The following is a 50,038-nucleotide window of genomic DNA, read 5'->3' as shown; positions in this document are numbered from 1 at the left end:
CAGTCGACGTGATCGTGCCCAACTGGCTCACAGACGTGCCCCTGGTCCGAAAGGGCTCGCGGTACTTCTGGGGCGACTTGCTCAAAGCTGGGGTCCGGATCTTCGAGTTCCAGCCAACGATGTATCATCCCAAACTCCTGATCGTCGACGACGTCTGGACGAGCTTTGGCTCTGCCAACCTGGACGAGCGCTCTTTGCGACTGAACGACGAAGCCACGCTGAATGTCTACGGCCGAGATTTTGCCAAAACGCAGATCGACCTGTTCAGCCAGGATCTTGCGCGATCAAGGCAGATCAGTTTGGGCGAATGGGAAGCGCGCCCCCTGACCGAAAAAATATCGGACTGGCTGGCCAGCAGACTACACTCGCAACTCTAGAGCCTCTTGGTGGGCGAGTCCTCGCAAACCGGCATCTGCGCCCGTCAAATGGCTAATATGGTGCGCCACGCGCAAGAATGGGAGCAACCCCGCAATAACACCGAGCGGATTGCTCAACACGCGTCCTGCAACTTCATCGGTCGATGCATCCCCACCTCGTCGGTCACGTGGGCCCTTTGCGATCATGACAGTGAGACCCGAAAGTGCTCTCAACGATGGTGTATTAAGGTCCGCGCATGGGCGGCTGGAAGCCTGAGCGATCAGAGGCACCGGCATGTCTTAATGAGGACGAATACGCCCACTTGCGTAAGGCAGCGCCAAAAGCCCCAGGGCGACCCAGAAGCCGGGCTCAGCCATTGCGGCGAGATCTGACAGAAGTCGCTTCATGTTGCCCCACCCGTGCCCTGACGAATCCGCGGCCGATCATAAACTCGAGACAAGAGTCCGCTCTTGTGGGAGGAGAAGCGGGGTCTTAGCTGCGACTAAGACCCAGCGGCCGGCGCAAGAGCCGCCCAGCGGACCCGATCGCCAGAAAAAAAGTCCGCCCGCGCCATTTGGGCGTCACCGTTTCGCGGCATCGCTGTCGGCCGCGGCGCGAGACAGGAACATCTGCGTCGTCTCGGCGAGGTGGCTCTTGAGCCAATCCGCCATCGCTTCCTCTTCGCGCAGATTCTGCTCACAGACACGCGTCACCTCGGCCTCCCCTTCGGCGTGGGCCGCGGCGATGAGCATCATGTAGGAGGCAATCTCCATATGCTCGAAAGTATAGCTGGCGAGCGAGCCCTTCATCACCTCGTCGCCGGCAAACACGCCGCTGATCGACTGGGCCATGGCGGTGAGCTTGCCGCCTGCGTCTTTCATCGCGGAGGATCCCTCTCCGATCCGGTCAAGACAGCTTTTGAGGCGTGAGGCCTGCTGTCGCGTCTCGTCGAGGTGCTGACGGATGCGGTCGCCGAGCTCCGGATAGCTCTCGAGGCGTGACAGTTGCCCGGAGAGCATCGTCTCCGCCTGCTCCTCCATAGCGTGAGCGTCCCTCAGCCATTGTATCAACCAATCGCGCGATTGTGTCATGAAGGTCTCCCTTGGGTTGCCTGCCCAAACCGCGAGCGGAGAGGATGGTTCCGCCCGGACTATGGCAGGCTCGGCCAGAGGGCTGTCGACGCGCGGATTAACCACCAACGCGACTTCGAGCAGCGAGCCTCAACTGGCAGAGGGCCGGAGTCTGTAGCTTCTTTAGACCTCGGATAGGTTTTGGCGGTATCTATCGGGAAAAGGAGCGGGAAAGTCATGACCGAGTTCTGGCAGTCACTCCTCGCCAATCTTGCCCTGGTCTCCATCCTCGTGGTCGCCTGGGATCTTGTGGCGGACTTCACCGGGCGTCTGTCGACGCGGATGCAGTCGCTGGTTCTTGGCGTGGTCATGTGCATGGGCGCGATCATTTCCATGGCGACGGGCTTGTCCGTCTCCGGCTTCGTCGTCGATCTCCGCGCCGCCTTCATTGCGGCTGCCGCGTTCTTCGGTGGATGGCCGGCGATGTTCATCGCTACTGCCGGCTCCATTGCCTATCGCATCTATCTCGGTGGACAGGGCGCGAGCGTCGGTGTCGTGGGGATCCTCATCACCGCTATAGTCGGTATTGCGTGGCACCACATCGTTACTGCCCGGTCTCGCACCATGTTCGACATATTCGGACTCGGCGTGTCGGTAGCTTTCGCCGGGCTGATCACGCTCCTGATCATCCCCTCGCAAGTCGTTGCCGACCTGGTGCAGCAGAGCACACTCCCATCACTCGTGTTCCGCTTCCTCAGCACCGTCCTCATAAGCGTTCTGCTGGACCGGCAGCAGCGGCGGCGCGATCTTGCGATGTCCAACATGATCTACCGGGCCATGGTCCGCGAACTCCCGGATTGCCTGAACATTAAGGATGTCGACGGCCGGTTCATCGCCGCCAATCCCGCCACTGCCGAAATGATGCGCGCCGCTTCGGTCGAACAGCTTATCGGCAAGACGGATTTCGATTTCTACTCTAAGGACGTGGCCGAGCGCTTCCGGCAGGATGAGATGGGCGCTCTGGAAGCCGGGCAGACGCTGCGCATCGACCAGCCGGCGGTTTTCCCGGACGGCAGACAAGGCTGGCTCTACACGCTGAAGGCACCGTTCCGCGACGAGACCGGCAAGATCAGCGGCGTCATCACCTACAATCGCGACATCACCGAACAAAAGCGAAATGCCCAGCTGAAGAACGATTTCATCTCGACGGTCAGCCACGAATTGCGCACCCCACTGACCTCCATCCGCGGCTCACTTGGTTTGATCGCGGCCGGCGTCGCCGGCGAACTGCCGCCCAAGGCCGCCAATCTCGTCAACATCGCCCACACCAACAGTGAAAGGCTGGTTCTTCTCATCAACGACATCCTTGATATGGAGAAGATCGAATCTGGCGTGATCACCTTCAAGATCAGGCAGATGGCTGTCCGCCCGGTCCTGGAACAGGCGATTGCCGCCAGCACCAACTACATGGCCGACAGCCGAATCAGGATCGTCTTGGTCGACGATGCCCCGCGCGCCGAAGCCAACATAGATCCGGATCGCCTGCATCAGGTGATGGCCAACCTGCTGTCGAATGCGATCAAGTTCTCGCACACTGATGGCATCGTCACGGTGAAACTCCATCGTCGTGCCCCCGATATGCTGCGCATCTCGGTCGTGGACCAGGGCGCTGGCATCCCCGAAGCGTTCCGCAGTCGCATATTCGGGAAGTTCGAGCAGGCGGACGCCTCCAGCACTCGCAAGATAGGCGGTACTGGCCTGGGCTTGAGCATCGTCAAGGCCATCACTGAAAAGCTGGGCGGCGGCATCTCCTTCGAAACCGAGGAAGGCAAGGGAACCTCGTTTCACATTGACCTCCCCGAAGCGCACAGGCAAACCGAGAAGCCGGTTTCGGTCGAGCGCCGGGCGCGCAAGCGCGATGGCCGCCTGCGTGTCCTCATCTGCGAGGACGAGCCTGACATTGCTGTGGTGATCGCAGCACTTCTCGATGCAGAAGGCTTTGCCAGCGACGTCGCGCCCGATATCGACACCGCCAAGGCGCTGCTGAGCTCGCGCGACTACGTGGCGCTGACGCTCGACATCAAGCTGGCGGGGGAATCCGGAATCAAGCTCTTCCACGACATACGGGCATCACCGGTGAATTCCGACATTGCGGTCATCGTCATCTCCGCCGTCGCCGACGAGGCCAGGCGCTCGCTGAACGGCAGCGCCGTCGGCATCGTCGACTGGCTGGAGAAGCCGGTGGATTCGAAACGGCTTCACGCCGCTCTTGCCAAGATCGTCGGCCGTAGGGTCGAGCCGAAGCCACAAATCCTGCATGTCGAAGACGATGAGGGCGTGCTTGCGGTGATGTCAGAAGGGCTGGGTTCGGGCGTCTCGATCACCTCGGCGAAGACACTAAAGCAGGCCCAGGAGGCGATCGCCCGCCATCGCTTCGACCTAGTCATCCTGGATATCGCGCTTCCCGACGGATCGGGCCTCGACCTCCTGACCGATCTGCCGCTCGAGACTGCGGTCATCGTGTTCTCGGCGGCGGAACTCGACCAGAAGCTCGGCGATCGGGTGCAGGCGATCATGACCAAGACCAGAGCGTCGGAAATCGATGTGGCAAAGTTGGTACGGAACATGTTGGTTTCGTCCCGCAATGGCACTCGGCCTGCCGCGCACGCCAAGGAGTGATGCTAATGCCCGCAAGGATCCTCTATGTAGACGACGAGGACGATATCCGCGAAATCGCCCAGATGTCGCTGGAGCTCGAGCCGGAATTCGAGGTGCGATCCTGTTCTTCGGGCATGCAGGCGCTGGCCGATGCCGCCGAATGGCGGCCCGACCTCATCCTGCTCGATGTGATGATGCCCGAGATGGACGGACCGGAGACGCTGAGGCGTCTGGCCGAGTCCCGGCCGACGGCGTCGATACCCGTGGTGTTCATCACCGCGCGCACCCAGACGCATGAGGTCGGACGCTATCTGGCTATGGGGGCGGTGGGGGTGATCGCCAAACCTTTCGACCCGCTTGCGCTTGCCGGTGAAGTCAAAAGATTGCTTCTATCGCGCACCTGAGCCGACGTATGGCTTGGCCACCGAGCGCAGTTTGTCTGCACACTGTGCGATGCCGTTCAGGGCTCCTATACCATGTCGCCTTATTCATCTACTGATTGTGCCGAGGTGCAGGCGCAGCGAATCAGGTTGTCTATAATCGCGTGGCATCGGCGGACGTCGATGAGAGAGTCGAGACGAATATTTCTGTCTGCATGGACCGCATTGGCGGATGTCGGTTCATGGGATCACTCCGGGGGGCGACGGAACCGGAGCAAGGCTGGTGAACGGAGCGAAGGCAAGAGTTCTGATTTGCGATGACGATCCCTTGTTGATCGAGCTGATGGAATTCAGGCTCAGGGCAAAGGGATATGAGGTCATCAAAGCAGTAGACGGGGCGGAAGCGCTCTCGAAGGCAGAGCATGAGGCGCCGGACATCATCGTGCTCGACGCGATGATGCCCAAGGCCGACGGCCTGGAGGTCCTTGCCCGCATCAAGGGCGATCCGGCTTTGTCCGAAACCCCGGTCGTCATGCTGACCGCCCGCAAGGGCGAAAGGGACATCGTCTCGGCCCTCGAAAAAGGAGCCGACGACTACCTTGTGAAGCCATTCATCCCCGAGGAGCTTCTGGCTCGGTTGGCGCGTCTGCTCGCGCGAAAGAGCGGGAAACGCTGATGCGGCGCTGCCGGTGCGCAGCCCTTGGCGCATGTCTGATCCTGGCGATCGCTGCGCCCCAGGGCGCGGTGCTGGCGCAGACGGTGGATGAACTTTACGAGTTCGGCGTCAAGGCCAGGCAAGCGCAGCATTTTGACGAGGCGGTGGAGTTTTTACGGCGCGCCCTTGCGCTTAAACCCGATAACGCCGACGCCTTGGTGCAACTCGGTTTTGCCGAACTCGGCCGCGACAATCTGTCGGCGGCGCGCGACGCTTTTTCCAATGCCCTGTCCTTGGCCCCAACCTATCGGGACGCCAGCTTTGGCATGGCTGAGGTCGAGTTCCGCTCGGGCAATCTGGATGCCGCGCTTCCGCTAGCCGAAACGGCCCTGCGGGCCGAGCCCGGCAACGCTGACGCCGCCACGCTTATCGCGAATATCCAGAAGGCGAAGCAAGCCGCCGGCAGTGAGGTGAGACGATCTCCCGCGGTTCCGGCGCCGACAAAGAAACCGACTAGCCGGCGGCCCGATCCCGTCGCCGGTCTGATGGAGCAGGGCAGACGCCTGCGAGCGGCGGGAAAGCTGCCCGAGGCGGAGAAAGTCTATCGCCGGGCACTGGGACTGGCGCCGAAGAACACCGACATCCTCGTCGCCCTTGGCCTGGTCGTCGGCTCCAGCCAAAGCTTCGACGAGGCGGGGCTTTTCTTCGACCGCGCGCTTGCGATCAAGCCGGGCCTTCTCGACGCGCGGCTCGGCAAGGTGCGCCTGGCGATCTGGCGGGGCGACGCGCCGAGCGCCCGCCGCTTGGTCGATGGCGTGCTGGCCTCGGTGCCAGGCAATGTCGAGGCGCTCGAGCTGGATGCGAGAGTGGCTTTGCTCGAGGCCGATTACACGCGGGCCGGGCAGTCGTTCCAGCGCGTGCTTGCGGCCGATCCGCGCAATGCCGAGGCGCTGGTCGGGCTCGGCGATGTGCGCCGCGCCGAGGGTAAAGAGGAGGACGCGCGGGATGCCTACAGCCAAGCGCTCGCCGTCGAGCCTGGCTCTTTCGATATCGAGCAAAGGCTGGCCGTGCCGCCGCCGCGCAAATGGCGGCTCGACCTCGGCAGCGAGGTGAGCGATCTCACCAGCGAGCTCGGCGACTGGACCGACAGTTCGGCAGGCCTTGCCTATCGGCTGTCGCCGCGCACCACGATTTCCGGTCGCACCCGGCTGGCCACACGCTTCGGCCGCACCGACGTCCAGATCGAAGGCCGTATCGACCAGGCCTTCTCGCCGGCGTTCTCTGCCTATGCTCTGGCGGCGGCGACGCCGGACGCTGATTTCCTCGCGCGCTATTCGATCGGCGCCGGGGCTTCGTGGCAGGTCATGGCGCCGGCAAAGGCGTTCGGCCCGCTTTCGCTCAACATCGACGCCCGGTACGACAATTTCGCCGACACAAATGTCACCAGCATCTCGCCATGGGTGCAGACCTCTATCCTAGACGGCCGCCTGGGGCTTTCCGCCCGCTGGGTTCATGCGCAGGATGATATCGGCACGGGCGCAGACGGTTATGTGCTTCGCGTCGACCTTGCTGCGACACCGCACTTCAACGTGTTCGGCGGTTATGCCGACGCTCCCGAAATCTCCGACGGCACGCTGGTGCCGACGCGCGCGGTCTTTGGTGGTGTTTCCTGGGACATCAGCGATCCGCTGACGTTGCGCGCCAGCATCGCGCATGAAGAACGACCGAGATTCGACCGGAATACATTCGGTCTCGGCCTGACCGCGCGGTTCTGACCATGTGGTACATCTGGGATCTCTCCATACTGCTCAGCGCTCTTTCGCTGGTGATCATGCTGTTCCTGATCGCGAGACGCGTCCTGCAGGAGCGCCGGAGCAAGGCTGCGGCCGACCAGCGGCGTCAGCTTCTGACTGCGCTGATCGCCTTCACCGAGAGCCGCGACCGCGAGGTGTTGAAAACGGCCATTCTTTCGGTGCCGGCTGGCGTGGCGATCAATACCGGCTTCGAGTTCATTTCGCTTTTGCGCGGCGAGGAGCACGACGATGTCCTTGCTGCTTTCAAGGAATGTGGCCTGCCGGCCCTTGTCGGCAGGCAACTGGAAAAGGGCAACGGCGCCGAACGCATCCATGCGGCCGAGATGCTGGCGGCGCTGCGCTCGGAAGGTGCGGTGGCAAGCCTGCTTTCCGCGCTCGACCACGACCGCTCGCGCGAGGTCAGGATCGCCGTCGCCATAGCGCTCTGCGATCTGAACAGCCTGCCGCCGCTCGGCATTGCGCTGCGCAAGATCGGCGTGGCCGGGCAGCGCTCGCGACGCCTGATCGAGCTGTTCAGGCGCTTTCCGCACGCGCGCCTGGAGGAACTGGCGGACCATGCCGCGCGCGCCGACGCCGTGCCCTTCATAAGGGCGGCCGCGATCGACGCATTGGCCCGCGCCGGCGGCTTCCGCTTCGCCGATCTCTTCGCCCGCTTGGCCGACGACGCCTCGCCCGAGGTTGCCGCAGCGGCACTGCGGGCGCTCGGCCTCACCGGAAATGCCGACGCGCCGGCGATCCTCTCGACCGCGATGACAAAAGGCGACTGGGAGGTGCGCAGCGCGGCCGCCGATGCAGCCGGCCGCCTCGGCCTCGCCGAACTTGGCCGGCCGCTATCCAAGCTAATGGGCGACGAGGTGTGGAACGTGCGCTATGCCGCCGCCAACGCGCTGCGCTCCTTCGGCCAGCCGGGAGAGCGGTTGCTGCGCCAGATTGCCGACAGTGAGGTCTCGCGCAGCCAGCGCACCGCCTCGCTCATTCTTGCCGAGGGACCAGCCGTATGATCGCCGACTGGAGCGACGAGATCGTTCTTGCCGCCACCATCTTGTCTTGGTTCATCATCGGGGCCGGGCTGGCGCAGACGACGATATACCTCCTGCAGCTCATCGTCGCCGGCTATGCATTGTCCAAGCGCCCACCGGTCGCGCGCTCGGCGCTGCTTTGGCACCGCTATGGCGATGTCGCGCCGCCGATCGCGCTATTGGTGCCCGCCTACAACGAGGCCTTGAACGTGGTCGAGAGCGTCCATTCCATGCTGGCGCTCGAATATCCCAATTTCGAGGTCATCGTCATCAACGACGGCTCGAAAGACGAGACCTTGCTGCGCCTCATCGAGGCGTTCAAGCTGGTAAAGTTCCATCGGCCCTATGAGGAGGCGCTCGCGCACAATCCGATCCGCAGCCTCTATTCGTCACCGATGACCGAGCGGCTGTTCGTCGTCGACAAGGAGAACGGCGGCAAGGCCGACGCCCAGAACGCCGGCATCAATGTCTGTCGCGCGCCGCTCTTTTGTGTCATCGACGGCGACTCTATCCTTGAGCCCGACGCGCTGATGCGTGCCGCCCAGCCATTCATCGACGACCCCGAGCGCACCATTGCCGTCGGCGGCACGATCCGCATCGCCAACGGCTCCAGGATCGAGGCAGGCAGGGTGCGCGAAGTCCGTCTGCCACGCCGTCTGTTGCCACTGCTCCAGGTGGTCGAATACCTGCGCGCCTTCCTGATGGCGCGGCTTGCCTGGAGCCGCATCAACACACTGATGCTGGTCTCCGGCGCTTTTGGCATGTTTCGCCGGGCCGAAGTGGTGGCGGTCGGCGGCTTCACCAAGGGTTCGATGGGCGAGGACCTCGACCTCGTCATCAAGCTGCACCGCTATATGCGGGATAAAAAGCGCAAATACCGCATCCAGTTCATTCCGGAGCCGGTGTGCTGGACCGAGGCGCCGGAATCGCTGAGCGTCCTTGCCCGGCAGCGCACGCGCTGGCAGCGCGGCTCGCTCGAATGCTTCTTCCGCTACCGCTCCATGCTCTTCAACCCGCGCTATGGCCGCGTCGGCTTTCTCGGCTTCGGCCACATCTTCATTGTCGACGTTCTGGGACCGGTGGCGGAGGTGCTGGGCTATATCCTCATCCCCGCCTTCTGGCTGCTCGGTGTCCTTTCGGCCGAATATCTTCTGGCCTTCACCTCGCTCATCTTCACCTATGGCGTCTGCGTGAGCGTATGCTCCCTCGTTCTCGAAGAGGCCGAGTTGCAGCGTTTTCCCCGCGCCAGGGACCTCGCGGTATTGACGGCGGTCGCCGTGATCGAGAATTTCGGCTACCGCCAGCTCAACAATTTCTGGCGCGTGAAGGGCTGGTGGCAATTTCTTCGGGCTGACCAGAGCTGGGGTGAGATGACCAGGACCGGCCTGGGCGGCGCGAAGAAGTGAGCCCCGTCTGCTGAGTCACTTCAGCGTCCGCTCGATCTCCGTGATAAGCGCATCGAGTGCGGCGTGCGAGGGCCCATCGTCCGCCTGCTCGATCAGCAATGTCTCCAACGCCGATGCCCGCGCGCTGATCTCCGCAAACCCGAATGTCCCCGCGGCCCCGGCGAGCGAGTGCGCGGTGGGAATCAGGGTGTCGTTGGAGCCCACTGACGGGCCTCTCTGACGCGCCGCCCTCAACTCCGCGAGTTGAGTGGCGCACCGAGCCAGGAAACGCTGTCGTAAGGGGGCGAAGGGATCATTCAGAATGGAAGGGGCCTCCATGGATGGCTTTAGAGGTATTCAAGCAGAAAACTCGGTGGAGTGGAACGAACTGCTTGCGGTCCACGCTCCTGTCAGAGCAGAACTGCGGCGCCCGCTTCAGCCAAATGCAATGGCGATGAGTTTTTGATGTCCAACCGCGGAATGAGCGAGCTGGTCGGCATAGACCTTCTTGAAGGCCGGCGAGCGGGGTGCATTCAACGTATTTTCAAATGTTTGGAGCCTGCTGCGGTTTGCCTAGCCACTCGTCAAGCGCGGGACATCTGAAGCGCAACACGATTTCGTCCTTCCGATTTGGCACGAAAAAGAGCCAGATCGGCGGCATTGACGAAATCCTTCGGCGTTTCGTTCTCGGTGGGCACCGCTGTTGCGACGCCAACGCTGATGGTCACGCGATCCGAGCCGTGGGGTATGTTCAGCTCCCGCACGCTCTGGACGAGCTGCTCTGCGATCGCACTGGATTGTTCCAGTAAAGTGTCGACCAGCACGACGACGAACTCTTCGCCTCCGTACCGCGCAGCGAGATCGGTGGAACGGCCGGAACCGCTCTGGATTACGCGGGCGATTTGCTTGAGCACCTCGTCGCCGGCCATATGGCCATAGGTATCATTGTATCGTTTGAAGTTGTCGGCATCGATCATCAACAGCGACAATGGGGATTGTGCGCGAAAAGCACGCTTCCATTCAGACGCCAGATATTCGTCAAAATAGCGCCTGTTGCCGAGGCCCGTCAGGCCATCGATCCGCGTCAGACGTTCAAGCTCGAGATTAGCACTGATCAGCTGTCGCTGGCTTTCCCTTAGCGCTCGGTATGCAGCTTCTCGCTGGACGTGATCCAGATAGGCCCGCGTGTGATATCGAACGCGTGCAATCAGCTCGATACGATCCGGAAGCTTTACGAGATAATCGTTCGCTCCCGCAGCGAACGCTTCGCCCTTGGTGGCTGGGTCTTCCTTGCTCGACAGCACAATGACTGGTACCGCGCGTGTCGAAGCATGCTTCCGGTATTCTCGCACCAGATGCAGCCCATCGACCCCGGGCATGACGAGATCCTGCAGGATGACGGTTGGCTTTACCTCGTCGGCGACCGTGATCGCTCTCAATGGGTCGGTGCAGAAGTGTAACGAGATATCAGGCTCGCTGGCTAGAGCGCGCCTGACCGCCTCGCAAACCATGATCTGGTCATCGATGAGCAGAACCATGGATGAATAGTTATCTGCAAGTGGTGGGACCAGCTGTGGTTCTAGCGTCATCGGACGAACCCTTTCACCTGGAGCGCTGAAAGGGCTTCGATTATGCGTGAGCCGATCGCACTCAAAGGAAGAATATCAACAGCCGCGCCGACGTCGGCGGCGGCCTTCGGCATGCCGTAGACGGCGCTGGTTGCTCTATCCTGCGCGATTGTGAGATGCCCCTTGTCGCGGAGCTGTCTCAACCCGTGCGCACCATCCCTGCCCATGCCTGTGAGCAGGACTCCAATCACCGAGCCAGGCCACCATTGCGCGGCACTTTCGAAGAACACATCTACGGACGGCCGATAAACGCTGTCCTCGGGGCTAGGCGTATAGCCAAGTTGCTGAGCTGACTTGAAAACCAGATGATCCGCGGAACTGGCAATGAGAACGGTGCCCGCTTGAGGACTATCGTTTTCCCGCGCTGGACGGATCGGGAGAGGCGTATGCTGGCCGAGCCAATCAGCAAGGCCTGGAACGAATTGGGCATCGAGATGCTGTACGAGCACGATGGCGGCGGCGAAATCAACGGGAAACGCGCTCAGGACTGCGGCAACGGCGGCCGGCCCGCCAGCAGAGGCACCGATTGCAATTAGCCGTCGAGTTGTCGGCTCAGCCGCACGGGACATCCTCCTTCTTGCCTTGCCCGGCGCATCGCCGATCAGCTTGCCGATCGTTGCTATCTTGTTGGTCAACAGCCGTGCGGATTGCGAGGACGCATCACCTTCGATGCCTACTGAGGGAATATCGACGGCGTCGAGCGCGCCATGCCCCATCGCTTCGTAGACGCCGGCGACGTTGGCTTCGATACTGGCGGTCACCAGCAAGATTGAACATGGGGTTTCCGCCATGATTCTGCGGGTCGCTTCCACCCCGTCCATCTCTGGCATCGCTAGATCCATGAGTATCAGATCCGGCAGATCACGTCTGCAGACCTCGACCGCCTCACGCCCATTGGTCGCAATCCATGCGACTTGGTGTTCGCCGGTCGACATGACCAGCCGGCGCAGAAGTTCAACCGCCATCGGCATGTCGTTGACTACGCCAATTCTCATTCGTTGGTCGCCAATTTCGATCTCATTCAGTCGCCTCGCCGATCATGTCCACGACGGCATGGATCAGCGCCTCGTCCTGAAAGGTACTCTTGGTCAGATAATAGTCGGCACCGGCGTCAAGCCCGCGCGAGCGGTCTTCTTCCCGATCCTTGTATGAAACGATCATGATGGGTGTGTTCCTGAGATGGACGTCCTTTCTGATCAGGCTCACCAGTTCGATACCATCCATGCGCGGCATGTCTATGTCAGTGACGACGAGATCAAAAGGACCAGATCGGACGGCATTCCACCCGTCCATACCGTCGACTGCCACTTCGACGTCATAACCGTGATTGCCCAGCATCTTGCGCTGGAGTTCGCGAACCGTGAGTGAATCGTCAATCACCAGCACGCGCTTGCGTCTGCTCGGTCCGGGACCGCCCGCGGCTCGCCGAAGGGCTCGAAATCCGCTGGACGACTCAAGCTTTTCCACCGATCGAACCAGATCATCGACGTCGAAGATCAGAACAGGCGAACCGTCCTCCATCAGGGCCGCTGCGCTGATGTCCTTGATCTTGGCAAACCGGGAATCGAGAGGTCTGATCACCAGTTCGCGTTCCCCGAGAAAACGGTCGACGATTACGCCGTAGGCGTCCCCCCGACCCGTTTCCACCACGACGACCGAGAGTTCCTCTGGTTCGGACGCAGACTCTCCTCGATCCAGCACCTCGCGCGCTGTCACCAACCCGATCTGTCGATCGTTCAAGCGAAAATGCGGGCGGCCCTGCAGGAGGTTGATCTCCATCCGCTGCAATTTCATTGTCTTGGAGATGGCAGCGAGTGGAAACGCATAGGGCTCCCCATCGACTTCGACGAGTAAGGTGCGCAGGACTGACAACGTCAGCGGCAGTTGCAGTTGAAACCGGGTTCCTCGACCAAATTCCGAGGAGACGCTCGTGATTCCGCGGACCTCCTTCGTCATCGCCTGCACTGCATCGAGTCCCACGCCACGGCCGGAGACGTCGGACAGGCCAACTTTCATCGAAAAGCCGGGCAGAAAAAGGAATGCCAGCAATTCCGTTTCGCTGAGCGCGTCGGCGCTTTCCCTGGTTGCAAACTGCCGGGCGACGACAGTCTCGCGCAGCTTCGAGAGCTCGATCCCTCTGCCGTCGTCCACCACGGCTATTTGCAGCAGTCCGGCATTGTGCCTCGCTTCGAGCCTGATGAGTCCCTCTTCGGGTTTGCCGGTTGCGAGGCGCTCATCAGGCGGTTCAAGCCCATGGTCTACCGCGTTGCGCAGAAGATGCCCCAAGGGGGCATCCAGCTGCTCGAGGATATCGCGGTCGATGCCGGTCGAGCCGCCTACGATCTCCAGTCGCACCCGCTTGCCAAGTGTACGACCGAGGTCGCGGACCGTTCTTGCGAAGTGTCTTACCCCGTCCTCAAAAGGCCGCATCCGGCTCGCCAACGTCTCCTCGTACAATCGGTTGGCAAGATCGGTGGCTTTCCGATCGACTGAATCCAACTCATCGAGACGCTCCGCCAAGAAGGCTTGGCTCAACCGAAGCTTTCGCTGCGTTTCAACCAGCGCCTCCACCACAGCCGCATCTTTTGCGACCGGCAGCAGCACTGCATCAAGATTGTCGAACGCACTTGCGATGTCTGATTGAAGGCGCTTCAGCCGCAGCAGCCCGTCAGCGAATGGCCTGAGCCGCCGAGCTTCCATCAGCGACTCGCCAGCCAAACCGAGCAATCGGTTCAGGCTGTCTGCCGTCACCCGAACCATTCTATCTGAGCCGATGCTCCCTCGGGCTTGAGCTTTCGGCTCGACAAGGGGGTTCGCTGACGAGGTTGCCGCCGGCTCCTTTCGGCTATGCTCTGGGGTTGCGAAATCAGCTGCCGAATCTTGGGGTGCGGGCTCGGGGAGGGACAGTTCCTCGAACTTCGCCAGAAAGCTTTCGACTTCCGGGTTGACGCTCTCGTTCGATGATCCCGATGCGATCAATTTCAGAAGGTCAGAGCCTTGCAGAAGCGCATCTATATGCTCCTTGCGTACCCTCAGATGCCCACGTTGCGCGGCGACCAAGCAATCTTCCATTGCATTTGCAACTTTGACGGCGGGCGTCAGATCGATAATGCGGGCTGCTCCTTTCAGCGAATGCGCGGCCCGCATGCATTCTTCCAGGGCGTCGGTGGCGACAGGATCGCGTTCGAGCGCCAGAAGGCCGGAGGTCAAAGCCTGTGATTGCGTCTCCAGTTCGGCCTGGAAAAGGCTCAACATCGAAACCTGACTGAAGTCCTCATCTGTCATGCCATGCTCCGATCCATCATCGTGAGCAGTTGTCCCGGGTCGAGACAGCCAACAGCCCGTTCACGCCAGGGCAAAACGGCAACAGTAGCCGCCGACAGAGTCTTGCCGATCGTAGCTGGCACAGCGAGAGTGTCGCGTGCCCGGTAGCGATGTAAGCCGTGGACCTCATCAACCGTGAAAGCAACCCGCTTGTCCCGCTCGCCCACCACGACGAGGCGGCGAAATATCTTGGCTCGTCTGCCTTGTTCCTCCTCCTTGGGTTCGTCGATCCCGAGCAATTCAGCGAGCGACAGGCAAATCAGCAATTCGCCCCGGACATTGGCGATGCCGAGCACTGCACTATTCCTGCGGTGTGGAAGGGAATGAACGGGACGGGATTCAGCCACTTCATGAAAAATGCCAGCTGGAAGCGCCAGCCATTCGTGCCCCAACCGGAAGAGAACGGCCGTCTGTGGCGCTTCATCGTCCGCCGAAACGACCGCTGCACGACCAGCGTCATCAGGCCATTCGCCGCGATATGCCGAGGGCGCCGCACGATCAAGGAGGCGCCGTGCAATCTTCCTGTAGGTCGGGCAATTCCGGCAGTGGAGATGCTGCTCCAGTTGGGGACAGGACTTGTCACCCCGAACGCCTATCCGCCGCCAGCAGTCGTCAATTTCAAACTGCTCCACTGGCAGAGCGATCCTTGTCGAAGCCGGCATCAGGTGCCGCTCCTTTTCTGGACCCGGACCAGCCTGCCGGCCAGCGCCTCGGCGCCGCTGTGGTCGCCTTGCCTGCGAAGCAGCAAAGCCAGATGCACCAGAGCCTCTCGATGATTTGGCGCAAGATAGAGTGCCTTGCGATAGCTTTGCGCGGCCTTGGATGCAGCGCCATCCGCATCCTGAACGAGGCCCAGCAGGTAGAAGATTTGCGCGGAAGGACCGAATTTCTCGAGATGGGCGAGGGCGACCTCCTGTGCCTCCTTTACCCGACCCGCATTGGCGATCCGTTCAACCGCGACTAGGCTTTCCGAGACCTGATCAACGGGCTTGGCCAGGGCCGGCGCACTGTTTTCCTTGCCGACGGTCAGTCGTGGCGGAAGAACGGGCTTGCTCTTGTTGAGCTTCGGGGTTGATGTCCGCACCGGGATAGCAGTTGTCGGCGCCGCGGCCTTGATGGGCTCCGATTCCAGGAAGGCAAAGGCCAAGGGCCATTCAGCGGAAATAAAGCCATGCAGCCTTGGAAGTGCTGCTTCCGCGGGACCGACCAGAAGAAGTCCGTCCGTGGCCAAGAGGTCTTTCAGGCGGGTCAATGCGCGATCCTGCAGTTCGCGATTGAAATAGATCAGCAAATTCCGACAGAGTAGGATGTCATAGACCTCTTGCCCAAAAATTGCGCGAGTACCGAATAGGTTGCCGACCCTGAAGCGAACCTGTTTCAGCACCGCAGCACTGGGCCGCAACCCACCCTCGACCGCTTCGAAATAGCGGTCCCTGAATTCGAGATAGCTGCCGCGAAAGGAATTGCGCCCGTAGACGGCACGTTCAGCCAACGCGATATTGCGGGTACTGACGTCCACCGCATCGATGTTGAACTCGTGCGCTTCAAAGCCGGCATCGAACATGGCCATTGCGACCGAATAGGCCTCTTCACCGGTTGAACATGGCAGGCTCAAGACTTTTGTCGGCTGAGCATGCTTGTGCACGCGCGCATGCCGCGCCAACATCGTGAACGCTTCTCGGTCGCGAAAGAACCAAGTCTCCGGGATCACCACCGCATTGATCAGCTCCTGCAGCTCCTGCGGGGAACCGGTCAAGTGTTCCCTATAGGCCTGAGGATTGGCAATCCGGCACGCTGCCATCCGGTCTCTGACCGCCTGACGGACCACTGTCGGGCCAACGCTGGCACTGTCCAGTCCAATGGTTTCCATCAGGAGCTTTTCTATTGCGCCGGTCATTAAACACTCATCGCGGCCTGGCGGAGCAATGCGGTACGAATCTCTTCCGAAAGCAGCGCTTCCGCTTTGACCCACTGAATGATCTCCGTGCCATCCGAAGCCACCGGACCAAGATAAGACGGCGTTTCTGGCTCGAGGCCGAACGGCGCGAAGTCGGCAGGGTCTCGCTCGACCGTATCCGTCACCCGTTCCGCGACCAACCCAAGCAGGCGTTGCTCGCCATCTCGCGCCGGGTAGCGCGTAACAACGATCCGGGTGCTCAATAGGCGCTCCGATGGCCGGCCAAGCGCGAGAAGAGTAACATCGATCAGGGGGATGGGTATTCCGTTATAATTGACCAGGCCCACCACACCGGTTGGCGCACCCGGCAGAACTTTGACATCGATATAGGGCAGCACCTCTTCAATTTGGTGGACATCGATCAAGTAGCGATCCGAACCCATACTGAAGGCGAGGAATAACATTATGACCTCCTACTGCCAGTTCACTGTGCTCTCAGCTTGAACCTTGAAATGCTACCTCGCATGCTGCCTGAGACTTGATTGAGCTCGTCGATCGCGAGCGTCGATTGCTGAAGGGACTCGACTGTTTGCTGAGCTGCCTCGCTTAGCTGGGTTAGCGTGTCGCTTATCTGTCCCGCGCCGATCGCTTGTGCTTGCATGCCTTCATTGGCGACTTCGAAACGTGGCACCAACCCCTGGACCTGCTGGATGATGTCGAAGAGTTGCCCGCCGACCTGCTGGATTTCGTGCATGCCCCGGCGGACCTGCTCGGAAAACTTGTCCATGCCCATCACACCGGCAGCGACTGCCGACTGGATGTCTTTGACCATCTGCTCGATATCGTAAGTGGAGACGGCCGTCTGGTCCGCAAGCCTTCGGATCTCTGTCGCCACCACTGCAAAGCCCCGGCCATATTGCCCGGCCTTCTCAGCCTCGATGGAAGCGTTGAGCGACAACAGGTTCGTCTGATCGGCCACTTTGGTGATGGTCGTCACCACCTGATTGATGCTGCCAGCTTTCTCGCTCAGGATCGCGAGTTTGGAATTGATCGCACCCGCCGCGTCCATGACCTGCTGCATGGTTCCTTCCATACGGGTCAGCCCCTCTTGCCCTCCGCCGGCGACGGCCGCCGTTTGCTCGGCAACTGTCGAGACCTCGTTCATCGTGCGAACCAGCTCGTTTGAAGTGGCGGAAATTTCCTTGGCTGTCGCGCGGATCTCAGTTGTGGTCGCGGCGATTTCAGTCGCTGTTGCCTGCTGCTGCTTGGAGGTTGCAGCAATCTCAGTTATCGACGTGCCGACCTGTATGCTGGACCTTTGTACCTGACCAATGAGAGTTGTGAGATCGTCTGCCATTGCGTTGAAGCCGTCGGCAAGCACGCTGAATTCGTCCCGGCGCCTCAGATCGAGGCGTTCGCTGAAGTCGCCTTGCCGTATCATTTGAACCGCGTCGACCAAACGTGTGAGCGGAGCTGTGATAGCGCGGAACAGCTGGTAACCCAAAAGAAGGGCTAGTCCGAGGGCTATCAACAAGCCCACGCTCAAACCGACTTCCGCCGTGCTAACGATTGAGCTGATTCGCTGCGTCGCGCTGTTTGCCTCGCCTCTGTGATCCTCGAGCATGGCTTGCAGAGCGGACTGCAATTTCACAAAGATCGGCTCTACCGTGTTCTTGATGACCGGGCTTTCATTGGGAGTTTCACCTTTCGACAAGGCAGCTCGGCTCGTGTCCAGCACAGCAGTTTCCGCCAGCCGAAATTGGTTGGCGAGTTCTTTGACGACTGCGTAATTCTGCTTGTCGATGTCGGAGACGATCGTTGCTTCATACTCGTCCATCAACCGCCGCACTTGGTCGCGATTGGTCGCGATCGTGCTTTCAAGCGTGCTTTTATCCGACGGGTTGTCCTGGAGGGCATATTCCTGAAGCAGGCTATGTGCCTTCATCTGCCCCATCATGATCTCGGTGCTGTGATAGAGGTCTGGAAGGATGCCCTTCTCGACCTCAGTTGCCTCCCGCTCCGCCTGAAGAAACCAGGCGTACGCGATAACGGCGATCACGGACATAACCACCAGAACGGCAGCGAAACTGACGAGGATGCGGTGGCGTATTGTCAGACTCGTCATGGAACCGGTTCACCTATGGGGGCATCGAGGCCTGCGCGAAAAGCGCTCGTTCCGACGTTTCGAAAAGGTGCGTCGAAAAGCAGCAGTCTTATGCAGAATGGTTTCTTTTCCGTTCCATCGCTAATGATGGCGAAGCGGCTCGCCAGTCGGCGCCCCCAATAAGCGTGGTCAAAGGCATGTCTCGCCGTCGACATAGATAAACCCGACATCGGCTGGGGCGGCACGCACCGTCAAGTGGAGCGTGCATGAGCTGCTTGAGGCCAGGAGTTGAATGACTGCTTAGCCCGCTTGATGCCGAAAGCCGACCTCTCGCTTGCGGCCCCTAATTTCACCTTGAATCCAACGCAAAGTAAAAAAGGGCCGAGCTGAGACACATATGGTGTGCACGCCGAGCGGACTTTGCGCTGCCGCCCGGGAACCATCTTGGAACGAAGCCAAACGTTCTCTAATTGCAGATGCTGGTGACTTGGAAGGACGCGCACAACGGAAATCCAAGGAATTTTCGACGCACTCGCAACATCCAAGCATGAGCGGTGGAGAGAAGTTCTATACTCACCTGTTCGACCCGGGGCCTGATGACCGTCCCATGCCGGGGTTGATCCATATGGCGTGGCGTCGCAGGCGCGAACCTTCAAATTTTCCGTGATAAAGAGAATGCTGGATTCAGTAGGCTGACAATTGTAGTGCCGAGAATAGATGAGGCCCGCAATCGCTTGAAGAAATTGGAGTGAAGCTGACCGCTGAACCGGAGGCTGACTGCGGAAGGATCGCTACGAGTTCATCTGCAAGGCGTGGGCGTCACAGCCGGAACGCTTCAGACTCAATCCGCTCCAGCAAATGCCGGGACCAAACATTTAGGCGATCAACCGGGGTGGGCAAGATGTGCCGCGTGCGCAGATATCAGGGCCCTGAATCTGCCGCTCAACAGGCACCTCGCCGCTGGCCAATCGCTCGCCGCTGGAAAACGCGGCCGCGCTGGCTGAGGAAAAACATCTTCGGCTGGGCCGGCGACTCTATGCCATGAAGCCTCCGGCAGGCTTGGACTGCGCGAAAAAAGGCGGCGTCGCCCGGCTGGGTCTGTCACACTACACCACGACGGACGAGGTCGACCAAGCCATAGAGGCCGTTGCCCGGCTCGCGGTCCGACGGGGGGCATTAAGTAGGCAAAAAGGGGACCAGCTGTGGCTGCTGTGGATAATGGTCCTGGTGTCTTGCTGATTGGGCCAGCTAGCGCGCACTCTCACAGCTATGGTGGCAGAGCATGTCGAATTGGCCTTGTTTGAGCAGTCACTCGGCAACATCGAAGGCCTCAATCGACCGTTCTGTGATCGTGTGGCGGACGCTGCGGAAAAAACCGAAGGGTCGGTTCTGTTCGATGTCCGCGTTGACGGCGATACCTGGGTTCAGCGGATAGCTGCGATTGGATATGGCGTGATAGGTACAGCTATAATCGTGATGGGGAAGAACGGACAACTTAGATGCGCATCGGTAGACGGGGATACCGCTCTTTTGGTGTCAGAACTGGCTGCCTGGAATGCGTCTCCGCTTGGTGAGCAAGCGAAGATTGATCAACGCGGAGCAGCCAACATCCTGCTGGCGACGCTCCGTAGTTCAGGTCACTTCGGCAGTGGTGGCTGGCGTTCCTGAGCGAGGCTTATGCAGCCTTCTGGCTAACCACCAGCGGGATAGTCGAGTTCCAACGATCCAGATTTCCAGGGCGGCAAATTGCTTGCCCTGTGACGTCCCGTGACTGACGGTCAGGTCTCCCTACCTGGGCGGGTTGGGCTACAATACCGGCTTCGCCAAAGCGGTCGATCTTGCTGGAAGCTTGCTGCCGCGGTCACGGGTTGAGCCATGCCGCATGGCAGCTACGTACAGGCAGCCTTACAGCAGCAGAATGAAAACCGACCACCCTATTCCCGCCTGTACGGCACGCCCAGCATAGCCGGTGCGCTGGTCCGCGAGCGACGGATCATCAACGCAACGATCGCCGCAACATAAGGCATCATCAACATATATTGGTAGGGAATGGCGATACCGACGCCCTGGATTTGCAATTGCAGCGCGTCGAGGAAGGAGAACACCAGAGCCGCCACGAAAATCGGGTAGGGGCGCCATAGGCCGGCGATGACGATGATGATGGCCAGCCAGCCGCGCCCGTTGGTCATGTCCGGCACGAAACGCGCCGCCTGGCCGACGGAGAGAAACGCGCCGGCAACGCCCGCCATCAGGCCGCCGAAGAGCACGGCGGCATATTGCACCGGCGCGACCTTTACCCCCTTAACATCGAGGGCCTTGGGATTGTCGCCGGCGCAGCGCACGATCAGTCCATAACGCGTCCGGAACAGGAAGAGCCATACCGCCGGCACCATCAGAAAGGCTATGTAGGTCAGCACCCGCTGGTCAAACAGGATGGGGCCCAGCACGGGAACATCGCTCAGCCCTGGCACCGGCACATCGGCGAAGAAAGGGATGGTCGGCGTCTTGCCGTCGCCAGCGAAAGCGGAACGCAACCAGTATGTGGAAAGGCCGGCGCCGAGCAGGTTGACGGCAAGACCGGTGACGATCTGCTCTACTTTCAGCGTGATCACCAGCACGGCAAAGACGAGAGCCATCAGCGCGCCGGTAAATCCGGCAGCGAGGACGCCCAGCCATAACGACCCGCTTTCATAGGCGGCGAGATAGCCGGTGAAGGCTCCCATCAGCATCATGCCCTCAAGACCCATATTGTAGACGCCGCTGCGCTCGGCGATAAGTTCGCCAAGTGCGGCGAGCAGGAGCGGGGTGCTGATGCGGATGGTGGCCGCCGCCACACTGACCAGGATTGAGGTTTGAAAGAGTGCGTCAAGCACGGCCGACCCTCCGCAGGCGGAAATTGCACGCTGCCCAGCCAGCTAGGAAGAACAAAAGCAGGATCGCCTGGATGGCGTATATCAGCGCCGAGGGCACGCCGGTCTTGATCTGCATGAGCGTAGCGCCGTTGAGCAACGCTCCGAACAGCACCGAGGCAACGACGACGCCAAGCGGATGCAATTGGCCGAGGATGGCCACGATGATGCCGCTGTAGCCGTAACCTGCTATTACGCCTGCCTTCAGGCGGTAATGGACGCCGTAGACTTCCGTGATCCCCGCGAGCCCCGCAAGCGCGCCGGAAACCAGAAGCACAACTATGACCAGCCTTCGAGTATTGGTGCCCTGTACATCGAGCGCGCGCATGTTGGACCCGGCAGCCTTGATCTCATAGCCCAGCGGTGTGCGCGTCAACAGCATGTGAACCAAGCCAGCCGCCACAATCGCCAGCAGGAAGCCGGAATGCAGGCGTGAACCGGAAAACAGCAACGGAAGCACCGAGCCCGGATCGACCTTCGGCGTCTGTTCGAAGAAGGCGCCCGCCTCGCTCCATGGGCCGCGCAGCAGCAGCAGCGAAAGGACATAGACGATGATGTAGTTGAGCATGACGGTCGAGATCACCTCATCGACCGAGAAGCGGGTCTTCAGCACGCCCGCAAGGCCGGCATAGAGTGCGCCGCCGACAATGCCACCGATTATAACCACAGGAATTTGGATGAAAGGCGAAAATCCGGTGAGATTGTGCTGCGCCCAATAAGCGAACATGGCGCCGGCAAAAACCTGGCCTTCGGCGCCAATGTTCCAGATACGCGCGCGGAAGGCGACACAGGCGGCAAGACCGGTGAAGATCAGGGGCGTTGCCTTGACCAGCGTTTCGCCGGCGGCGCGCAACGAGCCAAAGCTGCCTTTCAGGAGAGCCGTGAAGGCGGCACCCGGGCTGGCGCCCGCGGCGGCGAAAAGCAGACTGCAAACCAAAACCGCCGCGATCGCCGCCAAAGCAAGTGCAACAATGCGCGCGGTCGGCCGCGGTTCCAGCCGGCGCTCGAGGCGCCACTCCACGAGATTGAAATCGGTCACGCCGCAGCCTCGCTCCCATGGCCGGCCATCAGGCTGCCGATTTCGTCATAGGTGGTTTTTTCCGTATCGAGCACCGCAAGGATGCGGCCGCGAAACATCACACATATACGACGGCTGAGAGCGAAAAGATCCTCCAGTTCCTCGCTCGCAAGCAGGATGGCGCAGCCTTCGTCGCGCTTGTGCAGGAGTTGTCGGTAAACGAATTCGATGGCGCCGACATCGAGTCCGCGCGTCGGCTGGTTGCACAGCAGAAGCCGCTTCGCTTTGGCGAACTCGCGGGCGAGGATGACCTTCTGCGCGTTGCCGCCAGACAATTTGCGAGAGGGTGACGACGGCCCGGTTGCGGCGATCGAATAGGCAGCGATGACCATGCGCGCATTTGCGTCGAGCGCCGCGGTGTCGATGAATGGCCCATTGCGCCAGCGCGTTTGCCATTGTTGGCCAAGGACAAGATTCTCGCCGATATCGAGATCGGCAACGAGCCCGTCGCGGAAGCGGTCGCTGGGCACGTAGCCAATGCCTTTCGCAGCAACCGTCGCCGGTGAGTACGCCTGCAGAGTTTCGCCATCGAGCAAGACCGTGCCGCCGTCGGGCGCGGCGAGGCCTGCGAGGCACTCGAACAGCTCGTCTTGGCCATTCCCGGAAACGCCGGCGATGCCGACGATCTCGCCGGCTGCGATGTCGAGCGATGCGTTGTCCAGCACGGGCCTTCCATCGCGCAGGTGCGTGAGCCCACGCACCGAAAGCACCGTCTCGCCGGTCGCTTTCGCATCTGCGGCGCGCGCCGGCGCCGCAACGGAGCGGCCGACCATCATGGTGGTGAGTTGGTCGCGGCTGACGTTCGAGGTTATGACCGTTCCGACCAGTCTGCCCTTGCGCAGCACGCTGACCCGGTCGGATTGCATCACTTCCGACATCTTATGGCTGATCAGCACGACCGACAGATCTTCACTGGTGAGCCGCCGCACGATCGCAAACAGGCGGCGCGATTCCTCGGGCGTCAGCACCGCCGTCGGTTCGTCGAGGATAAGCAGTCTGGCGCCAGTGTAGAGCGCCTTGACGATCTCGACCCATTGCTGTTCGCCGACGGAAAGGTCGCCGACGTGCCGGTGTGGGTTGAGCGAGATGCCGTAGGTGGAGCAGATCGTCTCGATCCTGGAGAGAGCCTCAGCCCGGCCCAGCCGCCAGCCGGAGCCCGTTCCTACCGCCACATTCTCCAGCACAGTGAAGTTGGGCACCAAGACGAAATGCTGGTGCACCATACCGATGCCGGCGCGGATGGCTTCGCCCGGCGAGCCTAGCTGGACGGTCTTGCCGTCCACCCGAATTTCGCCGGCGTCTGGCTGGTAGAGCCCGTAGAGGCAGGACGACAGTGTCGACTTGCCTGCGCCATTCTCCCCCAACAAGCAATGCAATTCTCCGGGCATGACGTCGAGCGAGACGTCGTCATTGGCAGCAAGCGCAGCGAAACGCTTCGTCAGGTGCCGAACCGACAGGCGCGGTATCTTGCTCATCTCGGATCGGCCCGGCACCACCTCCGGCGTCAGTCCGATTTCGGCTCGTTCACATTGAGCTCGATTTTCTTCTTGCCGCCTTGGATGGCCTTGGCCGTTTCAGCCGCAAGCGCCTTTACGTCATCGGGCATTTTGGCTTCCCAGGCAGGATTGAGGATGAGGTCGCCCGAACCCTGCTGCCAGCTGAACCACCTTGGTTCCTTCGGCGCGTCGAATTTGGCGTTCATGGTCTTTGCCTTCCACCATTCATCGATGATCCAATTAATGTGCGGATCCCATTTGACGATGGTGGAGGCGACGATCGACTTCGGCGCCACTTTCGACATGTCCACATAATTGCCGAAGCAGCCTATGCCGCGCTCCTCGCAAACCTCGAAGGCGCCCGACATCTGGTAGATCATGTCCGCGCCGGCGGCGATCTGCGCCGAGGTCGCCTCGTTCGATTTAGCCGGATCGAACCAGGACTGGATGAAGGTGATCTTCTGTTTCACCTTTGGGTTCGCTTCCTTGGCGCCGGTGAAGAAGGCATTGATCTGATCGTTGGTATCTTCGGCCGGGAAGGTGGAGATGGCGCCGATGACATTCGACTTCGTGAGTTTGCCGGCCAGTTGCCCCATCACGTAGGCAGGCTCGTGCGCGTGGACGAATATCCAATAGGCATTGCCGCCGAGTCCGCGATTGCCCGAACCGCTCATGACGAACATCGTATCGGGGAATTCGTCCTTCAGCTTCTCGATCGCATCTGCATAGGCGGTGTCGCCGAACAAGATGTCGTAGTCGCCGGTCTCAGCATAGGTGCGGAACACCTGCTCGGCATTGTCGTAAACGTTCTCGGTATAATTGACCTCGATGTCGAGGCCGTGGGGCTTGGCGGCGATGATCCGGTCCATGGAACTCACGAAGGATGATTCCCACGGTGCTTCCTTGCCCGCCGAAAGAATGCCGGCGATCCTGAGCTTGGTCGGCTCTTCGGCTTGTACGCGGCCGCCCCACAGCCACGTCGCGGCCACGAGCGAAACAGCGACAACAAGGTTTTTCAGCATGGTTCCCTCCCTTTTCTAGCGTTCCCAGTCATGAGGCCGGCTTAACGGATCGACCACCGTCAGGTTTATGCAATCGATCAGGCCGAGATCGGTTATCGCGAAATCGGGTATCGCGGTGATCTGCAGCACGAACATGTACATGAAAGGCCATGGCAGCCTACAGCCGAGCGCGCGCGCGGCGGCGTCGAGCTCCTGCTCTTTCTTCGCCATCTCTGGAGGATCAATGTCCGATACGATTCCGCCGATCGGCAGGGGCAGGAATGACACGATCCGACCGCCGTCCGCCACCGCCTGGCCGCCATTGTTCTCGATAATGTGGTTGATTGCCAACGACATGTCGTGGGGATTGGTGCCCACACAAACGATGTTGTTATCATCAGGCGCCGTCGAAGTGGCGAGTGCGCCGGAGCGCAGTCCGAAGCCTGAAGCGAACGCGACCGGCCGATGGGAAGTGCGGCCGTAGCGTTCGACGACGGTGAGATACTGCACGTCCTGTGATGGATCCGCGTCTATATAGCCGTCGCGGACCGGGAGCACGACATCACGTCGCGTGCGTACGAATATTCTCTCGGGCGTAACGGCGATCGCCAGCACGGCCGCCTTGTCGCCCGCTCCGGGCGCGCGCACCAATAGGTCTTTCTGTGAAACCGGCGCTACCTTGAATGTGTTGGTGACAACGGCGCTGCGGGCAGGCGGCGCAAGATCGTCCACGAGCTTGCCGTCGCGGGCGGCCAGCTTGCCCTTCGCGATGACACCTGAGACATGGAAATCCGCGATATCCTTGACCAGCAGGATATCGGCGGCGAGCCCGGGCGAGATCGAGCCGACCTTCTGGCCGATGCGCAGCGCCTCGGCGCCGTTGATGGTCGCCATCTGGATGGCGGTGAGCGGCGGAACTCCCATCGCGACCGCCATGCGGATCATGTTGTCGAGGTGGCCGCGGGCCAGGATATCCGAGGCGACCACGTCATCGGTGCAGAAGCTGACCCGGCTCGTCGCGGCTATTCCCATCTCGGTGACCATCCGCAGGTTCTCTTCGAGAAAATGGGAGATCGAAGATTCGCGAATGACGACATGCATGCCTTTGCGCAGCTTCTCCAGCATCTCGTCCGCCGTGTAGCTCTCGTGGTCGGAGCGCACTCCGGCCTGCAGGTAGCTGTTCAATCGATTGCCGCGACACATCGGCGAGCAGCCGAGAATCGGCAGACGGCTCTTTTCGGCGATCTCGACCGCCTGCAGAACGTGCTCATCCATCGTGTCGACGAACTCGCGCACCGTCTCCCATATGCCGATGCATTCCGGCCAGGAATGGGTGGCGCGGTGATCGTCCGGTCCGAAATAATAGCCGACGTTGGAGCGAGGCAGTGTGTAGGGCGTCTTGCATGGTGCGCCCCAGAAGATCTTGAGAGGGGTTGCCTTGGCCTCGTCGAGGAATTCGCGGGCGCCTTCCAGGCCGGACACCACGAGGATCTGGTCGAGGCCCGACACAATCGAAGTGGTGCCGAGCGGCACCACCGCCTTGGCGAAGCTAGTTACCGACATCTTGGAACATTCAACGTGGAGGTGGCCGTCTATCAGGCCAGGGCAGAGGAAATAACCAGTAGCATCGATCATCTCGGTCTCGGGGCCGCGGTACTCCGAGACGTCTCCGACAGCGACGATGCGATCCTTGTAGACGGCGACGTCGGCCGGATAGATCTCACCCGAAGCGACGTTGACTAGTGTGCCGCCGGTGACGATGAGAGTCGATTTATGCTCGGCGCGACCAGCACGGATGAATTCGCGTATGTCGGACAAATTCATCTCCGCTCGTGTGGCCTCGCTCGGGCTTGGGACCAAGCTTCTCTGCGCCAAAAATCCCACCTTGCGCGCTCTGATCCTGTCGTATTAGGGTCGTCCATGCAAATGGCAGTTTCCGGCTAGTTCTGGACGCACCGTTCAAATTCTTGGACGATCGATGGATTTTGAAGCGATCGATTATTTTATCAAAGTGGCGGAGGCGCAGTCGCTCTCGCACGCCGCGAAACTGTATGGACTGCCCAAGTCCAGCCTCAGTCACAAAGTGCGCGCGTTGGAGGATTCGCTCGGTGTCGCACTGTTTGTGCGCGACGGTCGGGAACTGCATTTGAGCGATGCCGGGGCCGAGTTCCTCGACCATGCGCAACGCATCAAGGAAAGTTGCGAAGGAGCCAAAGCGGCGATCGCCGAGGCGGGCCACGATATCGCCGGCACGCTGACGATCGGCTCGACCGGCGAGTTCGGCACTTCCTTCACCTCGGAACTGCTGTTCGCCTTCCGCCAACAGTATCCGCAGGTGAATGTCGACGTGATCTTCCTTTCGCTCGGCTATTTCCTGGCGCCCGAAAAGCACCAGCCTTTCGACGGCATATTCCACTGGGGCGAGCCGGCGAACTCAGACTACATCGCTCGCAAGCTCGGGGAGGCTTCCTTCTGTCTCTACGCCAGCCCGCGCTACATTGAGCAATTCGGGGAACCGTCGACGCCCGCAGACTTGGCGGGCCATGGGGCCGTCGCCTTCCGCCGCCCGAGCGGCGTGCAATCCTGGCATCTCGAGCGCGGCGCGGAAACGGTCGACTTCATGCCGACCGCGCAGTGCATGGCGAACGACTACTGGATGCTGAAATACTTCGCCGTAGCCGGCGAGGGTATCGTCTATCTGCCAGCCTTCTTCACCGAGATCGAGTGCAAGAACGGCGATCTGGTGCCGGTGCTCCCGCAATGGCGCTCGCCACTGGTTCCAATCAATCTGCTCTACATGCGACGCCGGTATGTGTCGCGTAAGTTCGCCGTTTTCCTTGATTTCTGCCTGGACTATTACCGCCAGCGCGCCGCTTACAGTTCGCCAAGATATTGCGTCGAGGTCGTGCGGCCCTTTGCGGGCGCGCGCGCCGGGGGAGAAAACAACAGATGATCCAGAGCTGGTTCGAATGCGCGCCGCAGTTGGTTGATGTCGCCATGGGACGCACGCCGGCCGACATGGTGGTCCGGAACGTGCGCTGGGTGAATGTCCATTCGGGCGAGATCATCCCCGCGACGGACATTGCCATCGCGGTCGGCCGCTTCGCCTTCGTCGGCCCGAATTCCGACCATGCCGTGGGCCCCGAGACGCAGATTATCGACGGAGAGGGCCGCTACGCGCTGCCGGGGCTGTGCGATGCGCATATGCATGTCGAGAGCGGCATGGTTACCGTTACCGAGTTCGCGCGTGCGGTCATCCCGCATGGCACCACCTCGATGTTCATCGACCCGCACGAGATCGCCAACGTCCTGGGCATGCCGGGCGTCAAGCTGATGCACGACGAGGCTGCCGGACTGCCGATCAATGTGTTCGTGCAAATGCCGAGCTGCGTGCCGAGCGCTCCGGGCCTCGAGAACGCGGGTGCCAGCCTCGGTCCCACCGACGTGCGTGAGGCGATGTCGTGGCCGAACATCGTCGGCCTCGGCGAGATGATGAACTTTCCTGGGGTGGTCGCCGGAAATGGCGACATGCTGGCCGAGATCGCTGCCACTCAGGCGGCAGGCAAGACGGTGGGCGGCCACTATGCCTCGAAGGATCTCGGTCTGCCCTTCCATGCCTATGTCGCCGCCGGTCCGTCCGACGATCACGAAGGCACCAGCCTGGCGGACTGCGTTGCGCGGGTGCGCCAGGGCATGCGCGCCATGTTACGGCTTGGCTCCGCCTGGTACGACGTCGCCGCGCAGATCAAGGCGCTGACCGAGCTCAGCCTGGACTCGCGCAATTTCGTGCTGTGTACCGACGACAGCCATTCCGGTACACTAGTCAATGACGGCCATATGAACCGCGTTGTGCGCCATGCCATCGCCCAGGGATTAAAGCCGATCACCGCGATTCAGATGGCCACCCTGAATACTGCTCAGCATTTCGGCATGGAGCGTGAGCTTGGCTCGATAACGCCCGGGCGGCGCGCCGACCTGGTTTTGACCTCCGATCTCACCGAACTCCCGGTCGAAACCGTCATCGCACGCGGCTGTGTGGTGTCGAACGACGGCAAGCTCGTCGCCGACATCACGCCCTACGACTATCCCGCCTCGACCAAGGACACGGTTCGCTTGGGCAAGAAGCTCTCAGCGGCGGACTTCGACATCGTGGCGCCCGATGGTGCGAACCAGGTCATGGCGCGGGTCATCGGCGTGCTCGAGAACCAGGCACCGACCCGTGCCCTGGAGGCTTCGCTCGGCGTCTTGAATGGTATCGTTCAGATGAATCGGACCGGTGACGTCTGCCAGATCGCGCTGGTGGAACGGCATCACGGCACGGGAAAGGTCATCAACGCGTTCGTTTCCGGCTTCGGTTACGACAAACCATGCGCCATCGCCAGCACCGTCGCCCATGACAGTCATCACATGATCGTGGTGGGTACCGACAAGGACGACATGGCGCTGGCGGCGAATCGGCTGGGACAGGTCGGCGGCGGCGTCGTGCTGTTCAGCGAAGGACGCGAACTTGCACTTGTCAAGCTGCCGATCGCCGGACTGATGTCTGACCAGCGCGCCGAAATCGTGGCAGAAGAAGCCAATGGCCTGATCGCGGCGATGCTTGCCTGCGGATGCGCCCTCAATAATGCCTATATGCAGCACTCTCTGCTGGCGCTTGTCGTCATCCCGGAATTGCGCATCTCCGACATCGGACTGATCGATGTGTTGAAGTTCCAGCCGACCGAAGTGCTGGTCGCCACGACCGCATGAGGAGGCGGATTTAACCTGACATCACCTTCGTCCTGATCATTTTCGGGTCACTCCTCGTCTCTTCGGCATTCATCCAATAAATCATAGCCCTTCCTCCCGCGCATAGGCAGCAAGAAGGTCCGGAAAGTCATTTTCGGGTTTCGCTTTCAGCAGTGCACGTGTGGTGATTGCATCAATATGATGGTCCATCAAGGCAGCAGCCTTGTTCCGGTCGGCCGCGGCCAGGGCGGCAATGATCTCGTGATGCTCGGATACGGCACAGTCGGACGAATGCGGCCGTCCGTAGAGCGACAGGATGAGCGATGAACGCGAAACGAGTTCCGTGACATAGCGCAGCAACAGTTCGTTTCCGGTGAGCGAGGCAAGCAGCACATGAAATTCGCCGGCCAGCTGAATCGACGACGCGGCATTGTTGGCTTTGGCCATCTCTTCCGCGTCGACATGAGCTTCGAGCTGTTTGATCTTTTGCGGCGTCAGCTTGCCGATCAGCGTGTCGACCACCAGCGCTTCAAGCGCCCGCCGCACCTCGAATATATTGTGGCCTTCCTCCAGGCTCGGCTGCGCGACGCAGGCGCCCTTGTGCGGGCGCAATTCGACCAGGCCTTCGCCGTTCAGCCTTGCCAGCGCCTGCCTGACAATGGTGCGGCTGACGCCCAGCCGCTCGCCGATCGAATCCTCAGGCAGCTTTGTTCCCGCGGTCAGCGCCTGGTCGAGTATGACGCGCTTCAACGTGCGATAGACCGCGTCGGACTTGGATACGGCGGATTTCGGATTTTTATTGCGAATGTTGATTGTCATGACCGATCCTGAAATTCATATCCAAGCACACAAGAAGAAAAGCATCCGCAAAGCCGGAGTTTAGAGATGCAAACGGCCCGGCGTCGAGGGCCAATGCCGTCGGCTCGCGTGCCATCAAGGTTTATTCCAATCGTTGTGTGTCGTTTCTGGAGCCCTCATGCCATGAACATCCGATAGCTGGGAGGGAAAATCTCGGCGACCGTCGGATGTCGCCAGGTGCGTTGCGGATAACGCTGGACAAGCCGTTCGAACTGGGCCTGTGCGCGCTGGTGGGCTGCATCGAGATCGAAACCCGGAATGGTTCGGGCGCTCATCACGGTGCGCCCGTCAATGATGACCGTGTGCACATCGCGTCCGCTTGCGGACGTCGTCAGGCAGGCGATCGGATCGAGGACCTGTCCCAGATGGTTGCCGGACAGGTCGAACACGACGATGTCGGCGGCGGCTCCCGCCTGCAGACGTCCCAGGTCCGACCGGCCGAGCGCGTCGGCGCCGCCAATCGTGGCCGCGTCATAGAGATCGGCTGATTTCGGCGTCTCCAGATTGCCCGCCATGACGCGGCCGAGCATCAGGCCGACCTGCATGTTCTGCACCATGTCGGGTGGCCAGGTGTCTGTGCCCATGCCGATGCGCAGACCCTGGCCGCGAAGGCGGGCGAAATTGTCGAGCGCCGCGCCATGCCGCGCCATCACCAGCGGGCAATGCACCAATGTGGCACCCGAACCGGCGATGATTTCGAGATCATCGCCGTCGGCGTGGGTGCCATGCGGCAACAACGCTCTTTCGCTGAGAAAGCGGATGTCCTGGAGCCAGCGGGCGGATGTCGTGCCGAACCGGCGACGCACTGTCTCGATCTCGAATGAAGACTGGCAGCAATGCAGACGGACCGGCACGCCGAGGTCTCGCGCGGCATTGGCGGTCCTGCGCAACAGGTCGGCGGTCCAGAACTCGACACGGTCCGGTGCAAGCATGGTTCGCACCAATCCGCCGAAGCGCCCTTCGTGCTCCAGGCAAAAGGCAACGGCCCCGTCCAGACCCTCCGCGCCGCGCTCTTCGTCCACCTCGACGACGATGCCGCCATCCGCCTCGATGACGGAATGGCCCGCGCGAAAGGCAGGCCCGAGATAGACGCGAAGGCCCAACTCTGCGGCGCTTTCGGCGGCGGATGCGAATTCGTCCGATGTCTCGTTCCATGCACGATAAAACAGCGATGCGATCGGCAATGCAGTAGTGATGCCGTTGCGGATGAGTTGCGCGAAGGCATAGTGTTTTTGAAACGTCAGCTCCTCGCGCGCCAGCATTTCGACCGGCCCGGCTTCCACATAGTCGCGCGGCCAGACGCGGCCCTTCTTCCAGCCGGGTTGATGATCGAGGCCGAGCACGCCCGTATCCAGGTCCGAAAGCGCATCCAGATCGATGAAACCCGGGCCGATCAGCGCCCTGCCATGATCGATCCGCCGCTTTACAGGCCCGCCGTAGCGATGGCCGACGAAGACGATCCTGCCGTTCTCATGGACGACCTCGCCATTCTCCAGAAGGACATGGCGCCCGTCCCGGTGGCCGACAACCCATCGTGCGGTGAGCAGGACGGGTCCGTCGTCACGCTGGTTCGTCCGACGACTATGCGACATCGGGCAGATCTCCGGCCCGCGCACCGTCACGCACGAGCACGCGGCCGCCGCGGATGACCGTGCGCTTCCGTGGGGTCAGGGCCACGGCTTCCGCCAGGGTCCGCGCGCAAACCAGCACGACATCGCCGTGGCAACCGGGCGAAAGCCCATAATCCGTCAGGCCGATACCTTGCGCGCCGCCAAAGGTGCAAACGCGCGCCGTCTCTTCCAGATCGGCATCGTTGGTCATGCCGTTGCGCTGCGCAAGATATTTGGCCCGCTCCAGCATGTCGCCATTGCCCCATGGCTCCCAGGTGCCCTGGATGCCGTCGGAACCGGATGCCACGACGAGGCCGGACTGGCGCATCATGCGCAGCGGAACCGCCGGCGCGGATGGGCTGCCGACCGTCATGACGGCGATGTCTTCAGCCGCCAGCGCGTCGATCAACGTGTGCTGCCTATGCGTGTCCAGCATGCCGAGACAATAGGCATGGCTCACCATGACGCGGCCCTGAAGGGAGAGCGCCTTGGTCCGTTCGACGATCAGCTCAAGGCAGAAGGCGCCCAATTCTCCCGGTTCGTGCAGATGAATGTCGACCGGCTTGCCGTATCGATCCGCGAGCGCGAAGATTGCATCCAGGTGGCGAACCGGATCCCGCTCGATCGTTGCCGGGTCGATGCCGCCGACAATATCGGCCCCCGCCTTCAATGCGTCCTCCATCAGCGCCTGCGTGCCTTCGCGTCCCAGCATGCCGCTTTGCGGGAAGGCGACGACCTGCACGTCGACCAATCCCTTGAAGGCTTCGCGCGTTGCAACGACACCCTCGATGTTAGTAATGCCGATTTCCGTATCCACATCGACATGGCTGCGGATATGCGTCACGCCGAAAGCCAGCGTCTGCACGATCTGACGCGCCGATTGCCTGCGCGCATCGATGCCGAGTTCCCGCTTGGCCTTCCTGTCGGCCAGGATCCTGTCGTTGCGCGTGGGTCCCACACGGTTCTGAAACCAGTCCATGCCGACAAGCGTCTTATCGAGATGCGTGTGCGCCTCGACCAGGCCGGGCAGGGCAACCTGTCCAAGCCCGTCGATTTCATGCGCCGCTTTCCCGCTGGTTGCTTGCGCGAACCGACCGTCGCGAATGTAGAGGTCCGTGACAGCGCCGCCCAAGGGCCTGACATCGCGAATGAGAAGGTCTTCGGTCATCTGGGTCTCCCTGTTTGCGCCCCGGAACTCGGCCTATGCCAGCCCGGCGCGTTTCATCATCAGATGGAAGGCTCCTTCGGCGCGATCCAGAATGGCGTCTTCATCGTGATCGACGAGGCGGCGTCCACGCATGAGGACACGCCCGTCGACGATCGTCGTGTCAACATCCGCGCCGTTGGCGAAGCGTGCCAGCCGCTGCGCGGGGTGCGCCGGCGGCCACAGATGCGGCTGGCGCATGTTGACCAGGATGATGTCGGCGCGCTTGCCCGGCTCCAGCGAGCCGATTTCGTTCTCCATCGACAGGGCACGCGCGCCCTCGATGGTCGCCATCTCCAGCAATTGCATCGGCGGCAGGACCGCATCGTTCCTGAAGTGCCGGGCATGATAGCGGTGCGCCTGGAACATGTTGCGGAACATGTCGAAAGAGCGATCGGGCGCCGCCGCGTCGGTGCCGAGCGACACGGTGACACCCCTTTCCATCAGTTCCGTCGCCGGACAACGGCCCGAAACCGACATCAGAGCACTTGGATTATGCGCCACCTTGGCGTGGCTGCGTTTCAGCGCGGCGATGTCTGCCTCGGTCAGTTCGATGCAGTGCGCCAGCAGCGAATGCTCGTCGAACAGATCGAGCCGTTCCGCATTGGCGGCGATGGAACCGTCGCGATGACCATCCTGGATGAACAGCACGTTTTTTGCGCGAGCAAGGTCGCGAGCATTGCGGGACAGATTGTATACCGTTTGTTCGTCAAGTTCGCGCCGAGTGAACACCGGGAGAGAGACCGCAATCCGCACCCGGCCATCGCGACCAGCCCAATCATCGATGATTTCCGCGCACACTGCCAACTGGGTTTCCGGCGAAATGGTGATTTCGACATACGGAACGTATGCGTGGTCCCGATAGACATGGGACGAGGTCGGCCGGTTCGGCCCGACGGCGAGTATCTCGCGCACTCCCATTTCGGCGATGGCGGCAAGATGTGCCCGTGCTGCCCCCGGCGCCTCGGTGCGCATGATGTCCGGCCCGCCGCCAAACAGCAGGGCAGCGGTGGTCGTTCCGCATTTTATGCGCTCAAGGGCCGACAATGTGGCCTCGGCTGCCCAGAATTCCGTATCCGACGCCTCTGCATAGATACGCCCCGCGATAGTCATCCAGGCTTCGGAATCGTCTCCCAGGCCTTTGGTCAGCATGTGACCCGCATGCGCGTGCGTGTCGACGAGACCCGGCATGACAACCATTCCCGAAGCATCGATGCGCGCCACCTTCTGATCTGTGGCGGGGGCCGCGCCGTCGCCGGCGGTGACGATCCGGCCATCCTCCACCAGGACATGACCCCTCGAGAAAATCCGGCGCCTCGCATCCATGGTGACGATGACACCGTTTTCTATCAGCAAGGCCTGGGTCATTCGGAATCCCTTTTCGGAACGGTCACTTGAGCGGTTTGCACATGAGAAACGAAATCGAACATGCCTGCCTTGATATTGTGCACAATGTGTGTACGATATCAACGGGGATAAATGGTATCCAATAGATTGGAAACTTCGTATACAATGGGAGAAGAAAATGAGAAAATGCGTTAGGGTCCTGCTCGCCGGACTTGCGATGGTGATGTCGGTGACAGCGCCTTCGCTTGCACAGACACTGCGCTGGTCATCGGCCGGCGACGTCATTTCGTACGATCCGAATGCCCAGGTCGACAGTTTTACCCAGAGCGTCCAGAACATGGTGTTCGACGGGCTGGTGCGCCGCAACAAGGAAATGGCTATCGAGCCTGCGCTTGCGACCTCCTGGGAGATCGTCTCGCCGACGCGCTGGCGCTTCAAGCTGCGGCAGGGCGTCAAGTTCCACGAAGGTCAACCCTTCAATGCCGACGATGTCGTCGCCACCATCCGACGTCAGATCGATCCCGGCGCGCGCAACCGAGAAAACCTCTCCGCCGTAACCGGCGTCGAGAAGGTCGACGACTACACGGTCGACCTGATCCTGCGCGGACCCTATCCGCTGCTCCTGAACGATCTCGTCGCCATCTACATGATGAGCAAGCCATGGATGGAGGAGCACAATGCCCTCAAGCCCGGCAATGCCTCGACGGGGGTCGTCACCTACGCCAGCAATCATGCCAATGGCACCGGCGCGTTCAAGCTGGTCAGCTACGAGCCGGACTCGCGCTCGGTCTTCGCCGTCAACAAGGAATGGTGGGACAAGCCGCAGCACAATCTGACGGGGGTGGAATTCCGCCCGATCGCTTCGAACGCCACGCGCGTCGCGGCACTGCTTTCGGGCGAACTGGACATGATCGCGCCGGTTCCGTTGCAGGACATCGACCGGGTCGCCAACACCGCCGGCCTGAAGGTTGTGGAGAACCCGTCGCTGCGCGAGATCTTTCTCGGCTTCAGCTTCCGGCCGGAACTTCATGCAGCGCCCGGCAAGCCCAATCCGCTGCTGAACGTGAAAGTGCGCCAGGCGCTTTGGCACGCGGTCGACCTGAACACGATCCAGAAGCGTTTGATGCGCGGAAAGTCGCGCACCTCCGGCATGCTGGTCGCGCCACAGGTCACCGGCTACGATCAGTCGATCGACGTAGCGCTGGACTATGATGTCGCGAAGGCGAAATCCATGCTGGCGGAAGCCGGCTATCCCGACGGCTTCAAGGTTGGACTGGCCTGTTCCAACGACCGCTACATCGCCGACGAACAGATCTGCCTGGCAATCGCGTCGATGTGGGCCAAGATCGGCGTCGAGGCCGACGTGCACGTCGAAAGCAAGACGACCTATTTCCCTCGAATGGATAAGGGCGATCTCGATATCTATATGCTCGGGTGGGCCTCGCTACCGCCGATGGATGGCTACAGCGTGCTGCAAGCCTTGCTGGCGACCAATAACGGCAATTATGGCGGCAGCAACCCCAACGGGCTTTCCAACGCCAAGATCGACGAATTGGCCCGTTCGGCATCGACCGAACTCGACGAGGCCAAGCGGGTGGATATGCTGAAGGCGGCCTTCAAGATCACGCATGATGAGGCCCTCTATCTGCCGCTGCACCAGCAGCCGGTCGCCTGGGCGATGAGCGACAAGGTCGACATGCCGCAATTCCCCGACGAGTATGTGCGTCCCTGGTTCGCGCATATGAACTAGGAAAACGCGCCGGTAAGGCGTGCCCGCGCTTGCGAGGGAGCTTTCGCGGACACGCCTGACTCCGTTGGAGCGCCTGCTATCCGTGGTGGATCGCGAGCTGCTCCAGCGGTGGCGCAAGCCCCGCCTGTCTCGATCCGCGCTTCTTGAAAGGTTTTTCCTGATGATCCGGATTCTATCGGTGCGGCTGTTGCAGGCCATCCTCGTGATGGTTGCCGTAACCGCCATCGCCTTCATCATGTTCCGTTTCGTCGGCGATCCGGTCGCCACGATGGTGCGCGAAGGCGCGAGCCAGGCTGAGAAGGATGCCTTGCGCGTCGCTCTCGGACTCGACAGGCCACTTTTCGTACAGTTTCTCGAATTCGTCGGGCGCGCGCTTCATGGCGACCTCGGCACCAGCTTTCGCTACCAGGAGCCTGTCGTCAGCCTGCTGTTGACCAGGCTTCCCGCAACGCTGGAACTGGTCGTGGTCGCGACCCTCCTGTCGCTGTTCATCGGCATCCCGACGGGGGTTCTCTGCGCCCTGAAGCCGAACGGCTTTCTGTCGCGGCTGATCCAGTCGCTGACCCTCGTCGGGATATCCATGCCGACATTCGTCACCGGCCTGCTGCTCATCCTGATCTTCGCCGTCAGTCTGCGCTGGCTGCCGTCCTCGGGGCGTGGCGAGCTTGTCGATCTCGGCTTCTGGAAGACAGGCTTCCTGACGGCCTCCGGCCTCAAATCGCTGATCCTGCCTTCGATCACACTGGCGCTGTTCCAGTTGACGCTGATCATGCGCCTCGTGCGCTCCGAGATGATCGACGTGCTCTCTTCGGACTATGTCCGCTTCGCCTTCGCGCGCGGTCTGCCCCGCCGCTACATCTACGGCCGTCTGGCGCTGCGCAATGCCTTGATGCCGGTCGTGACCGTCACCGGGCTGCAGATCGGACAACTCATCGCCTTCGCCATTGTCACCGAAACCGTCTTTCAGTGGCCGGGCATGGGGCTGCTTTTCACCAACGCCGTCGGCTATCCGGACATCCCCGTCCTCGCGGCCTATCTGCTGTTCGTCGGCTTCCTGTTCGTCGTGATCAACATGGTCGTCGACATGCTCTACGCATTGATCGATCCGCGGCTGAGGACAAAATGATGGCAACGCAGGTATCTCTGTCGCGCAGGCTTCCTCCCATCTCGGTCATGATCGCTGGCTTGATCCTGGTGACCATGCTGGTGCTGGTGATCTTCGCTCCGTTGATCGCACCCATCGATCCGCGCGATGTCTCCTCATATTCGCTGATCGACATGGAAATCCCGCCCGTGTTCATGGACGGTGGCGATCCGCGCTTCCTGCTGGGCACCGACAATCAGGGACGCGATCTGGTCTCGGTCATCCTCTTCGGCCTGCGCATATCGATGCTGATCGGCGCCGGGGCGGTATTGTTGGCCGCTGCCATAGGCGTCACACTGGGATCGATAGCCGGCTATTTCGGCGGTATCATCGACAGCATCGTGATGCGGATCGCCGATGTTCTGGTGAGCTTTCCGACGATCCTCGTCGCGCTTCTGATCAGCGGCATAGCCCGCGCGCAATTGAGCGCCGATACGGTCTCGAGCTGGGCACCGGTCATCCTGATCTTCGCGATCGCCGTCAACGAATGGGTGCAATATGCCCGCACCGTGCGGGCCTCCAGCATGGTGGAAATTTCCCGCGACTATGTACGAGCCGCCAAGGTCATCGGTCTTCCGTCCCGCCGCATCATGATGCGGCACATCCTGCCCAACGTGATGAGCTCCGTCATGGTGATCGCCACCATCAATCTGGCGGGCGCGATCCTGACCGAGGCGACCCTGTCGTTCCTCGGCGCCGGCATGCCGGCCACCTATCCCTCGCTCGGCACGCTGATCCGCATCGGCAACGAGTTCCTGTTCTCTGGCCTGTGGTGGATCGCCGTTATGCCCGCCGTCGTGCTGGTCGTCCTGGTTCTGGCAGTCAACATAATCGGCGATTACCTGCGCGATCGCTTCAACCCCAAACTGATGGCGAACTGATGGAAAACACAACGCCACACGCACTCGACATCAGGAATCTGCGGGTCGAATATCCGCTTGCCAACGGCAGCATTCTCGCTGCCGTCGATGACATCGACCTGACGATCCGGCCCGGCGAGATACATGCACTGGTGGGAGAATCCGGTGCGGGAAAAACCACCGTCGGCAATGCGCTGATGGGCTTGTTGCAGGCTCCCGGCAGGATTGCTTCCGGCACCATCACCATAGCGGGCAAGCCGATCGACATCCGAACCGGCCGCACCAAGGGGATCATTCCAGGCCGTGACGTCGGCGCGATCTTTCAGGATCCGATGACAAGCCTGAACCCGCTTTTCACCGTGGAAAGCCAGTTGTGCGAAGGCATGCTGGCGCATCTGAAGATCGGGCGCCGCGAAGCCAGGGCCCGCGCGCTCGAATTGATGAGAGCCGTCGGCATTCCCGAGCCGGAACGCCGGCTGGGCAACTATCCGCATCAATTGTCGGGCGGCCAACGCCAGCGTGTCGTCATCGCCACCGCACTTGCCTGCGACCCAAGGCTGATCGTCGCCGACGAGCCGACGACGGCGCTCGACGTGTCGGTGCAAGCGCAAATCCTCAAGTTGATCCGCGAACTTGCCGATGATCGCCGCGTCGGCGTCCTGCTGGTTACCCACAATATGGGCGTGGTTGCGGAAATTGCCGACCGGGTCACGATCATGCAGAACGGTTGCGTGGTCGAGAGTGGATTGACACGCGATGTGCTGACGGCGCCCAAGGCGCCTTACGCGCGCACGCTGATCGCCGCCGTTCCGCCGATCGACATTCGCCTTGACCGTCTGCCGGTCCCAAGCGAGGAAACGAAGACGACACTGGAGGCGCGCGAAGCCGTGCGCTCCAAGAACACCGGCACCGCTGCGGGGCGCAACGGCGAAGCCGCGCTGACTGTACGCAATCTTTGCGTGGAATACGGCCAGCGCTCGTTCATCCCGGGCCGCAAGGCATCGGTCTTCAAGGCCGTGAAGGACGTCTCCTTCGAGGTGCGCCGCGGCGAAATCTTCGGGCTTGTCGGCGAGTCCGGTTGCGGCAAGACCACGGTCGCGAACACCATTGCCGGTCTCGTGGCGCAGAGTTCGGGAACCATAGATTTTCAGGGCACGGCATTGGCTGCCCATCGCGACAAGACCGTGCGCCAGTCACTCCAGATGGTGTTCCAGGACCCGTATTCGGCCCTCAATCCAAGGCTGCGGATCAATTCGGCGATCGCGGAGCCAATCCTGTTCTACAAGCTTGCCTCCAGCGCGGCGGAAGCGCGGTTGGACGCCGAGACATTGCTCGAGGCGGTGGGCCTGCCGGCGCAGGCCGGCTCTCGGTTTGCCCATGCCTTTTCAGGCGGCCAGCGCCAGCGCATCGCGATTGCAAGGGCGCTCGGCCCTCGGCCATCGCTGCTGATCTGCGACGAGCCGACATCGGCGCTCGACGTGTCGGTGCAGGCGCAAATTCTCAACCTGTTGAAGGACCTACAAGATCTTGCCGGGCTGTCGATGCTGTTCATCAGCCACGACCTCGCGGTGATACGGCAGATGTGCGACCGGGTCGCCGTGATGAAAGGCGGCGAGATCGTCGAACTCGCGGATACCGAAACATTGTTCTCCGCGCCCACTCACGAATACACGCGCGAACTCCTGCGCCTCGCGCCTTCGCTCGACCGCATCCTTTGCAGCGAAAAAAGAGAAGCGAGCCTGTGATGGCAGACATTCTGATCAGAAACGGCACCGTCATCGCTGTCGATCCCGATCGGCGGATCATTCCCGATGGCGCCGTAGCCATCGAGGGAGACCGCATCGTGGCCGTCGGCGCTTCGCAAGACGTGGCGCGGGACCATCCGGCGCGCGAGACGATCGACGCCCGCGGCATGGCCGTCATGCCAGGCTTCGTCGACAGCCACGCCCATGCCGGGCACGGGCTGATCAAGACGATGGGCGGCGGCCGCAGCGACCTCTGGTACAGGGCATGCCAAGGTGCCTATACGGTGGGTTCGACGCCGGAATTCTGGCATGCGGAGGCGCAGCTTGCCGCGCTGGAACGCCTGCGTTTCGGCGTGACGACCGGCGTGTCCTTGCTTGGCGGCGGCGATTCGGTCATGCGCACCGACGATCCGGCCTATGGCAACGCCCATATGGAAGGCGTGCTTGGCATCGGCACGCGCTCAGTGGTCGCCGTCGGCACCACGCGCCCGCCGCACCCCCTGACTTATGCACGTTGGAAGGGCGCCAGCCGTACCGATTATCCGGTGTCGTTCGACCAGCAGCTTGCCACCTCGCAAAAGCTGGCCGACCGCTGGCACGGCACCCACGAGGATCGTCTGCATCTCGCCCTGCTGACGCCGACCATGCATCAGGAACATCTCGATGGTCCCGGGGCAGGGGACGCCATCGCGCAATCGCGCAAGGTCAGGCAGATCGCCGAACAGCGCGGCCTGATCTTCACCCAGGATGGTCATACCAAGGGCAGCGTGAAGATCGCCGGGGAGATCGGCATTCTGGGGCCGCGCACACTGCTGTCGCATGCGACCGCCCTGACTGACGAAGAAATAGCGATCTGCGCCGAAACCGGCACGAGCATCGTGCACAATCCGAGCGCCGTGGCCGCCATTCTCGCGCGCTGCCCGGTCACGGAACTTCTCGACGCTGGCGTCGTGGTGGCCATCGGCTCCGATGCGACCGCGCCGGACCGCTCCGCGGACATGTTCCGTCACATGCAGCAATGCATGCACTATCATCGCACTCATTTCCACGATCCGAGCTGGCTTCCGCCGGGCAAGGCCCTGGAGATGTGCACCATCGACGGCGCGCGTGTCCTGGGCCTCGACCATCAGGTCGGATCGCTGGAGCCCGGCAAGAAGGCCGACGTCATTCTTGTCGACCTGCGGCGCCCGCATCTCTACCCGGCCAACATGCCGGAATTCCGTGTCACCTATTTTGCCAACGGCAACGACGTCCACACCGTGCTGGTCGGCGGACGCGTGCTGTTGCGAGACCGCAAGCCGGTTCATATCGATCAGGATGCCGTGCTCGATGCCGCGCAGCGGGAGACGGAACTGATGATCGAGCGGCTGGGCCTGCGCGATCTGCTCAGGACCCCGGACCGGTTCTGGCGGCACAGCCGCGACACGGATCTGATCGAATAGGCTTCAATATCGAGACAGTCCCATCAGCGATGCGGAACGGCAGCGATGCACGTTCCATCGGACGGCGGCTATAGGAATTTTCGCATGGTACGCATCGGCATCATCAATCCCAATTCGACCGTGTCGATGACGGGATCCATCGCCGTCGCGGCGCGGCTAACCGCGCAGGCCGGCACCGAAATCATCGCAATGCAGAACGACAGCGGCCCGGCTTCCATCGAAGGCCCGATCGATGGCGCGAAGGCGGTCCCGGGTCTTCTCGACCGGATCGAACGGGCCGAGCGCAGTGACGCCGTGGAGGTCTATATCATCGCCTGCTTCGACGACACCGGGCTCGACGCCGCGCGGATGCTGACGCGCAAGCCCGTTATCGGCGTAGGCGAGGCCGCCGCCCGCGTCGCCAGCATCGTGGCGAGGCGCTTCACGGTGATTACCACCTTGCCGGTTTCCGTTCCTATTCTCGAGGACAATCTGGTTCGCTACGGCCTTTCGCCATTCGCCACCGTGCGGGCGAGCGGCATTCCCGTCCTGGCGCTGGAAGCGAATGGCGAGGCAGCCTTGTCGATCATCAGCGAAGAAATCCAGGAGGCGCTGCGGGTCGATCGCGCCGACGCCATCGTGCTTGGCTGCGCCGGTATGTCGGATATGGCGCGGCGACTGGCCAGCCTTCACGGTGTCCCGGTCGTCGAAGGGGTGTCGGCGGCTGTCAGGCTCGCGGAATTGCTCGTCGGCCTGGAACTTCATCCCAGGCAGGATGCTTTCGCCACCTCTCGGCGGAGCATGACGGCTTCGCTCGCCGCAGCAACCCGCTCGGCTTCCACGCACAGCGTGTCGGGGGGCTGATGCCGATGGTCAAGCGCAGACTTTTGCTGGGCGTCATCGTCGCCTGCATTCCATTGATAGCGTTGGGGCAGAACATGAATGAGACAAGGCTTCACTCGGCTGCGGCAAATGACGATGTCTCCATGATCAAGATGCTTGTTTCCGAGGGGGCCCGGATCGACGCGCGCGACGAGAACGGCCGCACGGCTCTTCTCGTCGCGACCCACGGCAACAAGGTCAGCGCTGCCAGGACTCTCATCGAGGCTGGCGCGGACGTCAACGCCAAGGACGATATCCAGGATAGTCCATATCTCTACGCCGGCGCACGCGGGCATCTCGAAATCCTGAAGATGACGCTTGCGCACGGCGCCGACCTCAAGAGCACCAATCGCTATGGCGGCACCGCGCTCATTCCGGCCGCCGAACGCGGACATGTCGAGACCGTCGGCGCGCTGATCGATGCCGGTGTCGATGTCGATCACGTCAACAAGCTCGGCTGGACCGCGTTGCTGGAGGCCATCATCCTCGGCGATGGCGGGCAGCGTCATGTCGAGATCGTGAGGCGGCTGATCGAGGCCGGCGCCAACGTCAATCTCGCCGACAAGGACGGGGCGACACCGCTGCGGCACGCGCGCAGGAACGGCTATGCGCAGATGATAACCCTGCTGGTGCAAGCGGGCGCCAGATGAACAGCGCGAAAATGTCGATGACCGCGCAACCTGTAACCGACAGGCAATGGACCCTGCTTGCCCTCGTCGTGCTAATCGGGATCAACCTGCGTCCCTTCCTGACGGCCCCGGGACCGATATTGGCTGATATCGTGGCCGACACCGGGATGGGCTATGGCAGCCTGGCCATGCTGACGCTGTTGCCGATGCTGCTGATGGGCCTCGGTGCGTTCGTTGCACCGGGCATCCAGGCGGCCGTCGGAACGCGCCGGGGCCTGCTCGCGGCGCTAATGGTGCTGACAGCGGGCTCGCTGCTCAGGCTTGTCGTGCCCGGCGGCCTGTCGTTGATCCTGACGGCGGCACTTTGCGGGGCGGGGGTGGCCTTCATCCAGGCCGCGTTTCCGGGGATCATCAAGGCAAAGTTCCCGACCAGCACACCCGCCGTGACCGGCCTCTATTCCTGCATGATCATGGGCGGTGGGGCGCTTGGCGCACGTCTGGCGCCCCTGCTCGTCAACAACGGATACGACTGGCGGGCAGCCCTTGCCTGGCTCGCGGCTCCCGCCGCCATCGCGCTGTGCGCCGCATTCCGCGTTCTGTCCGACGCCAAGGCTTCAAGACCCGATCGCGCCTTGACTGGCTTTCTGCTTCGCCGTCCACGGACCTGGGTCCTGATGGCGGCCTTCGGCCTGGTCAACTCCGGTTATTCATCTATGGTCGCCTGGCTTGCGCCCTACTACCAGGCGCAAGGATGGAGCAGTGCCGCCAGCGGCAATCTTGTGGCCGTGATGGCCATTTGCCAGGCGGCTTCGGCCCTGGTGCTGCCTGTCCTGGCGCGCCGGGGCATCGACCGCCGTCCCTGGCTCTGGCTGACCCTGCTGTTGCAGGCTGCGGGCTTTGCCGGACTTGCGGTTTTTCCCGCACTGTCGCCCGTTCTGTGGGTGGGGATATGCGGGGCCGGTCTTGGCGGAAGCTTCTCGCTTGCAATCGTCACGGCGCTCGATCATCTGCCGCGCCCGGAGCAGGCGGGCGCGCTGGCTGCGCTGATGCAGGGCGGCGGTTTTCTGATCGCCGCGCTTGGTCCATTCGCCACCGCGCTCCTGCATGGCTGGAGCGGGAGCTTCAGCAGCGGATGGATCATGCATCTCGGCTGCGTGACCGTCACAGCGTTTCTCTATCTGCACTTCAACCCAAAACGGTACGCCGACGTCATGAGGGGCTCGGAACAAGAGCAGTGCGAAATGGTAGTTTAACGAAGCGGAATGCAAGTTCTGAACTCAATGACGACGTACGTCTCCGCGGGGTGAGTAGCAGGCGCTTGCGCCGCATCTCGGCCGTGGAGATCGGCTCTGCCGGATCATCGGGGCCGGGCTGGCGCAGACGACGATATACCTCCTGCAGCTCATCGTCGCCGGCTATGCGCTGTCCAAGCGCCCGCCGGTCGCGCGCTCTGTACTTCCCCTCCTCGGCCGACAGTTCTCCATCCGCCAAATCGCAATTGGGGTTGCAGGCGCCCAGACAACAGCCGGGCCGATAAAGTCACACGCCATCGTTGCGAAACTACACAAACATCATCACGATGATCGCTCCGATAACTATCAGGACAAGCCCACCGATAAGCATCGGCAGCAGAGTGTTGTCCGGGTCGATATCAGAATCAATGTCCTTTGTGACCTGTTGATCATTCTTCTTTGGTTCAGCCATGGCCCATCTCACATCCGAGCAAAAACAGCGCGCGTCGAAGCCGCGCAACATTATACGGTCTTGCGTGTCGCCCCGGTGCGAACGGGTGGTATCTGACCGCCGAGGAAGTCTTCGGGCATCAGTGTGATGTCGGCGAGCGTGTAGCGGTCAAGGACGTTCAGGAAGGAGGCTGTCGCTTCGTCAAACATGCCTGAAAGCTTGCAGGAGGCGGTTAGCACACATCGGTTTCCGGTCGCGAAACATTCGACCAGCGCGAAATCCGGCTCGGTTAACCGCACGACATCGCCAATCCGGATCATCTCAGGCCGGCGCCCGAGAATGAGACCACCGGAACGGCCGCGGATTGCCTTCATATAGCCGCCACGGGTCAGGGTGTTGGCGACCTTGTTCAGATGCGTCTTCGACACGTTGAAGGTGCGGGCAACCTCCTCGATCGTTATAAGCCGGCTACCGGCGGCGGCAGTGTACATCAGCATCCGCAATGCATAATCCGAAAAGCTGGTCAGCCGCATGAATCACGGCTCCCTGTCGATCGCTGTGCATTGTAGGAACCACTCACAAACCGGTCGTGCATCACAAGTCTCTCTCGACGATAGGTTCGATGCCGATCGTGGTCTCGCCGCGGTTGAAGGCGATCGCGAGACGGAAACTGTGAGCAATTCGCAGCGCGCGATCCATAAAAAGCGTCGCCACCTCGGCCGGGCAAATGCGACGCACCGTTGTCCGAAACAATATTAGCCAGCGACGGAAATGCGCCGCGCCGAGGCCGGCTATGACCAGGTGCGGCGGCAGTGGCCTGCCGTCGTATCGGGATGTCCGAAGTAGAGTAGCGGACCAGAAGTCACACATCTTCGCCAGATGCTGCGGCCATTTATCTGGCTCGATCCGATCGTGGAAAATGGGACCGAGAAGGTCATCACGGCGAATTTCGTCATAAAACCCGTGGACTACACCGCGGATCATTGCCTCGTCGAGCATGTTGGGCAATGGCACGCCGTCGACCACGATTGTTCTCTTGCTTCGACCGTTCGCGGTCATTCCGAAGCTCCTGTTTTCTCCGACGCAAGCTGGCTGAAGCCTTGGTTCGCTCTTCGATGTGATCCTCTATATAAGATATATTATCAATCTATCTTATTGCGTGGCAAGACGCCGTGATGCCGCACCAGAAATGGGTCTGTCCGACCAAGCGGCGAATGACGAGCCCTGAATCCTAGGCATTTCCGAACTGCCTGGACATCACCCCAGGCCCGAGGCCGGAAGTATCTAAATTGGCGGGGAATTCCCGATGTGGCTCAGTTTCGAGAGTCGCCAGCGCCTCATCAGATGACCGTGCCAGCCGGAGTCGCTCCCGAACCTGAAGTGTGATCTACGACAACGGCAAATCCTTCACGACGGAAATCCTGGCGTCCTCAATTCGCACTCCACTCCATGTCAAACAGGCGGCGATCGCAGGCGCGGATGTCGCGACCGTACCACCAGCGATACTCAGAAACCTCGCCAGACATCCACTCACCGACAAGGGCCTCAAGTCGTTTCTTGCCGACTGGGGAAAGACTGGGCAGGCGATCTTGTAGTTGTGCGCAGTGGAATCGCGGAGGGAAAGCCATCATGAAAACTGCACTCAACTATCGATTAAATTCGTTTGCATGATGTCCGCGAGAGCGGGAGACTGCGGTCTGAGCCACTCAGCCCAGTACATGACGCAGTCGGAATGTCGGCGCGGATAATGCTGAGAATCTGAAGGCGCACTAGCCAGGCAGAAGGTACCCCGAAGCAGTGTGCCGCTTCGCCGCACGAGCGGTTTTGACACGGATCGCCAAGGACGAGAATATGGCTGAAGCTGATACCAAATCAAACGGACCGGATCTGGTCCAGGGGATCGCGCTGTCCGACCTTCTCGATGGCGGAAAGCTTGTCGGCCATTGCGGCGACGAGCAGGTGTTGCTGGTGCGCCGCGGGGCCGAGATCTTCGCCATCGGCGCGACATGCACACATTACGGCGGGCCGCTCGGTGACGGTCTTGTGGTGTCGGATTCCATTCGATGTCCGTGGCACCACGCTTGCTTCGATCTGCGCACAGGCGAAGCCTTGCGAGCGCCTGCCTTCAATCCACTCGCTTGCTGGTCGGTGGAACAGCGCGATGGGCGGATATTCGTGGGCGAGAAACTCAAACGGACGGCGCCGAAGCCGCGCGGCGGAAGCGCGGGCGGGGTCCCCGAGAAAGTCGTCATTGTCGGCGGCGGCGCGGCCGGTTTCGCGGCGGCCGAAATGCTGCGGCGAGAGCAGTACCAGGGCAGCATCGTCATGATCAGCGACGACCATGCGCCGCCCGTCGACCGGCCGAATCTCTCCAAGGACTACCTCGCAGGGAAGGCTCCGGAGGATTGGATTCCGCTGCGCGGCCAGAAATTCTATTCAAAAAACAACATCGACCTGCGTCTCGATACGAAGGCCGTCGATATCGACCTGCGTTCTCGCGAGGTCATTCTGGCTGACGGAAGCAGGATTCCTTACGATAGACTGTTACTTGCCACGGGGGCCGAACCGGTGCGCCTCTCCATCCCCGGCGCGGATCAGCCACATGTTCACACGCTGCGCTCGCTTGCAGATTGCAAGGTGATCATCGAGCGAGCCACGACTGCGCGCCGCGCCATCGTGCTTGGCGCCAGTTTCATTGGCTTGGAAGTTGCCGCAGCGCTGCGCGCGCGCAATATCGAAGTTCATGTCGTGGCGCCGGATAAACGACCCATGGAACGGGTCCTCGGTCCGCAAATGGGTGACTTCATCCGCGCACTCCATGAGGAACATGGAGTCGTGTTCCATCTCGAGGACACCGCGAGCAGCATCGACGGCAACAAAGTGAAACTAAGCAGTGGCAACATGTTGACGGCGGATTTCGTCGTCGCCGGCGTCGGCGTGCGTCCGCGGACCGGGCTTGCCGAAAGGGCGGGGCTCACTCTTGACCGCGGCGTCGCCGTAAATGCCTTTCTGGAGACGAGCGCACCGGACATATTCGCGGCCGGCGACATTGCGCGGTGGCCGGATCCTCACACTGGCGAGAACATTCGGGTCGAGCATTGGGTGGTTGCAGAGAGGCAGGGGCAAACCGCGGCCCTGAACATGCTCGGCCATCGCGAGAAATTCGCGGCCGTGCCGTTCTTCTGGAGCCAGCACTACGACGTTCCCATCAACTATGTCGGCCATGCCGGGCAATGGGACGAGATTGCTGTCGATGGAGACATCGGTGCCAGGGACTGCCTGCTGCGCTTCAAGCGCGAAGGGCGCACGCTGGCTGTCGCTTCGATCTTCCGTGACATCGAAAGTCTAGGGGCGGAGATGGAAATGGAGCGCCAAATGGCAAGGTAGCAAGCGCTCTTGGGCACCGCGATCCGTAGAGAGCGCAACCCGTATGGCGCAGCGGTGCGTCGCTGTGACTGAAAGGAGTTCGACTTATGTCCACAGTGCAACAGGAACCGAGCACCACCAACGGATTGGACGCGGTTCATTCAAAGATCGTCAAGTTCGCTACCGGTGTGGCCAGGGAAGCGTCCGATGAGGCGCCGACCTCGGTCGAAATCTTTTCGGACAGGGGCCGCTGGTACTGCAGGGTCCGTCGCGGCGATGAGAAGACTCGGCCAATGGGTCCCTATTCCAAACAACAGGCTGAGCGGATCCAAGAGGCTCGGAGACTGTTGATTGCCAAAAGAGGCACCGCTCGGATCATGTTCGAGTAGGGAGGACATTCACGATCACGTCGGCCGGCGTACTTCTCACCACAACCATCGTTCATCATCGACTTTTTTGAAACTGTGCAGGTAGACCTCCGGCTTTGAGGGTTGTCGCGTTGTGAAGCCGCGTTGCGCGGCAGGGTGTCTGTTGACGTTTTCCCCTTGGCCAAGCCGGCATCGTCGCAGCCTCGCCCGAGGGCGCCTCTTCTGGCAATTTTCATCGTTCCACCCACCTGGTAGCCTGATCCTCCAGGCAGGACGGCCTGTCTTCGTCGCCTCGACCAGCCAGGAAAATTTCCGCATCAACAAGATTCTTGTCGGATGGAAGGATAGGCGTGAAGCCAAGCGCGCGGTTACCGATGCCGTGCCCCTTTTTCAAATGGCTCAGGAGGCTGGTATAATCACGATCGAGGATGCCGCGACCGATGAAACCTGGAACAGCCTGAACAATATCGTCGCCTTCCTTTCGAGCCACGGCGTAAGGGCGAAGGCTGACGTGTTTCCGGAAAGATCTGATGGTGGATCAATCGCTGATGTGGCCGATGCGATGCATGCGGATCTGACCATATCCGGCGCCTACGGCCAGCAGGTTCAGGGAGTGGATCTTTGGCGGTGCTACCCGCTCGCGGCTTGAGAATGATCGACTGAACCGGTCATGCCGATTTGATCGTGATACACAAGTCGTGGATGCACATTGTCAAAAGCTGGAAATTCCGCGCGGCTTGAGCGCTCCGGGTTGACCGCCCATCTATAGTGACAAGGCTGTCAGGCAGGCATCGGGTGAGCATGCACTCGTTACTCGCCTTCCGTGGCGATCAACATCCAATTGCGCTTTGTTGACGGGGTGTCACAGGCGAACGTCCACGTATCGATCACCTCAACGATCTGCTGGGGATCGCCGGCGACGATCGCATCGTTGGCCGAGCGTGTAACGCTGACCACGTCGGAAACGAAGCGAACGGCAATCTCAGCGGTGCTATTCTCCGCAAGAGCGTCGACGACCTTTGCTTCCTTCGTGCCAATGAAGGTGAGTTGCAGCATCTCCCCCCGATCCCGGCGGCCGGCAATCGCTCGTCCGAAGATATCGAGCACTTCCGGCCCGACGAGACGCTTCAACGTTGGGATGTCGCTGTCCGCATACGCGCGCAGGATAGCTTCATAAGCCATATTGGCACCGGTCAGAAACGCGGCAAGGTCGAAAGTTGGGTCGATCTCTCGGATCGCATCCAAGCGTGTGTCCGTATAGGATATATCGTCGATACTGCCGGTTCGCTGCTCTGTCGGCGCATCGTCCTGCTTGGCCTTGTCGTTGCCCGAGCGCGGCAGAGTTTGGCCCCAACTGCCCAGCAATGCCCAATAAAACGCTATGATCGCCACGAGCAGGATCTGGTTGTTTGGATCTGTGGTTTCGTTCATGACGTTCTCCCGACAGAATGTCGAAGCAGGCGCCGGTTCGGAACCGGAGCTGAATTTCAGGCAACGCGCGGCAGCTTCTCCCATTGATGGAAGGGCGGCGGCGATGGCAGTTGCCATTCCAGCGTGGTCGCCCCTTCGCCCCAAGGATTGGCGCTTGCTGGGCGTCTGCGGCTGAAGGCCTCGGCAACCGCGATGAAGAAAACGACGAGCCCGGCCGTTGAGATGTAGGAACCGATC

42 protein-coding genes and 2 pseudogenes are annotated in these 50,038 nt (G+C 61.3%); 21 read left to right on the top strand and 23 right to left on the bottom strand.

Going from position 1 to position 50,038, the window contains the following annotated elements; translation table 11 throughout:
• A partial coding sequence (locus FJ951_RS27475) for a phospholipase D-like domain-containing protein (protein ID WP_246671799.1) occupies positions 1 to 377 on the top strand: 377 nt, incomplete at its 5' end.
• A gap of 561 nt (positions 378 to 938) precedes the next feature.
• Here FJ951_RS27475 and FJ951_RS27470 read toward each other — a convergent pair.
• Positions 939 to 1,448, bottom strand: a complete 510-nt coding sequence (locus tag FJ951_RS27470) for a DUF892 family protein (protein ID WP_140518216.1) — start codon at positions 1,446 to 1,448, stop codon at positions 939 to 941.
• 216 nt (positions 1,449 to 1,664) lie between these two features.
• Between FJ951_RS27470 and FJ951_RS27465 the strand changes: the two genes are divergently transcribed.
• From FJ951_RS27465 to FJ951_RS27440, 6 genes are all read left to right on the top strand, one after another.
• A complete protein-coding gene (locus FJ951_RS27465; RefSeq protein WP_140518215.1) occupies positions 1,665 to 4,106 on the top strand; it encodes an ATP-binding protein in 2,442 nt (813 codons plus the stop codon).
• Between the two features lie 5 nt (positions 4,107 to 4,111).
• A complete protein-coding gene (locus FJ951_RS27460) occupies positions 4,112 to 4,489 on the top strand; it encodes a response regulator (protein WP_140518214.1) in 378 nt (125 codons plus the stop codon).
• Between the two features lie 259 nt (positions 4,490 to 4,748).
• Positions 4,749 to 5,141, top strand: coding sequence for a response regulator (locus tag FJ951_RS27455; protein WP_140500730.1), 393 nt, complete (start codon positions 4,749 to 4,751; stop codon positions 5,139 to 5,141).
• Positions 5,141 to 6,895, top strand: a complete 1,755-nt coding sequence (locus tag FJ951_RS27450; protein WP_140518213.1) for a YaiO family outer membrane beta-barrel protein — start codon at positions 5,141 to 5,143, stop codon at positions 6,893 to 6,895. Before FJ951_RS27455 ends, FJ951_RS27450 begins: the two co-directional genes overlap by 1 nt.
• 2 nt (positions 6,896 to 6,897) lie before the next feature.
• The gene (locus tag FJ951_RS27445; protein WP_140518212.1) at positions 6,898 to 7,935 is read left to right on the top strand and encodes a HEAT repeat domain-containing protein; all 1,038 of its coding nucleotides are present in this window, start codon (positions 6,898 to 6,900) and stop codon (positions 7,933 to 7,935) included.
• Positions 7,932 to 9,359 (top strand): glycosyltransferase family 2 protein, encoded by a 1,428-nt coding sequence (locus FJ951_RS27440; protein ID WP_181172300.1) that lies wholly within the window; start codon positions 7,932 to 7,934, stop codon positions 9,357 to 9,359. The genes FJ951_RS27445 and FJ951_RS27440 overlap by 4 nt, the downstream gene beginning before the upstream one ends.
• 15 nt (positions 9,360 to 9,374) lie before the next feature.
• On the opposite strand, the gene FJ951_RS27435 is transcribed toward FJ951_RS27440, so the two are convergent.
• The 8 genes from FJ951_RS27435 to FJ951_RS27400 all read right to left on the bottom strand — a co-directional run bounded on the left by FJ951_RS27435 (position 9,375) and on the right by FJ951_RS27400 (position 18,312).
• On the bottom strand, positions 9,375 to 9,677 hold the full coding sequence (locus FJ951_RS27435; protein WP_181172299.1) for an Hpt domain-containing protein: 303 nt from the start codon (positions 9,675 to 9,677) through the stop codon (positions 9,375 to 9,377).
• A 245-nt stretch (positions 9,678 to 9,922) separates the two neighbouring features.
• A complete protein-coding gene (locus tag FJ951_RS27430) occupies positions 9,923 to 10,876 on the bottom strand; it encodes a PleD family two-component system response regulator (RefSeq protein WP_281405099.1) in 954 nt (317 codons plus the stop codon).
• A gap of 47 nt (positions 10,877 to 10,923) precedes the next feature.
• A complete protein-coding gene (locus FJ951_RS27425) occupies positions 10,924 to 11,961 on the bottom strand; it encodes a chemotaxis response regulator protein-glutamate methylesterase (RefSeq protein WP_140518210.1) in 1,038 nt (345 codons plus the stop codon).
• Between the two features lie 22 nt (positions 11,962 to 11,983).
• Positions 11,984 to 14,251 (bottom strand): hybrid sensor histidine kinase/response regulator, encoded by a 2,268-nt coding sequence (locus FJ951_RS27420; RefSeq protein WP_140518209.1) that lies wholly within the window; start codon positions 14,249 to 14,251, stop codon positions 11,984 to 11,986.
• Positions 14,248 to 14,952, bottom strand: coding sequence for a chemotaxis protein CheW (locus FJ951_RS27415; protein WP_140518208.1), 705 nt, complete (start codon positions 14,950 to 14,952; stop codon positions 14,248 to 14,250). The genes FJ951_RS27420 and FJ951_RS27415 overlap by 4 nt, the downstream gene beginning before the upstream one ends.
• On the bottom strand, positions 14,952 to 16,187 hold the full coding sequence (locus FJ951_RS27410; RefSeq protein WP_140518207.1) for a protein-glutamate O-methyltransferase CheR: 1,236 nt from the start codon (positions 16,185 to 16,187) through the stop codon (positions 14,952 to 14,954). Before FJ951_RS27410 ends, FJ951_RS27415 begins: the two co-directional genes overlap by 1 nt.
• A complete protein-coding gene (locus FJ951_RS27405) occupies positions 16,187 to 16,651 on the bottom strand; it encodes a chemotaxis protein CheW (RefSeq protein ID WP_140518206.1) in 465 nt (154 codons plus the stop codon). Before FJ951_RS27405 ends, FJ951_RS27410 begins: the two co-directional genes overlap by 1 nt.
• Positions 16,652 to 16,671: 20 nt before the next feature.
• Positions 16,672 to 18,312, bottom strand: coding sequence for a methyl-accepting chemotaxis protein (locus FJ951_RS27400; protein WP_140518205.1), 1,641 nt, complete (start codon positions 18,310 to 18,312; stop codon positions 16,672 to 16,674).
• A gap of 1,269 nt (positions 18,313 to 19,581) precedes the next feature.
• On the opposite strand from FJ951_RS27400, the gene FJ951_RS27390 reads away from it, so the two are divergent.
• The gene (locus FJ951_RS27390; protein ID WP_224646940.1) at positions 19,582 to 19,959 is read left to right on the top strand and encodes a hypothetical protein; all 378 of its coding nucleotides are present in this window, start codon (positions 19,582 to 19,584) and stop codon (positions 19,957 to 19,959) included.
• A gap of 266 nt (positions 19,960 to 20,225) precedes the next feature.
• On the opposite strand, the gene FJ951_RS27385 is transcribed toward FJ951_RS27390, so the two are convergent.
• From FJ951_RS27385 to FJ951_RS27365, 5 genes are read right to left on the bottom strand one after another with little or no spacing between them, the layout of a single operon-like run.
• Positions 20,226 to 21,164, bottom strand: a complete 939-nt coding sequence (locus FJ951_RS27385; RefSeq protein WP_140500720.1) for an ABC transporter permease — start codon at positions 21,162 to 21,164, stop codon at positions 20,226 to 20,228.
• Positions 21,157 to 22,239 (bottom strand): ABC transporter permease, encoded by a 1,083-nt coding sequence (locus FJ951_RS27380; RefSeq protein ID WP_224680353.1) that lies wholly within the window; start codon positions 22,237 to 22,239, stop codon positions 21,157 to 21,159. Before FJ951_RS27380 ends, FJ951_RS27385 begins: the two co-directional genes overlap by 8 nt.
• Positions 22,236 to 23,753 (bottom strand): ABC transporter ATP-binding protein, encoded by a 1,518-nt coding sequence (locus FJ951_RS27375; protein WP_140518204.1) that lies wholly within the window; start codon positions 23,751 to 23,753, stop codon positions 22,236 to 22,238. Before FJ951_RS27375 ends, FJ951_RS27380 begins: the two co-directional genes overlap by 4 nt.
• Before the next feature lie 29 nt (positions 23,754 to 23,782).
• Positions 23,783 to 24,796, bottom strand: a complete 1,014-nt coding sequence (locus tag FJ951_RS27370) for a BMP family protein (RefSeq protein WP_140500718.1) — start codon at positions 24,794 to 24,796, stop codon at positions 23,783 to 23,785.
• Between the two features lie 15 nt (positions 24,797 to 24,811).
• Entirely contained in the window at positions 24,812 to 26,593 is a 1,782-nt protein-coding gene (locus FJ951_RS27365; RefSeq protein WP_140518203.1) for an adenine deaminase, read from the bottom strand.
• A 160-nt stretch (positions 26,594 to 26,753) separates the two neighbouring features.
• Here FJ951_RS27365 and FJ951_RS27360 point away from each other — a divergent pair, with 160 nt between their 5' ends.
• Both FJ951_RS27360 and ade read left to right on the top strand, forming a co-directional pair.
• Positions 26,754 to 27,728 carry a LysR family transcriptional regulator gene (locus FJ951_RS27360; protein WP_140518202.1) on the top strand — a complete coding sequence of 325 codons (975 nt, stop codon included), beginning with the start codon at positions 26,754 to 26,756 and terminating at the stop codon, positions 27,726 to 27,728.
• Positions 27,725 to 29,524 (top strand): adenine deaminase, encoded by a 1,800-nt coding sequence (ade, locus tag FJ951_RS27355; protein ID WP_140518201.1) that lies wholly within the window; start codon positions 27,725 to 27,727, stop codon positions 29,522 to 29,524. The genes FJ951_RS27360 and ade overlap by 4 nt, the downstream gene beginning before the upstream one ends.
• An 81-nt stretch (positions 29,525 to 29,605) precedes the next feature.
• Here ade and FJ951_RS27350 read toward each other — a convergent pair whose 3' ends face one another.
• The 4 genes from FJ951_RS27350 to FJ951_RS27335 form a co-directional block, all read right to left on the bottom strand.
• The gene (locus tag FJ951_RS27350; RefSeq protein WP_140500714.1) at positions 29,606 to 30,322 is read right to left on the bottom strand and encodes a GntR family transcriptional regulator; all 717 of its coding nucleotides are present in this window, start codon (positions 30,320 to 30,322) and stop codon (positions 29,606 to 29,608) included.
• Between the two features lie 155 nt (positions 30,323 to 30,477).
• Positions 30,478 to 31,953 carry an amidohydrolase family protein gene (locus tag FJ951_RS27345; RefSeq protein ID WP_140518200.1) on the bottom strand — a complete coding sequence of 492 codons (1,476 nt, stop codon included), beginning with the start codon at positions 31,951 to 31,953 and terminating at the stop codon, positions 30,478 to 30,480.
• The gene (locus FJ951_RS27340; RefSeq protein ID WP_140518199.1) at positions 31,943 to 33,139 is read right to left on the bottom strand and encodes an amidohydrolase; all 1,197 of its coding nucleotides are present in this window, start codon (positions 33,137 to 33,139) and stop codon (positions 31,943 to 31,945) included. Before FJ951_RS27340 ends, FJ951_RS27345 begins: the two co-directional genes overlap by 11 nt.
• Before the next feature lie 33 nt (positions 33,140 to 33,172).
• Positions 33,173 to 34,807: an amidohydrolase family protein gene (locus tag FJ951_RS27335; protein ID WP_224681966.1), complete on the bottom strand. Its 1,635-nt coding sequence runs from the start codon at positions 34,805 to 34,807 to the stop codon at positions 33,173 to 33,175.
• Here FJ951_RS27335 and FJ951_RS27330 point away from each other — a divergent pair.
• From FJ951_RS27330 to FJ951_RS27295, 8 genes are all read left to right on the top strand, one after another.
• Entirely contained in the window at positions 34,746 to 36,272 is a 1,527-nt protein-coding gene (locus FJ951_RS27330) for an ABC transporter substrate-binding protein (protein ID WP_246671798.1), read from the top strand. The two genes, FJ951_RS27335 and FJ951_RS27330, sit on opposite strands and share 62 nt — an antisense overlap.
• Before the next feature lie 160 nt (positions 36,273 to 36,432).
• Positions 36,433 to 37,398, top strand: coding sequence for an ABC transporter permease (locus FJ951_RS27325; RefSeq protein ID WP_140500709.1), 966 nt, complete (start codon positions 36,433 to 36,435; stop codon positions 37,396 to 37,398).
• Positions 37,398 to 38,297: an ABC transporter permease gene (locus FJ951_RS27320; protein WP_140518197.1), complete on the top strand. Its 900-nt coding sequence runs from the start codon at positions 37,398 to 37,400 to the stop codon at positions 38,295 to 38,297. The genes FJ951_RS27325 and FJ951_RS27320 overlap by 1 nt, the downstream gene beginning before the upstream one ends.
• Entirely contained in the window at positions 38,297 to 40,021 is a 1,725-nt protein-coding gene (locus tag FJ951_RS27315; protein ID WP_140518196.1) for an ABC transporter ATP-binding protein, read from the top strand. Before FJ951_RS27320 ends, FJ951_RS27315 begins: the two co-directional genes overlap by 1 nt.
• Positions 40,021 to 41,463: an amidohydrolase family protein gene (locus FJ951_RS27310; RefSeq protein ID WP_140518195.1), complete on the top strand. Its 1,443-nt coding sequence runs from the start codon at positions 40,021 to 40,023 to the stop codon at positions 41,461 to 41,463. The genes FJ951_RS27315 and FJ951_RS27310 overlap by 1 nt, the downstream gene beginning before the upstream one ends.
• A gap of 45 nt (positions 41,464 to 41,508) precedes the next feature.
• Entirely contained in the window at positions 41,509 to 42,306 is a 798-nt protein-coding gene (locus FJ951_RS27305) for an aspartate/glutamate racemase family protein (RefSeq protein WP_246671797.1), read from the top strand.
• Positions 42,307 to 42,311: 5 nt separating this feature from the next.
• Complete coding sequence (locus FJ951_RS27300; protein WP_140518194.1) at positions 42,312 to 42,974, top strand: ankyrin repeat domain-containing protein; 663 nt, start codon at positions 42,312 to 42,314, stop codon at positions 42,972 to 42,974.
• Positions 42,975 to 42,991: 17 nt separating this feature from the next.
• On the top strand, positions 42,992 to 44,206 hold the full coding sequence (locus FJ951_RS27295) for a cyanate transporter (protein ID WP_140518193.1): 1,215 nt from the start codon (positions 42,992 to 42,994) through the stop codon (positions 44,204 to 44,206).
• Between the two features lie 307 nt (positions 44,207 to 44,513).
• Here the strand turns inward: FJ951_RS27295 and FJ951_RS28605 are convergent, their stop codons facing one another.
• The 3 genes from FJ951_RS28605 to FJ951_RS27285 form a co-directional block, all read right to left on the bottom strand.
• Positions 44,514 to 44,657, bottom strand: a complete 144-nt coding sequence (locus FJ951_RS28605) for a hypothetical protein (RefSeq protein WP_181165452.1) — start codon at positions 44,655 to 44,657, stop codon at positions 44,514 to 44,516.
• A 50-nt stretch (positions 44,658 to 44,707) separates the two neighbouring features.
• Positions 44,708 to 45,169 carry an Rrf2 family transcriptional regulator gene (locus tag FJ951_RS27290; protein ID WP_140518192.1) on the bottom strand — a complete coding sequence of 154 codons (462 nt, stop codon included), beginning with the start codon at positions 45,167 to 45,169 and terminating at the stop codon, positions 44,708 to 44,710.
• A gap of 61 nt (positions 45,170 to 45,230) precedes the next feature.
• Positions 45,231 to 45,695, bottom strand: coding sequence for a group III truncated hemoglobin (locus FJ951_RS27285; protein WP_140518191.1), 465 nt, complete (start codon positions 45,693 to 45,695; stop codon positions 45,231 to 45,233).
• Positions 45,696 to 46,021: 326 nt separating this feature from the next.
• Between FJ951_RS27285 and FJ951_RS27280 the strand changes: the two are divergent.
• The 3 genes and pseudogenes from FJ951_RS27280 to FJ951_RS27270 form a co-directional block, all read left to right on the top strand.
• Positions 46,022 to 46,231 (top strand): annotated as a pseudogene (locus FJ951_RS27280) (transaldolase family protein); the annotation flags it as partial.
• 256 nt (positions 46,232 to 46,487) lie between these two features.
• Complete coding sequence (locus FJ951_RS27275) at positions 46,488 to 48,023, top strand: FAD-dependent oxidoreductase (RefSeq protein WP_140518189.1); 1,536 nt, start codon at positions 46,488 to 46,490, stop codon at positions 48,021 to 48,023.
• A 510-nt stretch (positions 48,024 to 48,533) separates the two neighbouring features.
• A complete protein-coding gene (locus FJ951_RS27270; protein WP_140518188.1) occupies positions 48,534 to 49,019 on the top strand; it encodes a universal stress protein in 486 nt (161 codons plus the stop codon).
• Positions 49,020 to 49,180: 161 nt separating this feature from the next.
• Here the strand turns inward: FJ951_RS27270 and FJ951_RS27265 are convergent, their stop codons facing one another.
• Both FJ951_RS27265 and FJ951_RS27260 read right to left on the bottom strand, forming a co-directional pair.
• The gene (locus FJ951_RS27265) at positions 49,181 to 49,801 is read right to left on the bottom strand and encodes a Tim44/TimA family putative adaptor protein (protein ID WP_140657152.1); all 621 of its coding nucleotides are present in this window, start codon (positions 49,799 to 49,801) and stop codon (positions 49,181 to 49,183) included.
• A 56-nt stretch (positions 49,802 to 49,857) separates the two neighbouring features.
• Positions 49,858 to 50,038 (bottom strand): annotated as a pseudogene (locus FJ951_RS27260) (cytochrome c oxidase subunit I); the annotation flags it as partial.

Source organism: Mesorhizobium sp. B2-2-3 (assembly GCF_006442405.1).
Taxonomy (GTDB): domain Bacteria; phylum Pseudomonadota; class Alphaproteobacteria; order Rhizobiales; family Rhizobiaceae; genus Mesorhizobium.
This window is presented reverse-complemented; position numbering and strand designations above follow the sequence as displayed.

Excerpts from the sequence above, each read along its gene's own strand:
- FJ951_RS27470 (WP_140518216.1), bottom strand. The coding sequence starts at position 1,448 with ATGACACAATCGCGCGATTGGTTGATACAATGGCTGAGGGACGCTCAC.
- FJ951_RS27465 (WP_140518215.1), top strand. The coding sequence starts at position 1,665 with ATGACCGAGTTCTGGCAGTCACTCCTCGCCAATCTTGCCCTGGTCTCC.
- FJ951_RS27460 (WP_140518214.1), top strand. The coding sequence starts at position 4,112 with ATGCCCGCAAGGATCCTCTATGTAGACGACGAGGACGATATCCGCGAA.
- FJ951_RS27450 (WP_140518213.1), top strand. The coding sequence starts at position 5,141 with ATGCGGCGCTGCCGGTGCGCAGCCCTTGGCGCATGTCTGATCCTGGCG.
- FJ951_RS27445 (WP_140518212.1), top strand. The coding sequence starts at position 6,898 with ATGTGGTACATCTGGGATCTCTCCATACTGCTCAGCGCTCTTTCGCTG.
- FJ951_RS27440 (WP_181172300.1), top strand. The coding sequence starts at position 7,932 with ATGATCGCCGACTGGAGCGACGAGATCGTTCTTGCCGCCACCATCTTG.
- FJ951_RS27435 (WP_181172299.1), bottom strand. The coding sequence starts at position 9,677 with ATGGAGGCCCCTTCCATTCTGAATGATCCCTTCGCCCCCTTACGACAG.
- FJ951_RS27430 (WP_281405099.1), bottom strand. The coding sequence starts at position 10,876 with ATGGTTCTGCTCATCGATGACCAGATCATGGTTTGCGAGGCGGTCAGG.
- FJ951_RS27425 (WP_140518210.1), bottom strand. The coding sequence starts at position 11,961 with ATGAGAATTGGCGTAGTCAACGACATGCCGATGGCGGTTGAACTTCTG.
- FJ951_RS27420 (WP_140518209.1), bottom strand. The coding sequence starts at position 14,251 with ATGACAGATGAGGACTTCAGTCAGGTTTCGATGTTGAGCCTTTTCCAG.
- FJ951_RS27415 (WP_140518208.1), bottom strand. The coding sequence starts at position 14,952 with ATGCCGGCTTCGACAAGGATCGCTCTGCCAGTGGAGCAGTTTGAAATT.
- FJ951_RS27410 (WP_140518207.1), bottom strand. The coding sequence starts at position 16,187 with ATGACCGGCGCAATAGAAAAGCTCCTGATGGAAACCATTGGACTGGAC.
- FJ951_RS27405 (WP_140518206.1), bottom strand. The coding sequence starts at position 16,651 with ATGTTATTCCTCGCCTTCAGTATGGGTTCGGATCGCTACTTGATCGAT.
- FJ951_RS27400 (WP_140518205.1), bottom strand. The coding sequence starts at position 18,312 with ATGACGAGTCTGACAATACGCCACCGCATCCTCGTCAGTTTCGCTGCC.
- FJ951_RS27375 (WP_140518204.1), bottom strand. The coding sequence starts at position 23,753 with ATGAGCAAGATACCGCGCCTGTCGGTTCGGCACCTGACGAAGCGTTTC.
- FJ951_RS27370 (WP_140500718.1), bottom strand. The coding sequence starts at position 24,796 with ATGCTGAAAAACCTTGTTGTCGCTGTTTCGCTCGTGGCCGCGACGTGG.
- FJ951_RS27360 (WP_140518202.1), top strand. The coding sequence starts at position 26,754 with ATGGATTTTGAAGCGATCGATTATTTTATCAAAGTGGCGGAGGCGCAG.
- ade (WP_140518201.1), top strand. The coding sequence starts at position 27,725 with ATGATCCAGAGCTGGTTCGAATGCGCGCCGCAGTTGGTTGATGTCGCC.
- FJ951_RS27350 (WP_140500714.1), bottom strand. The coding sequence starts at position 30,322 with ATGACAATCAACATTCGCAATAAAAATCCGAAATCCGCCGTATCCAAG.
- FJ951_RS27345 (WP_140518200.1), bottom strand. The coding sequence starts at position 31,953 with ATGTCGCATAGTCGTCGGACGAACCAGCGTGACGACGGACCCGTCCTG.
- FJ951_RS27340 (WP_140518199.1), bottom strand. The coding sequence starts at position 33,139 with ATGACCGAAGACCTTCTCATTCGCGATGTCAGGCCCTTGGGCGGCGCT.
- FJ951_RS27330 (WP_246671798.1), top strand. The coding sequence starts at position 34,746 with ATGTCGGTGACAGCGCCTTCGCTTGCACAGACACTGCGCTGGTCATCG.
- FJ951_RS27335 (WP_224681966.1), bottom strand. The coding sequence starts at position 34,807 with ATGACGTCGCCGGCCGATGACCAGCGCAGTGTCTGTGCAAGCGAAGGC.
- FJ951_RS27325 (WP_140500709.1), top strand. The coding sequence starts at position 36,433 with ATGATCCGGATTCTATCGGTGCGGCTGTTGCAGGCCATCCTCGTGATG.
- FJ951_RS27320 (WP_140518197.1), top strand. The coding sequence starts at position 37,398 with ATGGCAACGCAGGTATCTCTGTCGCGCAGGCTTCCTCCCATCTCGGTC.
- FJ951_RS27315 (WP_140518196.1), top strand. The coding sequence starts at position 38,297 with ATGGAAAACACAACGCCACACGCACTCGACATCAGGAATCTGCGGGTC.
- FJ951_RS27310 (WP_140518195.1), top strand. The coding sequence starts at position 40,021 with ATGGCAGACATTCTGATCAGAAACGGCACCGTCATCGCTGTCGATCCC.
- FJ951_RS27305 (WP_246671797.1), top strand. The coding sequence starts at position 41,509 with ATGCACGTTCCATCGGACGGCGGCTATAGGAATTTTCGCATGGTACGC.
- FJ951_RS27300 (WP_140518194.1), top strand. The coding sequence starts at position 42,312 with ATGGTCAAGCGCAGACTTTTGCTGGGCGTCATCGTCGCCTGCATTCCA.
- FJ951_RS27295 (WP_140518193.1), top strand. The coding sequence starts at position 42,992 with ATGACCGCGCAACCTGTAACCGACAGGCAATGGACCCTGCTTGCCCTC.
- FJ951_RS28605 (WP_181165452.1), bottom strand. The coding sequence starts at position 44,657 with ATGGCTGAACCAAAGAAGAATGATCAACAGGTCACAAAGGACATTGAT.
- FJ951_RS27290 (WP_140518192.1), bottom strand. The coding sequence starts at position 45,169 with ATGCGGCTGACCAGCTTTTCGGATTATGCATTGCGGATGCTGATGTAC.
- FJ951_RS27285 (WP_140518191.1), bottom strand. The coding sequence starts at position 45,695 with ATGACCGCGAACGGTCGAAGCAAGAGAACAATCGTGGTCGACGGCGTG.
- FJ951_RS27275 (WP_140518189.1), top strand. The coding sequence starts at position 46,488 with ATGGCTGAAGCTGATACCAAATCAAACGGACCGGATCTGGTCCAGGGG.
- FJ951_RS27265 (WP_140657152.1), bottom strand. The coding sequence starts at position 49,801 with ATGAACGAAACCACAGATCCAAACAACCAGATCCTGCTCGTGGCGATC.